This is a genomic window from Rahnella sp. BCC 1045 (genome assembly GCF_019049615.1).
Taxonomy (GTDB): domain Bacteria; phylum Pseudomonadota; class Gammaproteobacteria; order Enterobacterales; family Enterobacteriaceae; genus Rahnella; species Rahnella contaminans.
This window is the reverse complement of sequence record NZ_JAFMOZ010000134.1, coordinates 57,672-115,342: the sequence shown is the minus strand read 5'-3', so window position 1 is coordinate 115,342 and position 57,671 is coordinate 57,672. Positions and strand designations below refer to the sequence as shown.

The following is a 57,671-nucleotide window of genomic DNA, read 5'->3' as shown; positions in this document are numbered from 1 at the left end:
TAACGAAATAGTCTCCGGCTTCTATTCCGGGAAATGCGCAATGCTCGATCAGGATCCGGACGCGCTGATCGCCATCAAAAACAGCATGAACCCGGACGATTTCTCGGTCGCGCCGATGCCGCTCGGGCCCAACGGCAAAGCCTATCCGACCATCGGTTACACCGGCTGGTCGATGTTCAAACAGGGTAAAAATCAGGATCAAAGCTGGGATCTGATTTCCTTCCTCAGCAACAAAGAAAACAACCTGACGTGGTCGAAATTCGTCGGCACGCTGCCGATTTACAAAGGCGCTGAGCAGGACGCGTATTACCACGCGCCGCAGTTCGCCGGCTGGTTTGCCGAGCTGAACAGTCCGGATTACATTCCGCTTACCATGCCGACACACCTTAAAGGCTGGGGTTATTTTAACTCGGTGATTGTGAAAGACAGCTCGCAGGAGACGCTGCTCGGCCAGAACGACACAGAAAGCATGGTGAAAGACTGGGCGAAATACCTCACCAAAGAGCAAAAGGCGTGGCTGGCTACGCAGAAGTAAGCATCCGGCTCCGGCACGCGGTGCCGGAGTTAACACCTTTTACAACTGGAGACGCGTCATGATGTTGGAAGTTTCACCGCCAGACACCGCTGCCGCGCCGCGCTTTCCCCGTTTGCGGGCGCTGCTTGAACCCTGGGTTTATCTCAGCCCGACGATGGTGCTGATTGGCCTGTTTATTTTTGTACCGATGGCGATCGGCATTTCTTATGCTTTCCAGAATATTCAGCTGCTTAACCCGTTTGATACCGGCTGGGTCGGGCTGGATAACTTCCGCACAATGTTTGATGATCGGCATTTTTACGCCGCACTGCGTCACACCTTTAACTGGACGGCCACGTCGCTGGTTTTACAGTTCGCGCTGGGGCTCGGTCTGGCGCTGCTGCTCAACCGTGAATTCCCCGGCCGCCGCTGGGTCCAGGCGCTGGTGTTTCTGCCGTGGGCGGTGCCCGCGTTTCTTTCCGGTCTGACCTGGGCATGGTTGTTGAATCCGGTGATCGGCGTGCTGCCGTACTGGCTGACGGATTTGCACATTATTTCTGAGCCTTACAACATTTTGTCGGATCCGACGCTGGCACTTTACGGCCCGGTGCTGGCGAATGTCTGGTTTGGCATTCCGTTTTTTGCCATCACGCTGCTGGCGGCGTTGCAGTCGATCCCAAAAGATTTGTATGAAGCGGCGGCGATGGACGGTGCATCCGGCTGGCAGCAGTTTCGCAAAGTCACGCTGCCGTTTCTGGCACCGATGATCGCGATTACCGTCATGCTGCGCACCATCTGGATTGCCAATTTTGCCGACCTGATTGTGGTCATGACCGACGGCGGCCCGGCAAATTCGACGTCGATTCTGTCAAGTTTCATTTTCACCACGGCCTACCGGAAACTCGACTTTGGCTATGCCTCGGCGATGGCGGTATTCCTGCTGGTTCTGATGACGCTGTACGCACTGGTTTTACTGCGTATCCGCCACCAGCTGTTGAAATAAGGAGAATCCGATGAACGTACTCTCGTTAAATTTGTGGCTCCGCAAAGGGGGACACCGGCTGGGGATCCTCTTTTACCTGCTGTTCGCGCTGTTTCCGATTTACTGGCTGATCAAGATTTCGTTTACACCGGACAAACTGCTCTACAGCGAAGGCGTGCGGATGTGGCCCAGTGAACTGACGCTGGTGCATTTCCAGCGCGTGTTTACCGAAAGCCAGTTTCCGCTGTATTTCTTTAACAGCCTGATTGTGTCATTCGGCACCGCATTCCTGACGACCGTGATCGCCGCCGGTGCAGGTTTTGCGTTTTCGCGCTTCAGCTTTCGTGGCAAAACCGTGATGGCGGCGCTGCTGCTGTTCACGCAAATGTTCCCGCTGGTGATGATCCTCGCGCCGATTTACAAAGTGATGGCACCGCTCGGGCTGACCAACAGCCTGCTGGGGCTGATCCTGATTTACACCGCGTTCAACGTGCCGTTCGCCACTTTTCTGATGCAGTCGTTTTTCGACAGTATTCCGAAAGATCTGGAGGAGTCGGCGATGCTCGAAGGGTGCAGCCGTTTTATGGCGCTGCGCAAAGTCATTATACCGCTGACGTTGCCGGGCATGGCCGCCACGCTCGGATTTGTGTTTACCGCTGCGTGGAGTGAACTGCTGTTCTCGCTGATGCTTATCAACAAAAACGAGGTGATGACTTTTCCGGTCGGGCTGCTCAGTTTTGTGTCGAAATTCGCGGTTTCCTGGGGTGACATGATGGCGGCGGCGGTGCTGGCGCTGATCCCTGCCTGTCTTTTCTTTGCATTCATTCAGCGTTACCTGGTTCAGGGGCTGACGGCTGGCGCGGTTAAAGGATAATTTTATGGCTCAGATTACGATTTCCGATCTTCAAAAACGTTACGAAAATGTCGAAGTGCTGCGTCATATCAACCTGACGATTCAGGACGGCGAATTTGTGGTGTTAGTCGGGCCTTCGGGCTGTGGAAAATCCACTTTGCTGCGCACCATCGCCGGGCTGGAACTGGCGACGGCGGGGGACATTCACATCGGCACGCGCCTGATGAATCAGGTCGCGCCAAAAGACCGCGATATCTCGATGGTATTTCAGAGTTACGCACTGTATCCGCATATGACCGTCGCGCGGAATATGGGTTTCAGCCTTGAAGTGCAAAAACGCCCGAAAGCCGAAATCGACGCGGCCGTGAACAAAGCGGCGGATATTCTCGGGCTGACGGCGCTGTTGCACCGTCGTCCGAAAGAGCTTTCCGGCGGCCAGCGTCAGCGTGTGGCAATGGGCAGGGCGATTGTGCGTGAACCGCAGGTTTTCCTGTTCGATGAACCGCTTTCCAACCTTGACGCTCAGCTTCGCGGGCAGATGCGCATTGAAATCAAAAGCCTGCACCAGCGCATGCGCAACACCATTGTTTACGTCACCCATGATCAGGTCGAAGCCATGACGCTTGCCGACCGCATCGTGGTGCTCAACCACGGCGTCATCCAGCAGGTCGGCACTCCTCTGGAACTTTACGACACGCCAGCCAATAAATTCGTCGCCAGCTTCATCGGTTCGCCCTCAATGAACTTCATTAACGGCACAATCGAACTGGGTGATTCCGCGCCGCAGCTGCGCATCAATGCCAGCCAGACGCTGCCGGTTGACCCGCAGATTACGAATTTGAAAAGTGGTGCAGAAGTCACCTGCGGCGTGCGCCCCGAAGCCATTGTCTTGTGCGAACAGGGCGCGCCTGGTGCGGTTCCTCTGGACGTTACGCTCATCGAACCCACCGGCCTGAGTGAGCTTATCCACGGTACATTCGGTGGAGAACGGCTGAGTGTTTACAGCATGGTGAGATCCGGTGCCGCACCGGGGGACAGGGTTTGGGTGCAGATTGATACTGCGCGGATGCAGTTATTTGAGGCTGACAGCCAGAGGAGGCTTTCTAAACTGGGTGAGTGATTCGGGCTGGCGCAGTTAAAAAGCGCGGGTGTCCGGAGGGCGCGCGCGTTAACGCGCCATCTGGGCCAGTTTGGGTGGCAACCCAGGTTCTTAAAATGGCATTAAGCGGCTTTTGCCTCAGAAAGCCGCATCAACCGGATCCCGACACCGACCCCAACAACCAACATCAGACTGATAAACCCCGTAATTCCGTACCAACCGTAGGCGTGCCAGAAGAATCCTCCCAGAGTCCCGGCGACGCTCGATCCCGCGTAGTAGCTGAACAGATAAAGTGACGACGCCTGTCCTTTCGCGCGGCGTGCGCGACGGCCGATCCAGCCGCTGGCAACCGAGTGGGCGGCGAAGAATCCGCCGGTGACCAGGATCATTCCGATGAAAATCATCCAGACGGGTGAGAAGGCGGTGATCAAAATCCCCACCAGCATGATAGCAGTAGAACCAATCAGCACCGGGCCGCGGCCATACACACCGGTCATCACACCGGCTTTCGGCGAGCTGTAAGTGCCCATCAGATACACAATCGACAGGATACCGACGATGGCCTGGCTCAGGTTGTACGGCGTTGCGAGCAGGCGGTAACCGATGTAGTTGAACATCGTCACAAAGCTGCCCATCAGCAGGAAACCTTCGGCAAACAGCAGCGGCAGGCCGCTGTCCCGCCAGTGGAGTTTGAAGTTAATCAGCAATTTGCGCGGCTTGAGCGAACTGGCGCGGAAATGCTTTGAAGGCGGGAGAATGCGCCAGAACATGATCGCTGCGGCGAGCGCGAAGAAACCGACGACCGCCATAGCGATACGCCATGAGAAGAAATCCGTCAGAACGCCGCTGACCAGACGTCCGCTCATCCCGCCGATGGAATTCCCGCTGATGTATAGCCCCATCGAAAACGCCACGACGCTCGGATGAATTTCTTCGCTCAGATACGTCATGGCAACCGCCGCCACGCCGCTCAGCGACAAACCAATCAGTGCGCGCATGATAAGAATCGCGTCCCAGCTTTGCATAAAGGAACACACCAGCGTGCAACCCGCGGCCAGTAACAGCGCCACCACCATCACCGATTTACGCCCCACGGCGTCCGAAACCGGGCCGGTAAAAAGCAGGCCAACCGCCATCAGACCGGTGGATAACGACAGCGATAAACTGCTGGTCGCAGGCGATACCCCGAAATCATGCGAGAGCACCGGCAGAATTGGCTGAACGCAATAGAGCAGGGCAAACGTCGCCAGACCCGCTGAAAATAAAGCCAGCGTGACGCGGATAAACTGCGGTGTTCCACGTTTGATAAAAGGGGTTTTCAAGCCGGAACGGGCGACGGGGCTTTCAGGATTTAATTCGTCGTCATTAACAGAGTCATTGGCTGGTGCAGCGGAAATCCGCCGGGAGGTTTTCACTGGAATTCCTTAACGCGATGAGCTGTAAAACTAAATTTTAAAATGTATGAAAATTTTAACAGTGGCCGATATATTGTCTAATATATTAATTTCGCAAGAACGATACGTTAAACATATCAATGAGGATAAATTGATCTAAACCATGAGCCACATTGAACTGCGTCATTTGCGGTATTTCATCGCAGTCGCCGAAGAGCTGCATTTTGGCCGTGCCGCTGAGCGGTTACATATTTCTCAGCCGCCGCTCAGCCAGCAGATTCAGGCGCTGGAAACTCATGTCGGTGCGACGCTGTTTTACCGAAACAACCGCAGCGTGCGGCTGACGCAGGCCGGACAGGCATTTTTGCAGGAAGCACGGCAGATCTTGCTGCGTGTTGATGAAGCAGCGGCGCAGGCGGCACGAATTCATCGCGGCGAATCAGGGAATCTGACGCTCGGGCTGACGTCTTCCGCGCCTTTTATGCGTCGCGTTTCCCGCACGCTGCATCATTTCCGGCTGACCTATCCCGGCGTCAATATTCGGATCGAGCAACTCAACAGTAAACAGCAAATCGAACCGCTGCTGGAAGGTAAGCTGGATCTGGGGATTATGCGCAACGGCGAGTTGCCGGAAGAGCTGGCGCATCATCTGATCCTGTCGGAACCGCTGATTGCCGTGGTTCACAAAGACAATCCGCTGAACGCGCTGCCTGACGGCGAACTGACGTTTCAGCATCTGGCCGATCAGCCTTTCGTGTTCTTCTCCAAAGACGTCGGCACGTCGCTGTATGACGATATTCTCGGTCAGCTCAAAACACAGGGAATAACGCCTTTTATCACCCAGGAAGTGGGCGAGCCGCTGACGATTATCGGGCTGGTGGCGGCGGGTTTAGGCGTGTCGATATTGCCGGCGTCGTATTTGCGCATTCAGGTCGATGGCGTGCGTTATTTGCGTTTCGGAAAAGCAGAAGGTACCACGCAGCTCTGGCTGGTGAATCACGCGCGTCGCCCGATGACCGCGGCCACGCGGGCGTTTATCGATTTACTGCTCCGGGAGAACTGACTGTGCAACTGGGGGCAAACCTGCTGTATTTCCAGTCAATTCTGAGAGGCTTTTCACACAATTTGTGCACCAAATCACATAACGAATCAAATAGTTGACGACATATGACAAAAACCCCAACATAGCCCTAATCTTTATTTTGAAGCGCGAAAATAACAGGAGTTCCTTGAGTGATCCCCGACGGGCAACCCGGACATATTGATCAGATTAAACAAACCAATGTCGGTGCTGTGTACCGCCTGATAGATCAGTTTGGTCCCATTTCGCGCATAGAACTTTCTAAAAAAGCTCAACTCGCTCCGGCCAGTATTACCAAGATTGTCCGTGAACTTTTACAGGCACATCTGGTACTTGAAACTGAGTTTCAGGATCCGGGAAGCCGCGGGCGTCCCGCCATTGGTTTAGCCCTGGATACTCAGGCCTGGCATTACCTTTCGGCACGTATCAGCCTGGGGTCGATCACTCTCGGTTTACGGGATCTGAGCAGCAAACTGGTGGTAGAAGAAGTGCTTCCGCTGCCGGAGCAGGCACATCAGCCGCTGCTTAAACGCATCATTTCTGAAATCGATCAGTTCTTTATCCGCCATCAGCGCAAACTTGAGCGCCTGACCGCCATCGCGATTACCCTGCCGGGCATGATTGATGCGCGCCGGGGCATTGTTCACCGCATGCCGTTTTATCATGACGTTTTCGATATGCCGCTTGGCGATACGCTTTCGGAACATACGGGCCTGCCGGTGTACGTTCAGCATGATATCGGCGCGTGGACGCTGGCAGAATCGTTGTACGGTGCGTCACGCGGTTGCAAAAATGTGGTGCAGATTGTGATTGACCACAACGTCGGCGCCGGGGTGATTACCAGCGGGCGCGTTTTGCACGCAGGCAGCAGCAGCGTGGCCGAAATCGGGCACACGCAGGTTGATCCGTACGGGAAACGCTGTTATTGCGGCAATCACGGTTGTCTGGAAACCGTTGCCAGTACCGACAGTATTTTGGATTTAGTGCGTCAGCGCCTCACGGTGCCGGTGCCTGCCAGTTTGCTGCACGGCGTTTCTCTGACGATTGAAGCAGTGTGTGACGCCGCGAACCGGGGCGATCAGCTGGCGCGTGATGTGATTATCAGCGTGGGGCAGAGCGTAGGACGTATTCTGGCGATCATGGTGAATTTGTTTAATCCGGAAAAAGTGCTGATCGGCTCACCGCTTAATTTATCTCAGGATATTCTTCATCCCGCGATAATGTCCTGTATTCAGCAGCAATCACTTCCCGCATATAGCGAAAATATCAAACTGGAATCCACGCAATTTTATAATCAGGGAACAATGCCCGGCGCGGCATTAGTTAAGGATGCGCTTTATAGCGGCTCCTTACTGATTAAATTATTACAGGGATAATACTCTTAGCGGGCTATATTCTTCGGTGTGGCGACGTTTATTGATCTGTATCAGCAAGCAATGCCATAAATCTGACGCTCACAGGATGTGGTTTGTCCGCCGGTTACTTTAATTACTTATATTCCCTCAGGTTATGACATTAAATAAATTCTTATAACCTTATGCGTATTCCTTACAGTCCAGTCAACAAAACATTGCGCTAACGCAAACCGCTCTCATCTCTCATCGCCTAGACTTTCAGCTGTTACTTTGTCTCTGGCGGCTTTTTCTTACCGGAGGCTATCTTTCAATAAGACGGAGAGATCCCGGAGCCTGAATTTCATGTTAACGCACTTTTTCGTCACGGGTACGGACGCCCGTGTAGGTAAAACCATTGTCACACGTGCCTTGCTTCAGGCCTTAGCCGCGCAGGATCGCTGCGTTTTAGGCTATAAACCTATTGCAACTGGCAGCCAGGAGCTGGCCGACGGGGTTCGAAATAAAGATGCGGTAACTCTCCAGCAGTCATCTTCTATTGCTTATCCTTTTAATAGAATAACCCCTCTGGCCTTAGCTGACGAAGATATTTATGCCAGCCAGGTTCCTGAGAATATTTTTGAAATAATGACCAGTGGCCTCAACTTCATGCGTGAAGAGGCAGATTCAGTGGTCGTAGAAGGGTGCGATGGCTGGAGAACATTGATTACTCCGCACCTTTTATATTCAGACTGGGTTCGCAAGCAAAATATGCCGGTCGTATTAGTGGTCGGTATTCAGGAAGGCTGTGTCAGCCACGCGCTATTAACGGCGCAGGCGATTATCGCCGATGGATTACCGCTGCTGGGTTGGGTTGCAAACCGAATTAACCCGTGCCTTGCCCACTATCAGGAAACTATTGACGCGATCAGTGCCAATATTTCCGCGCCGCTGCTGGGTGAAATTCCTTATTTACCTCGTGCGGAAAGCCGCGATATGGCCAAATTTATTGACCTGTCCAGCCTGAAGCTGAAAACGTTGACCAACGTCTGATACGTGACGTTGTCACGTAACCATCGAAACAAAGCGGCTCAGAGTGCCAAACCCTGAGCCGCTTTTTTGTCTATAGTTTGTGTATAGTTTGCCTATCTGCCTGAGCGCATAATCTAACGAAAACAGAGAACATGGCCGTCACGACTCCCGTTGTAAAATCATCACACCGCCCCTTAATTCTCACTGCCTGCATGTTATCGATGTTTATGGCGGCCGTGGAAGTCACAATTGTGGCGACCGCGATGCCGACCATCATCGGTGATCTCGGCGGTTTCTCGCTGCTCGGCTGGGTCTTTGCCGTCTATCTGCTGACACAGGCGATTACCGTGCCGATCTATGGCCGGCTGGCAGATTTGTACGGTTGCCGGAAAATGTTTTTCATCGGGACGACGCTGTTTCTCATCGGCTCCGTGTTGTGTGGATTCGCGCCCTCGCTGGCCTGGATGATTGCTTTCCGTGCCTTGCAGGGTCTGGGCGCAGGGGCGATTACGCCGATTGCGACCACGCTGATTGCCAATGTTTATGGCCCGCAGGAACGTGCGAAAGCGCAGGGCTATTTGTCCAGCGTGTGGGGCGTTTCGGCGATTGTCGGCCCGCTGATGGGGGCATTTATCGTTTCGCATTTCCCGTGGGCCGTCGTGTTTTGGGTTAACGTGCCGATCGGTCTGGTGGCGATGGCAATTCTGGTTAAATACCTGCCGCCGGACGGGCAGCGTAAACAACATAAACTGGATCTGGCCGGAACCGGTTATCTGACGCTTTCCGTTGCGGCGCTGCTTCTGGCGTTGCTTCAGGCCGAAGTGCTGGGCTACTGGGCGCTGGCGCTGATTGTGCTGGCGGTGGTCAGCGGATATTTGCTGATCCGCCAGGAGCGCAAAGCGCCTGAGCCGCTGTTCCCGCTGGCGTTGTGGGAAAGCAAAGTGATTATTGCCGGTAACATTGGCGGCCTGATTATCGGCGCGACGATGATGGGGATCAGCGCGTTTCTGCCGACCTACGTGCAGGGCGTTCTCGGCGGCACGCCGCTGGAAGCAGGCACCACGCTGGCGCTGATGTCCATCGGCTGGCCACTGGCGAGCATGCTCAGCAGCCGTCTGATGCAGGCGACGTCTTACCGCGCGACAGCGGTCCTGGGCGGCGTTTTACTGCTGGGCGGAAGTGTGGCGCTGCTGTTTCTTTCGCCAGATTCCGGGCTGTGGGTGGCGCGTCTGGCGGCGTTTTCAATCGGCGCGGGAATGGGGTTAGCGAATACCACGTTTATTGTGTCGGTGCAGAATAATGCGGAACCGGCAATCCGCGGGATTGCGACCGCATCCACCTTATTTACCCGCATGTTAGGCTCGGCAATCGGCACCGCCGTGCTGGGCGCAACGCTGAATCTCAATCTGCAATATCGCCTGCCTCAGGTGAACGATCCGGTTCAGCAACTGATGGAAAAAGCCACGCGCAATGCGATGGAAAGCCATCATCTGGCGGCGCTGACCGAAAGTGTGGCGGCGTCCCTGCACTGGGTCTTTATGGTTTCCGCGATTATTTCCGTACTGGCGGTCGCCGCCGGTCTGTTAATTCCGGCAGGCGACCGCCCGCAGACCGAACCGCAGCGGGAGAGCTAAGCCAGCGGTTTTCGTTGAAGCCTGACGGCTGCCAGCATCAGCGTCAGGCTCAGTAACACCGCAACTGACGCCATTGCCATGCCATCTCCTACCGATCCCTGTTCAAACTGCCGCCACACATACACCGATACGGTCTGCACGCCTGCCGGTGAAAGCAGCAGCGACGTCACCAGTTCGCGAGAGGCGACGGCAAACACCATCATCATCGACGCCAGCAGGCTGGGAAAGACCAGCGGCAGCAGGATCAGCCGCAGCGTTTGCGCTGCCGTCGCCCCATGCACCCGCGCGGCCGCATCCAGATTTCCGCCGATCTGCTTTAACGCCGCGCTGACGTAACGCACCGGATAAGGCAGCAGCAGGCAACAATAGGCGAGCAGCAAAATCACCCAGGTGTTGTAAGGTGTAACCGGCCAGAAGCTGCGGTTCCACGCCAGGATCAGCCCGACACCAACCACGATCCCCGGCAGCGCCGCCGGTAACAAAGACAATCCGTCAATCAGCGCCGAACAGCGGATCTTCCTGACCACCACCAGCCACGACGCCAGAAAGCCCGTCGCGCCCGCGATGAATGCCGTGCCGAGCCCCAGACTGAGGCTGGTCGACAGGGCGCTGATCGCGTCGCCGTGTGGGGTAAACAGCGCGCCGAAGTGACGTAATGTCAGGTTCGACAGCGAAAGTCCGCCAGAAAGCGTGCCGGAAAACGCTGTAGCCAGCGTCGATAAAATCGGCAGCGCCACGGCAATCACCGTCACCAGCGTGAATAATGCCAGCACCGGGATCGTCCAGCCTTTCAGCCGTTTTTGTGTGATATCGGCGGGTTTGCCGGTCATGCTTTCCACATTTTTGCCCGCCACCACCGCGCGCTGAACGCTGTAAGCGCACAGCGCGATCGCCACCAGCATCAGTGAAAGCACCGCCGCGCCGGGTAAATCAATCGGCCAGTCGGCAAGGCGCGCTTCGATGCCGGTGGTCAGCAGCATCACGCCGCTGCGCGAACCGAGCGCGCCCGGCACGCCGTATTCTTCGATGGATAACGTAAATGCCAGCAGCAAACTTGATGCCATAGCGGGCAGTGCCATGGGTAATGTCACGCGGGAAAAGGCGCGCCACGGGCCAGCGCCGTGAATACGTGCCACGTCTGCCAGACGGCTGCCGCTGGCGGCCATGCTGCGCGACACCGCGAAATACACCACCGGAAAGACGTTCAGCGTCATGACCACAACCATGCCCGGTGTGGAAAACAGGAAATCGTTGAGATGCAGCCACGGCACCAGTTGCTGCACATAACCGCGGGTTTGCAGCGCCAGCATCCACGACAGGGCAGCAATATAAGGCGGCAGCAAAAAGGGCACCAGAAACAGAACATCCCACAACGCCGCACCCGGCAGGGCAAACAGGCCGCGCAGCGCGCCGAGCGGAATACCGATTAATCCGCTGCACAGCGCGACGCCCAGCCCGACTTTGATCGTGGTGGAAAACAGTTCACGCAGCTGAGGTTCGGCGAACACACGGGTAAATACGCTGAACGGTGCGGAATAAGCACCGGTATCGAGATGCGGGAAAACCGCCTGTAAAATCACAAAGCTGACCGGCACGGCGACCAGCAATAACAACGCAATGCCCGTTACGCCGGGCAAAAAAGCATTTCTGTTCATGGTATTTGTCGTCGTTGTTCGGGGAGGGGAAACGGGCTGCCTTCGCAGCCCGTGACTGACTTACTGCTGACCGAACAGTTTTGCGAAACGCTCGAGCACTTCTTTGCGCGACGCCGAGGCCTGAGAGGCTTCCGGCAACAGTTTCAGTGATTTAAACAACGGACGTTTGGCGTCGATATCGGTGCGCGCGGGCATCAGCCACGCATCGGCTACCAGTTTCTGGCCTTCAGGCGAAAGCGCGTAATCGATAAACGCTTTGGCTTCTTTCTGCTGCTGGCTGGATTTGAGGATCATCATCGGACGCGGGGCGATCACGGTACCGCTGACCGGGAAAATCACCCTGACGGATTCGCCGTCCTGCACACTGGCGTAAGAGACATAATCCACCGCGCCAAACACCGCGGCTTTCGCGCCCTGCAACACTGGCGTCAGCGCCTGTGCGTTTGGCCCGGCGATAATCATGCCGTTGGCTTTCAGATCCTCAAACAGCTTCCACGCCTGCTGTGCGTGGGCATTTTGTAACCCGATCAGCAAATCCAGCGACGCACCGGAAAGCGAAGGGTCAGGCGTGGTCACTTTGTCTTTAAATTCCGGTTTGGCTAAATCGCCCCAGTCTTTTGGCTCAGTGGTACCACTTTTGGTGTTCCACACGATACCCAGCGCGGAAATTCCTTGCGCGACGTAGTAAGGCGTTTTGAATTGCGCCGGAACCTGCTCTGCGTTCGGGCTTTGATATTCCAGCAGCCAGCCGCGTTTTTCGAGATCGGTTGCGTTATCCCAGGATGCGGAGATAAGAACGTCAGCGCGCGGATTGGCCTGCTCGGCGTCCAGGCGGGCCATCACTTTGCCGGTGGTGGCCTGGAAAACATCCACTTTCACACCGGTTTGTTTTTCATAACCTGCCGCCAGTTTTTTTGCCAGAGAACCCGGCCCGGCGGTGTAGAGCGTCAGCGCCTGCGCGCTGCCTGCTGCCATTGCGAGAGAAAGAGTCATTGCGGTCATTACGCCTGTTTTAGTACGGGAAAACGTTGTGCTGTTCTTACGAAAAGTGCTGACTGTGCGGTTCATCATTTTTATCCCATCAGAGGTTAAGCAACAAAAGGTGAAATTACGGAAGGATCAATCGTGTCAATACGGGCAATCGCGCCCTTGTCCATACGGGCAATACGATGGGCGAGCGCGTGGGCTTCGTGCTGATCGTGCGTGACGTAAACCGCGGTGGTGCCGAGCTGGCGCAACAACACCGCCATTTCTTCACACAGGCTTTCGCGCAAATCGCGGTCGAGATTCGACAGCGGTTCATCAAACAGCAGGATGCGGGGTTCGGCGACGATGGCGCGGGCCAGTGCCACACGCTGTTGCTGCCCGCCGGAGAGCTCAGAAGGGCGGCGCGAGAAAAAATCCGCCAGCCCGACGCGTTCCAGCGCCGCCATCACTTTTTCCTGCTGCGCCGCGCCACGAATTCCGCGCATCTGCAACGGAAACGCGACGTTCTGGCGAACGGTCATGTGTGGCCAGAGCGCGTAATCCTGAAACGCCATGCCGAGATTACGTTTTTCCGGCGGCAGACTGAACGAGCCACTGGCGACGATTTCGCCGTCGAAACTGATCTGCCCCGATGCGGGATGCAGTAAGCCCGCCAGCATTTTCAGCAGCGTACTTTTCCCGCAGCCCGAAGGGCCGAGCAGGGCGAGGATCGTGCCTTCCGGCACCGATAAATTGACGTGATTGAGTACCGGGTTGCTCCCGAAGAAATGGGAAACCTGATGGATAGCGATAGCGGGACAGGTGCGCGACGGCGCATTCCCGCCGGTATGAGCTGGAATGATCATGGTTGTACTATCCTCTTTGGGACTTATTAGTGGAGGTGAGGGTAAAGGGGGAATGTGACCGGGGTGTGACACCTTATAGAAAGGTGACCAAATTGCCTTTGCAGGCGGCTTACGGATGACCGGGAATATTTCGGTTTTTCACGTGCGGTGACCGCTCAGCGTCTGGTGCCGAAACCGACCAAAGAGGGCTATGACGAGCCCTCTTTGGAATCTCCGCGTCTTTTTACAACACGCGCTATCGCCGGGTCGACGGGCATGTTCTGGAACAATCTAATGTGGCGCGAAATCTTGCCGCTGCGCGGTTCCTTCCCCGAGGGCTTCGAGCCATTGGTCTCGAACCCTCAGTCAGCAAAATTTCTGAGCGCGCCATCTAAATTTTCTCAAAAATAACAACGAGTTGGTTTACTCCTTCCCCGCGTGAGAGGGGAAGGAGTAAATAAAAACCAGCCAGCATCCATCTTTCGGATTACATAGCCCGTGGCCGCTTTCAAAAATCACGCTGGAAGGAGAGGTGGAAAACCGCGTATCTTTTCGCGCGATTTGTAATCCGACTGGAAGGAACCGCGCAGCGGCGGGATTTTGCGGCAACAGCAAAAGTCCCTGAAACATTGCCAGCCAGCGAAGCGCTTGTTGGAAAAAGCGTGGAGGATTCCAAAGGAGGAAGAGCACTTTCCTCCTTTGGGCGGTTTCGGCGCAGCGCGTTAAGTGATCACCGCACGTAAGAAACCGAAATGTTTTCGATCTGCTTTAGCAGTGTAAGCCGCCATTGCAGCGGCCTTCTGCAAGCAAATCAGCGACTGCACAATTTGTAATAAACTTCATTCCACCGGATCTGATTCTTGAAGTCCGCCAGAGTCGTGTCGTTATCAATCACCAGCAACTCAATCCCGGACAGCTCCGCATACAACCGCAGTGCATCGATATCCAGCGCCTGAGAGAACACCGTGTGGTGCGCGCCGCCGCCGAGGATCCAAGCTTCAGCCGCCGTTGCCAGAGAAGGCTGGGCTTTCCAGATTGCACGGGCAACCGGCAGTTTTGGCAGCGGATGTGGCTGCTCGATGGTATCCACCTGATTGACCAGCAGACGGAAGCGATCGCCCATGTCGATGACGCTGGCATTGACCGCCGGGCCTGCCGGGGTGGAGAAAATCAGACGCGCCGGATCAGCTTTGCCGCCTATGCCGAGGTATTGCGCATCCAGCAACGGTTTTTCTTCTTTGGCAATCGACGGGCACACTTCCAGCATGTGCGAGCCAACCACCAGATCGTTGCCCGGCTTGAAGTTGTAGGTGTAATCTTCCATGAACGACGTGCCGCCTTTCAGGCCGCTGGCCATCACTTTCATGATGCGCAGCAGGGCCGCGGTTTTCCAGTCGCCTTCGCCGCCAAAGCCGTAGCCTTTTTGCATCAGACGCTGTACCGCCAGCCCCGGCAGTTGTTTCATGCCGTGCAGATCTTCAAAGTTGGTGGTGAATGCGCCGAATTTCCCCTGCTCCAGGAAACGGGTCATCCCCAGTTCGATTTTTGCTGCGTCCAGCAGGTTTTCACGACGGTCGCCGTTGAGTTTCACGGCATCCGTCAGGCGGTAAGTGGATTCATACTCTTCCACCAGCGTATCGATATCGCCTTTGCTGACTTCGTTGATGACGCTGACCAGATCGCCGATACCATAGGCACTGATGCTGTAGCCGAACTGGATTTGCGCGGCCACTTTATCGCCTTCGGTCACCGCCACTTCACGCATGTTGTCGCCAAAACGCGCCACTTTCAGATGCTGGCTTTCATTCTTCGCCGCGGCAACGCGCATCCACTGAGCGATGCGGCGGTGCGATTCGCCATCCTGCCAGTGACCGGCGACCACGGAATGTTGCTGACGCATGCGCGCGCCGATGAAACCGAATTCACGGCCGCCGTGTGCGGTCTGGTTCAGGTTCATGAAGTCCATGTCCATGGAATCCCACGGAATTTCAGCATTGAACTGTGTATGGAACTGTAACAGCGGTTTATGCAGGATGCTCAGACCGGCAATCCACATTTTGGCCGGAGAGAAGGTGTGCAGCCAGGTAATCAGGCCGACGCAGGAATTCGCATAGTTAGCTTCGCGGCAAAGTGCGGTGATTTCATCCGGCGTGGTGACCAGCGGTTTGAGCACCAGTTTGACCGGCAATCCGGCTTCTGCGTTCAGGCCATTGACTACCTTCTCGGCGTTCTCTTTTACCTGACGTAACGTTTCCGGCCCGTACAGATGCTGACTGCCAATAGCGAACCACACTTCGAGATGTTTAAACGCGTCCATTAATCACTCCTGAATTTCAGATGTTTGAAAAAACCGTTTTCGAAAAAAATAGTCAGTGTGCTGTCTTCGCTGCAAACAGCGGTTCAGTGGTTGCACACCATTGCTGATAACGTTCGTACAGACGCTGGTATTGTTCGACGCGCTGCGGATCTGGCAGCAACGTGCGTTCGATGCTGCACGCCATTTTTTCCTGGGCGGCAGGGACATCTTTGAATTCTCCGGCGGCGACGGCAGCAAAGATGGCGGCACCCAGCGCGCAGCACTGATCGGAGGCGACAATCTGCAACGGACGGTTCATGGCGTCGGCGCAAACCTGCATGATGACCGGCGATTTACGGGCAATACCGCCGAGCGTGAGAACGTTTTCAACCGGAATGTCCTGTTGTTCGAAACATTCCATAATCGCGCGCGCACCAAAGGCGGTTGCCGCAATGAAACCGCCGAACAGTTCCGGTGCTTCGGTGCCGAGATTGATGTCAGTAATGACGCCTTTCAGACGCTGATTGGCAAACGGTGTCCGGCGTCCGTTAAACCAGTCGAGCACCAGCGGCAGGTGATCCAGCTTCGGATTGGCGGCCCACGCGGCGGTCAGATCGGGCAGCAGATTTTTTTGCAAGGCGGTGAGTTGTTCTTTCAGTTCCGGATGCGCCTTAGCGGCCTGAATCAGCGGCCAGCTCAGCAGGCGGCTGAACCACGCATACATATCGCCAAACGCGGATTGTCCGGCTTCCATGCCGATCATCTCCGGCACCACGCTGCCTTCCACCTGACCACAAATTCCGGCGATGGCGCGGTCGTTTACCCGTTCTTTATCGGCAATCAGGATGTCGCAGGTGGAGGTACCGATCACTTTGACCAGCGTGTAAGGCTGTGCGCCCGCGCCGACTGCGCCCATATGGCAGTCGAATGCGCCGCCGGAAAGCACGACGGAGGCGGGCAGGCCGAGGCGTTCTGCCCATTCAGGCGTCAGCGTGCCGACAGCCTGTTCAGCGGTGACGGTGTTGGTAAACAGCGGATACGGCAGGTGTTCAACCAGCAAAGGATCGAGCGCGGCGAAGAAATCTTTCGGCGGCAGGCCGCCCCACGACGGATGCCAGAGCATTTTGTGTCCGGCGCTGCAACGGCCACGTACGACTTTATCCGGCGCGGTGGTGCCGGAGAGCAGGGCGGGCACCCAGTCGCATAATTCCACCCAGGAGGCGGCGGCTTTGGTGACAGCAGGGTCGGCGCGGGAAACATGGAGAATTTTGGCCCAGAACCATTCGGAGGAGTAAACGCCGCCGATATAGCGGGAATAGTCGGGGAAATCACCGCTGCGGCACAGACGGTTAATTTCTTCGGCTTCTTCTATCGCCGTGTGATCTTTCCATAACACGAACATGGCGTTCGGGTTTTCGGCGAACTCAGGATTCAGCGCCAGAATGTTGCCGTCTTTATCGACCGGTGCGGGTGTGGAACCGGTGGAATCCACGCCGATACCGACCACGCGTGCTGCGCGTTCGTTGCCAAGACGTTGTACGACGTTTTTAATCGCCTGTTCCATCGCTTCAATATAATCAAGGGGATGGTGGCGGAACTGATTTTTTGCCGCATCACAGTAACGGCCCTCATTCCAGCGCGGGTAGTAAACCACGTCGGTTTCCATTTCGGCACCGGTCTGACAATCAACGGCCAGTGCGCGGACGGAATCGCTGCCAAAATCAAGACCAAGAGCAATCGCACCTTGCGTCATTCTTTCTCACTCCTTCAGGTTTGCCGTAGTCATTACGGCGGCGAATCGAATTGCTCTAACAGTAGGAGGATGGCAAAAAGTGAGTGAGGAGGCGTTAGCTGGAAGTATGCACAAATCTGCTCCCCATGATGTTTCTGTGAGGTTGGTCAAATGTTAGTGTTTGGCTAAAATCGCTATATCTATGTACAAACCTGCTGTTTTCCCGCCGTGTGATAGCGCTCTACATTCCGCTGCAAAATTACCGCTAAAACTTACTGCGTCTTACAACAGAGCGTGACGCAAATCCGCTATAAACCGGACTTCGCCGCGCTCTGATTTTGTTTCCTTACGCCAATGATAACGTTTTCATGATTGCGGACAGCCACCCGGATTAAGGCCGGAATCGTGAAAAACAACAATAAAAGTCGGAGAACATCATGCATAAATTCACTAAGGCGCTGGCGGCGGTCGGGTTAGCGGCTGTTATGTCACATTCAGCTATGGCAGCAGACAATCCGAAGCTGGGTTTTCTGGTTAAACAACCGGAAGAACCGTGGTTCCAGACTGAATGGCGGTTCGCTGATAAGGCCGGTAAAGACCTGAATTTCGAGGTCATTAAAATTGCCGTGCCGGATGGCGAAAAAACGCTGAATGCCATCGACAGCCTGGCGGCGAACGGCGCGAAAGGGTTTGTTATCTGTACGCCGGATCCGCGTCTGGGGCCTGCCATCATGGCCAAAGCCCGCAGCTATGACATGAAAGTGATCCAGGTGGATGACCAGTTTGTGAATGCCAAAGGCAAACCGATGGAAGAAGTGCCATTAGTGATGATGGCGGCGACCAAAATCGGCGAACGTCAGGGGCAGGAACTGTATAAGGAAATGCAAAAACGCGGCTGGAAAGTGGCTGATACCGGCGTAATGGCGATTACCGCGGATGAGCTGGATACCGCACGCCGCCGCACCAGCGGTTCTATGGATGCGCTGAAAGCCGCCGGTTTCCCTGAAAAACAAATCTATAAAGTGCCGACAAAATCCAACGATATCCCGGGCGCACTGGACGCCGGTAACTCCCTGCTGGTGCAACATCCTGAAGTGAAAAACTGGCTGATTATCGGCATGAACGACAACACCGTTCTGGGTGGCGTGCGTGCAACAGAAGGTCAGGGCTTTAAAGCGGCGAACGTGATCGGCATCGGCATCAACGGGGTTGACGCGGTGAATGAGCTGTCAAAAAGCGCGCAAACCGGCTTCTACGGTTCCCTGTTACCGAGCCCGGATATCCACGGTTACAAAAGTATCCAGATGCTGAATGAGTGGGTGACCAAAGGTGTTGAACCGCCGAAATTCACCGAAGTGACCGACGTTGTGCTGATCACCCGCGACAACTTCAAAGAAGAGCTGAAGAAGAAAGGCTTAATGTAACTTTTGCCTGATCTGAATTGAGTTACTGCACCACGGACGACGGTTAAGAAGTGCGACTGTTTTCTGTTGTGCAGTAATCGGTTTGAAATCCTTCACATATTTTTCCAGGTAGCCACTATGACTCAGCAATCTTCAAACAAGACGCCTTTGCTGACACCGTCGCTGACGGAGTTTGATGCGGCCACGCCGTATCTGGAATTCCATGACATTGGCAAAACTTTTCCGGGCGTGAAAGCGCTGGACGGTATTTCTTTCAATTGTTATGCCGGGCAAATCCATGCGCTGATGGGCGAGAACGGCGCGGGGAAATCCACGCTGCTGAAAATCCTCAGCGGAAACTACCAGCCGTCGCAGGGCAACATTCACATCAAAGGCCAGCCGGTAGCATTTAACAACACCACCGATGCGCTCGATGCCGGTGTGGCGATCATTTATCAGGAACTGCATCTGGTGCCGGAAATGACGGTGGCAGAAAACATTTATCTCGGGCAGTTGCCGAGTAAACACGGGTTCGTGAACCGCAAATTGCTGCGCTATGAAACCAAAATACAGCTGGAACATCTCGGGCTGGATATCGACCCGGACACGCCGCTGAAATATCTCTCCATCGGCCAGTGGCAGATGGTGGAAATTGCGAAAGCGCTGGCGCGTAACGCCAAAATCATTGCGTTCGACGAACCGACCAGCTCGCTGTCTGCCCGTGAAATTGAACAATTGTTCCGCGTTATCCGCGAGTTACGTGCCGAAGGGCGCGTCATTTTGTATGTTTCACACCGTATGGAAGAAATTTTTGCATTAAGTGACGCTGTCACTGTTTTCAAAGATGGCCGTTATGTGCGGACCTTCGACGACATGACGCAGGTCGATAACAGCAAGCTGGTGCAGGCTATGGTCGGCCGCAATCTGGATGATATCTACGGTTACGCGCCGCGTCCGCACGGCGAAATCCGTCTGGAACTGGACGACGTCAAAGCACCAGGCGTGAGAACGCCGGTCAGCCTGACCGTGCGTCAGGGGGAAATTGTCGGTCTTTTCGGGCTGGTCGGCGCAGGGCGCAGCGAGCTGATGAAAGGCCTGTTCGGCGGCACGCGCATTACCGGCGGCACCGTCAGGCTGGACGGCGAAGCACTGAATATCCGCAAACCGGCTGACGCCATCCGCCTCGGCATTATGCTGTGCCCGGAAGACCGCAAGGCCGACGGCATCATTCCGGTGCATTCAGTGCGCGACAATATCAACATCAGCGCCCGCCGCAAAACGGTGAAAGCGGGGTGCCTGATCAACAACGCCTGGGAAGCCAAAAATGCGCGCAAGCATATCGAAGCGCTGAACATCAAAACCCCGAGCGACCAGCAGCTGATCATGAACCTTTCCGGCGGTAATCAGCAAAAAGCTATTCTTGGCCGCTGGCTGTCGGAAGAAATGAAGGTCATTTTGCTCGACGAACCGACGCGCGGTATTGACGTCGGCGCCAAGCATGAAATCTACAACGTGATTTACTCACTGGCGAAACAGGGCATTGCCGTGCTGTTTGCGTCCAGTGATTTACCGGAAGTGCTGGGTCTGGCGGACAGAATTGTGGTGATGCGCGAAGGCGCCATCTCCGGCGAACTGTTGCACGACGACGCTACTGAAGAAAAAGCGCTGGGGCTCGCCATGTTGCGGACGCCAGATCTTGACTCTGCCCCTGACGCTGCCTGACTGAGGAGCAAAAATATTATGTCGAGTATGACAACCAATTCAGCCAAACCGGATCAACCTTCTGCTGCGTCGCGCAGCGGGCAAGGCCTGATGCGAATCTGGGACAGCTACGGCATGCTGGTGGTCTTCGCCGTGCTGTTTCTCGCCTGTACGATTTTTGTGCCGAACTTCAGTTCCTTCATCAACATGAAAGGGCTGGGGCTGGCGATTTCAATGTCCGGCATGGTGGCCTGCGGAATGTTGTTCTGTCTGGCATCCGGCGACTTCGACCTGTCCGTCGCCTCGGTGATTGCCTGCGCGGGTGTTACCACGGCAGTGGTCATCAACATGACCGAAAGTCTGTGGATTGGCGTCGCTGCCGGTTTGCTGCTCGGAATGCTGACCGGTTTGCTCAACGGTTTTGTTATCGCCCGTCTGAAAATCAACGCGCTGATCACCACACTTGCCACCATGCAGATTGTGCGCGGTCTGGCGTACATCATTTCTGACGGTAAAGCGGTCGGTATCGAAGACGAACGTTTCTTCGCGCTCGGCTATGCCAACTGGTTCGGGCTGCCCGCGCCAATCTGGCTGACGGTCGGCTGTCTGATTATCTTTGGCCTGCTGCTCAACAAAACCACGTTTGGCCGCAACACGCTGGCGATTGGCGGTAATGAGGATGCGGCGCGGCTGGCGGGTGTGCCGGTCGTTCGTACTAAAATTATCATCTTTGTGCTTTCCGGGCTGGTGTCGGCGGCGGCGGGGATCATTCTGGCTTCGCGAATGACCAGCGGCCAGCCGATGACGTCGCTGGGCTTTGAACTGATCGTTATCTCTGCCTGCGTGCTGGGCGGCGTGTCGCTGAAAGGTGGCATCGGTAAAATTTCTTACGTGGTGTCGGGGATCCTGATCCTGGGCACGGTAGAAAATGCCATGAACCTGCTGAACATTTCTCCGTTCTCGCAATATGTCGTACGTGGTCTGATCCTGCTGGCGGCAGTCATCTTCGACCGCTACAAACAGAAAGCTAAAAAGACGGTTTAACCCTGTTCTGTGATAACGCTTTCACAGCTTTACCCCACGGCATTTAACGCTCTCATCGGTTAAATGCCGTAAAAACGCGTGGTTGTTCACAAATTAGTAACCTTTACTGGCAGCGTTTTCACCGCCGATTAGAATAGATGAAAAGTCCATAGCCCAGTGAAGTTTCAGGAGGTTCGATGTATCACCGTATGATTCAGGATCAGCAGCAAAATCCGCTGTTACCGGGTTACAGTTTCAACGCCTATCTGGTCGCCGGTATGACACCGATCCTCGCTGACGGGCCACTGGATTTCGCCATCGATCGTCCGGGCGGGATGAAAGGTTACATTCTTAACCTGACGGTCAAAGGTCAGGGGAAAGTCTTTGACGGTGAAGATACGTTTTACTGCAATCCTGGTGATTTGTTGTTGTTCCCGCCGAAAGCGCGCCATTTATACAGCCGCTCGGCCAATGCCGATTCCTGGTATCACCGCTGGGTGTATTTCCGCCCGCGCGCCTACTGGGCTGACTGGCTGGAATGGCATACCAAGACCCGCGACGTAGGGCGTCTTTCTCTACCGAACAACACCTTATTGCTGGAGTTCGACCGCCTTTTTGCCAATATCGAGCAAACCCAAAAATCAGGTCGTCGTTTCTGCGAAGAATTAGGGATGAATCTGCTGGAACGCCTGTTGTTGCGTGCCATGGAAGAAGATCCGCAGAGTCCACAAAAGATTATGGATCCGCGCGTCATTGAAGCCTGCCAGTTTATTACCGGTAATCTGGCCGGAGAACTGCGCATTGACGAAGTTGCGCGCCACGTTTGCCTCTCACCTTCACGGCTGGCGCATTTATTCCGCGAACAGGTCGGTATCAACATTCTGCGCTGGCGTGAAGATCAGCGGGTGATCCGCGCCAAACTGCTGTTACAAACTACCCAGGAATCCATTGCGACGATTGGCCGCGTGGTGGGATATGACGATCAGTTGTATTTCTCGCGTGTTTTCCGCAAGCGGGTAGGGGTGAGCCCGAGTGATTTCCGCCGACGCAGCGTGGAGATCAACTATCCGGCTAAACCGTACAGATCGCAGTCGTGGCCGGAGCAGGAAAACGCCGTGGCCTATCATTTTTGAGTTTTGCAGAGTGGGCCGCTGCAAAAGGGGCGGCCGTTTAAGGTCACCAAGACCTTGGGTTGCCACCCAAGCGGGCTTAAGGTCAAGACCGTGGGCGTCGGCCCACACCGACCAAAGACCCGGTAACGCGCGGGCCTCTGGACTCCGCGCTTTTTTCACTGCGCGCTATCGCGGGTGTGACGGACATGTTCCGCAGCAATAGTGAGTGGCGCAAATCCAGGTGCTTCGCACTGCCTTCTCTCGGTCTTCGAGCCTATGGTCTCGAAGCCGCTCCGTTCAGCTGAATTTTGATCACGCCAATAAACTTATCTAAAAGATAAATCCATTCCATTTTTGAATTTAAGATCGTGCGGGCGATTCAGAAAGCTTGCTGAATGAGAGGTTGCAGACCTGAGGCTGCAATCCCGAAATGAAGGCACCGCGCAGCGGCAAGCTTTCCAGCCTGTCACTGCAGTCACTGAAACATAGCCAGCGAGCGTTAGCACGTGTTGAAAAAGCGAAGGGAGATCCAAGAGGGAAAAAGCATTTTTCCCTCTTGGTCGGTTTCAGCGCGAAAGGCCGAGTGATAACCGTTATTAAGAAACCGAAATTATCTCAGTCGGAAGTTAATTTATCCCGCGAGTTTACTCGGCAAAGAAGCTCTGTTTCAATGCCCGCTCCACACCCCGCAGCTCTGCTAATCCGCGTAAGCGGCCAATCGCCGAATATCCCGGATTGGTTTTTTTATGCAAATCATCCAGCATCTGATGGCCGTGATCCGGACGCATCGGGATTGCGCGCAGGTTACCGGCTTTGCGGCGGGTTTGCTCTTCGGTCAGAATCGCTTTGATAACTGCAACCATGTCCACGTCGCCGTCCAGATGATCGGCTTCGTGGAAGCTGCCAGGGACTTCTTCGCGCTGCGTGGCGCGCAGATGGATGAAGTGAACACGGTCGGCGTAGGTCGTCATCATCTTCACTAAATCATTGTCTTCGCGAACGCCGTATGAACCGGTGCAGAAACAGAAACCGTTGTGGATGCTGTCGACGGCTTCTTTCAGCCACTGCATATCTTCAATGGTGGAGATAATGCGCGGCAGGCCGAGGATAGGGCGCGGAGGATCATCCGGGTGAACCGCCAGACTGATCCCGCACTGCTCGGCTACCGGCACGATGCTGCGCAGGAAGTGCGCCATGTTTTCGCGCAGTTTGGCTTTATCGATGCCGTCGTAAGTGGCGAGACGCGCACGGAACTGATCCAGCGTATAGCCTTCTTCCGCGCCCGGTAAACCGGCAATAATGTTAGACACCAGCTGGTCTTTTTCCGCCTGTGTCATCGCAGCAAAGTAATCCGCAGCCTGTCTTTGCTCTTCCGCGCTGTAATCGGATTTAGCGCCTTCACGTTTCAGAAGATGCAATTCGAAAGCGGCGAACGCGATGTGGTCAAAACGCAGGGCGCGGGAACCGTCCGGCAGTAAATAACCCAGATCCGTGCGCGTCCAGTCCAGAACCGGCATGAAGTTGTAGCAGACCGTATCGATGCCGCATTCCGCCAGGTTACGGATAGATTGCTGATAATTGGCGATGTGCTGATCGACGTTTCCGCTGCGGGTTTTGATTTCCTCATGCACCGGAATACTTTCTACCACTGACCACACCAGACCTTTCGCTTCCAGCTGTGCCTGACGTTTTTTGATTTCATCCACCGGCCAGACTTCACCGTTCGGGATATGGTGCAGGGCGGTCACCACGCCGGTCGCGCCAGCCTGACGCACATCATCGAGTGAAACCGGGTCATTCGGGCCGTACCAACGCCAAGTCTGTTCCATGTGTTTTCCTTAAAAGTGTTATCTGACATCTGAATGTAGTTGACGCATGGCCGGTGATAAGTTCAATCTTAATGCGCGGTCTGGTCAGGTGGTCTGCTGGTCAGGCCATCAGACCGACATATGATTCAGCATCGAACCGATCATTAATGTGATCGGGATAACAGATTTGGGATCCAGCACCTGCATGGAGAAAATAATGGATTTGCCGACCCTGAAAGTCGAAAGGCTCTATCGCCAGATTTCTAATGTACTGATTAATTGCATTAATACCGGCCAGTTCGCGCCGGGAGCGATGATCCCATCGGAGCGCGATCTGGCCAAACAGCTGGGCGTCAGCCGTTCTTCCATCCGCGAGGCGCTGATTGCGCTGGAGATCACCGGCTGGGTGGAAATCCGCACAGGCACCGGCGTTTACGTCAGCGACCCGCTCCCGCAGGCGACCCCAGCCGCGCCGGTGATGATGCCGGAAGAAGAGTTCAGCCTGCAATCGCTGGTCAGGGCGCGGCAGATTTACGAATCAATGACCGCCGAACTGGCCGCGCTTAACGGCACGGACGATCAGCGGGCCAAACTGAAAGAAATCGCCGATGAGCTAAATAGCCTGAATGCCAACAACGACGCGTTTCTGGAAGCCGACCGTCGGTTTCATCTGATGATTAGCGAAATGACCGGCAACGAAGTCCTGCACGACATGATGGGATACCTGTGGGACAAACGCCGTTCCCGCCGGTTTATGCGGCTTGAAAGCCATTACACCGAAGTCGATTTCGCCCGTGAAATGAATGCTGACCATCAGGGAATTTTGGACGCCATTCTGGCGAAAGATGGTGCAGGGGCGAAGGCAAGAATGAGCCGGCATTTACAGCATGTGTATGACCAGTTATTTGCGGAATGACAGTGTCAATGCCGGACACAGGCGGCTTTTAAATTCAAAACCAACACCTTGGGCTCGCCGCCCAAACTGGCCCAGAGGACGCGTAAGCGCGCGCCCTCTGGACTCCCGCGCTTCTTCACTGCGCGCTGTCGCTCGCTGGCTATGTTTCAGCAGCCGCAGCGACAGGCTGGAAATCTTGCCGCTACGCGGTGCCTTCATTTCGGGATTGCAGCCTCAGGTCTGCAACCTCTCATTCAGCAAGCTTTCTGAATCGCCTGCACGATCTTAAATCCAAAGACAGACTGTTTTTCATCTTTTATATAAGTTTATTGGCGTGCTCAAAATTCAGCTGAACGGAGCGGCTTCGAGACCATAGGCTCGAAGACCGAGAGAAGGCAGTGCGAAGCACCTGGATTTGCGCCACTCACTATTGCTGCGGAACATGTCCGTCACACCCGCGATAGCGCGCAGTGAAAAAAGCGCGGAGTCCAGAGGCCCGCGCGTTACCGGGTCTTTGGTCGGTGTGGGCCGACGCCCACGGTCTTGACCTTAAAGCCAGTTTGGGAGCTGAGGGTGTGGGCGGGGCGAGCCCACAAACAAATCGTCAGCTCGGGTACGGTACCCAGCTTCCGCCATTTAACCGGATATAAATTTTCCCCTGATATTCCATTACCACCGAGTTTTCATTCTCTGAAACCAGGGGAGTCTGCGGCAGGTTGGAGGCGAAGGTTTTCCAGTCCATCGTCGGGCTGGTGAAGACTTTGCCATCAACAGCGCGGGAAACCATTTCGGAAATCGCCATGTAGCTGCTCGGGTCGTCGATTTTCATCGGTGTTGAAGCGTGCTGCGCCTGCATACCGAAGAATTTCACGCCGACCGGGATGTGCGTAATGCCCGGACTCGGGATGTCGCGCAGGCCGGAAATCTGCATCTTATCGCCGACCAGCGCCGCGCCGTGTTCCGGCACAACGACCAGCATCACTTTACGACCAGATTTCTCCAGCTGATCCATAAAGGTATTGAGCTGGCTAAGCAGGGTCTGTGCACGGTTATGGTAATCCGCCCCCTTATTGCTGCCCACGTAGCGGTTGCCATCGTGCAGGGGGATCAGGTTGAAAAAGGTGGCGGTACGCGCCGTGCCTGCTTTTTCCTGATTTTCCAGCCAGCGGGAGAACAACTGCCCGTCGTTGAAAATCGGTGAGCCGTCGAATGACGTGAGTTCATAACCCAGACCGGCCTGTGACATCAGCGGAGCTTTCATATCAGCATCGTCACGCAGATTGCCGATGTAATTACCAAACACGCCCGTGTGGTCCATCGCCAGCTGATTGGTGAAGCCCAGACGTGCCAGATCGTCAAAAAGATAACATTGCTGACCGGCAGGCTGGTAAAGATTGTGGTGCGATGTCTGGCCGCAGCTGGCGCGCAGCAGGCGAATCGACGCCGGGCCGCTGTAGGCAGTCGCTGAGTTGAAATTGCTGAACACGAAATCGAAACGTGACCACAGCGGAGAGCTGGAGAGATTCACGGCGTCCAGATCCGACCAGGCCAGCGAACAGATGTTGATGACCAGAAGGTCGAAAGGCTGGGCATCCGCAGGCAGCGCATCCGGGAACTTCGTCGCCTTGCGGCTTTCGTTCTGGTAGAACTGCTCGAGATAAGCACTCAGATTGGCATTGGTCGGCGGGCCGTTAACGGTGTTGTCACCGGCAGGCTGCGCCGAAGTGGCAGCGGTCACGGCAGGGGTGTTTTGTGCCACCGCGGCCGCCGGAGAATGCGCGAAAAACGGCGTAATCATCCCGCTCAGATTCACCCACAGCAGTGCGATAACCGTGAACGTGGTCAGGCGCACCCACTGAGAAATAAACAGATAACCTACCAGCAGCGCAAAGCCGACGGCAATCCACTGCCAGTTTATAAAGCGGTCTGCCAGTTCAAGCAGATAGCTCACGCTGAAACCGGCGACGTCCGCGCCCTGGTTCATAATTGAGCGCCAGCCCGGCAGCCAGGTGTCGTGGTACAACAGCGCCAGACCAAACGGCAGGGCCATCCACTGACGCCAGCGATGCAGACGCAGCGAAGGCAACGGGAATAATAATACGGCGGCAAACACCAGATTGCTCAGCGCGTCGAAATTCAGATAACCCTGTGAAAGCAGAACGAATTTAAGTAAGAAATAGTAGTTCCAGGCGCCAAGTCCGCGCCAGGATTGCCAGATCCGCAAACGCGGTGAAGAAGAATTCGGTTCGTTCATAGTGGAGTCTTGGATTTCCCTGTAACCGGAGAAACATCAGTCAGCGCGTCGGAACGTTTGCGGTTCTTACTGATCATGCTGGCTGTCATCGGAGTTAAATAACGGGGTGAAAGAAAACGTGTCGCCAGACGGTTTTTCCAGCCGGGAAGGCGGCTGCGCAAAGCATATCCCAGCGGAATAAATATCACCGCGGCCAGAATAAAAATCTCAATGATGTCCTGGATATCCATTTCGCTTACTCCGGCTGCTGCTGAACAGGCGTGTCGTTTAACACGAGCGTCACCGGCACAGGGGCGTGGATCTGCGCGCGCTTCAGCGGTTCTGCTTTTTGTGGCACATACGTTTCAGGGCCGGTCACGGCTTTTGCCATCGGCGGTTTAGCCGCAAGACGGCGGACTTCGGTCTGAATATCCAGCTCCTGACTCCAGAATGTCTGGCTGGTGAAAACGTCTTTCACCGGCAGATTAAACAGAAAGGCCAGAACGTTCCCGACATCGCTAACCTGACAGTTCGACAGGAACAAATAAAGATGCCGTTCGGTCACGGTAAGAATATCGCCGTCGCGGCGCAGGGAACACAGCGACATCGCCTGCTGCGGGCTGATCCCGGCGGCAGGGCGCAGCGAAATCAGTAAACCGCGTGATTCGGTGGCCAGTGAAGCATGGTTCCAGATATCGTTCATGACGCTGCAAAAAACCGGCAGCGGCAGATAGCCTTTATGGTGCGTCGGCAGCCGGCTGTCGAGCAGGGTTTCAATATCATCCTGCACGTGGCGGGTAAACGTGAGGTTTTGCAGATCGTCGAGCAGCGTCAGGAAATTAGAAAGCCGCGCGGCGTGCGGAACTACCAGGTTTGCGCCACAGGCCTGCAATAAACGCTGGTCAACATAGCGCAGGGAAGAATTCATTTCACGCACCACAATTTTCAAACCCGTACCACGCTGCATACGCAGACGGTGGATCTGGCGTGCCATCACTTCCACGGCGTCATTGCCGCTCAGGGCAAAAATAACTGTCGCCGAGCGGGCGTGCAGGGCTCTTTCTGCCAGCTCTTCATTGCTGTCAAACAGGAACCAACGCTCGGACAGCGCCGGTGCGCCTTCCAGCACCGACCGCTCCGCCAGCAACATCCACTGATCGTCACCGGCCTGTTCGGCCACTGAGGCGGGTACGTTTTTCTGAAGTTCCCAGCCGGTCTGGCGTGGTGTCAGCGGATAGAGCGTGTTGGCTTCCGCCCCTAATCCGTCGTGCCACCAGGAAATGCCCCACTGATTCGGGAGGGTATCGGTTTTTAAATCAGCAAGACCATATATATTGCGATGATATAAATGCAGCTGAGTTTTAACCGCATTAATACCCGCGCCGTAGCAGATAATAAGGATTGTTGCCTCTTTACTATTCGCGCTGGTACGCATTTCACTCACCCAATGGGCAAATTGTTTATCATTAAGCATCTGCCAGGAGGTAACAGGAAGTAATAAGATCATTAATAACGCAGGATGACGAGGCAAACGATTAATATCACCTGGCAATCCAAGAAACGCTTTCTTGCCGTCAGCTAACTGGTAATAAAACGTTTGCCTGGGGTGTTTCTTCAAATGAGAGAGAAGAATGTGGTCGTCGTCTAGTCTATTTTCTTCTTCAGTGCAAATTAAATTGTGCTGTGGGAAAAATACAGTGACAGGTGTTTCGCCCTGCTGAGCCTCAAGAGCCTGTCCGCACAGGTGATACGCGGCTTCCTGCTTGTCAGCGTTGACCCAGTAAAGCCCCCGGGCCTGCATTTGGGCTAATCCATTCCAGTATTGCTTCATGCCCAATGAAAAGGAGAGTGCCATATAGTTAATCTGCTTGTATTCGTTTTAGATAAAAAGTCTGCTTGGGACACACTGATAAATGTGAGTATAATAAATTCTATCATTGCTACATTAAATAATCATAATACTTCACAATTATGTTTGATACTAAAATGCCGCTATGTGAGCGGTAATTTTTCCGTGCCAGACCGCTAGCATTTTCATTGAAGCAGGGAGGAAGAACGGTGGGGCCCAATATTGTAGGCTCGGAAGAATCCGAGCCGTCAAAAGATGATGATTTTTTTGCGCTGAGTCACCTTTTTTCTTTAACTGAATTAAATTACGTGGATGTCGCCCGTAAAGAAAAAATTCCGCAACTAATGTCACGCTGGCCGTTACTGGCTGAGCTGGCGCAATACGATAAACACGGCGCGGAGAAAAACTAATATGTCTGTCATTGCGTTACAGGGATTTCGTGGCGGCACGGGGACGACGTCAGTCACCGCAGCGCTGGCCTGGGGGCTCGCGCAACTCAATGAAAGGGTTCTGGTGATCGACTTTTCACCGGAAAATTTGTTGCGTCTGCATTTCGGAATGCCTTTCACACAGACGCGCGGCTGGCGTTCAGCCTTTAATGCCGGCGAACCCTGGCAAAAATCCGCCATGCGTTATCATTCTCATCTGGACTTTTTACCTTACGGTAATGTCGGTCCTGAAAGTGCCCGCGCACAAAGCGAGGTGTCGCCTGCATTTGACTGGAATAAAGCCATCACGCAGCTCAAAAACAGCGGCGTTTATGACTGGATCCTGATTGATTCTCCCGCCGCCGATCCGCTGCCGGCACAGGCCATCGCCGACAGCACGCTCGTTTTACTCCACGCCGACTCGCAATCTCATATACGACTCCATCAGCGCGCTTTACCGGCGAATGGCCGGTATCTGGTGAATCAGTTCGTGCCGTCCAGCCTGTTGCAGCAAGACATTTTGCTGTTGTGGCAGGAAACCTTGCCGACCATGATCCCGGTTATTTTACACCGCGACGAAGCGATGGCCGAATCTCTGGCGGCCAAACAGCCGGTCGGCGAGTGGAAAGGAAACAGTAAAATCAGCCGCGAAATTAATACGCTGGCGAACTGGTTCCTGCTGAATTTGCGCGGAGTCCGATAAAATGAACCGCCTGCTGAACCTCTTCCTCGTGCCACCGGTGGTGTCTGAATTACAAGACCGCTACCGGCGGTATCGCGCCAGTCGTGCTTCACGGCTGGCCTCGGGAACGATGGTCTTTTGTATCGCTGTATGCTGGCTGTTTCTGCGTTTTGAATCACCTTCCTGGCAAAATGTACAAGCCCGGCGCACCCGCTGGTATCCGCAATTTTCACCGTCAAAACCTCGTCTGGCCGATCCTTTGCGTTATCTGGTTCAGAGCCTGTGGTTGCTGGTAATTATTCCATCAGACGGCCTGCGCGAACGCATCGTTTACACCCGATGGCCGCAACGTATACGCGAGAAAGTCATCCTGTGGCTGGAATCGCTGCCAAAACAGGTGAAACAGAACCCGCTGGAAATTCGCGTCACACGCCGAATTGGTAAAATGAACCGCCTCGGCAAACGCGTACTGATAATCCTGACCAGTCTGATCGCGATTACGCTGGCGATGTTCTGTATTTCGCAGCCTTTCGGCTATATCGCGCAGTTTGTTTTCGTGGTGCTGTTGTGGAGCATTGCGATGATTATCCGGCGGATCCCGGGGCGATTCCCCGCGCTGATGCTGATAGTTCTCTCGCTGACCATTTCCTGCCGCTATTTATGGTGGCGTTACACCTCGACGTTAAACTGGGATGATCCGCTTAGCCTGATTTGTGGCTTGCTGCTGCTGGGTGCGGAAACCTATTCCTGGACGGTGCTGGTGCTTGGTTATATCCAGACCATCTGGCCGCTAAACCGTAAACCGGTGCCGATGCCTGCGGATGTATCGACGTGGCCGACGGTGGATCTGATGATCCCTACTTATAACGAAGACCTGAGCGTGGTGAAACCGACGCTGTATGCCGCGCTCGGGCTGGACTGGCCGCGCGACAAACTCACGATTTATCTGCTCGATGACGGCAACCGCAAGGAGTTCGCCGATTTTGCGCATGAAATCGGGGTTCAGTATATTGCCCGCGAAACGCACGAACACGCGAAAGCGGGGAACATCAACCACGCGCTGAAATATGCCAAAAGCCAGCTGGTGGCGATTTTTGACTGTGACCACGTGCCGACGCGATCTTTCCTGCAACTGACCGTCGGCTGGTTCTTTAAAGATAAAAAACTCAGCATGTTGCAGACGCCGCATCACTTCTTCTCGCCGGATCCTTTCGAACGCAACCTTGGCCGCATGCGCCGCACGCCAAATGAAGGCGAGCTGTTCTACGGGCTGGTGCAGGACGGTAACGACCTGTGGGATGCCAGTTTCTTCTGTGGTTCATGCGCGGTGTTACGCCGTGACGTGCTCGATGAAATCGGCGGCATCGCGGTGGAAACCGTCACTGAAGATGCGCACACCTCGCTGCGGATGCACCGCCACGGCTACAGCTCGGCATATATCCGTATTCCGCAGGCCGCCGGTCTGGCGACAGAAAGCCTGTCAGCGCACGTCAGCCAGCGTATCCGCTGGGCGCGCGGGATGGTGCAGATTTTCCGCCTAGATAACCCGCTGTTTGGCAAAGGGCTGAAACTGGCGCAGCGGCTGTGTTATGCCAACGCCATGATGCACTTTCTGGCCGGTATTCCGCGGCTGATCTTCCTGACTGCGCCGCTGGCGTTCCTGCTGCTGCACGCTTACGTGATTTACGCGCCTGCACTGGCCATCGCGCTGTACGTGCTGCCGCACATGATCCACGCCAGCCTGACCAACTCGCGGGTGCAGGGGAAATACCGCCACTCCTTCTGGAATGAAATCTACGAAACCGTGCTGGCGTGGTATATCGCCAGGCCGACGACCATCGCGCTGTTTAATCCGCACGCCGGGACTTTTAACGTCACGGCAAAAGGCGGCCTGAACAAACATGCGTATGTCGACTGGAAAATCAGCCGCCCGTATCAGGTGCTGATGCTGCTTAATCTGGCCGGTCTGTTGTTTGGGATTTACCGCGTGATGTATGGCCGCACCGACGAAATTCTTACCGTGCTGGTGAGTATGGCGTGGGTGATTTACAACATGATTATTCTGGGCGGGGCGATCGCGGTGGCATTCGAATCCAAACAGGTGCGTCAGGCTCACCGCGTGGAAGCCAAAATGCCTGCGTCATTAATGCGCCCGGACGGGCATATTTATGTCTGTACCGTGCAGGACTACTCCGATAATGGTGTCGGGCTGGAAACCGAGAGTGCCAGCCAGTTCCAGTCGGGTGACAACGTCACGTTACTGCTTCATCGTGGTCAGCAGGAGTATACATTCCCGATGCAAATCAGCCGGGTATTTGGCAAAAGCATCGGCATGCAGCTTCAGCCTTTAACCACACAACAGCATATCGATTTCATTCAATGTACCTTTGCCCGCGCTGACAGCTGGGTATTACGTGAAGACAATTTCCCGGAAGACAAACCTATGGAAAGCCTGCGCGAAGTGATGGGGCTGGGTATTCGCGGTTATCTGCGGATGCTGGACATTGCCCCGAAAAAATATCGCCCTCTGGCCTCCGGCACCCAGGCGTTTGGCTGCTGGTTGCTGTCCTTTGCCCCACGCAATCCGCCGCTGTCTGCTCAGCCTGATGAATCCAACCTGATGATGACTAAACAATGAAAAGACTTCCTTTGACGACTTTAATGGCATCCGCATTGATGACATTGGCTTTGGGTTCAGCGGCTCCGGCGTTCAGCGAGCAGGCACCGCCGCGCGCGGGCAATGCTCCGGCACCTGACGTCGCACAAAATACGCCTGCGCCGCAGGTGCTATTGCCGGTGGTTGCGCCGGCGGTCAATCCGATGATTATTCCGGGTGCGCCGGTACGCAACGTGACGCTGCCGTTTGCGGATGTCGCTCCGACGCCGGGCGCGATTACCCTGCGCGGTATTCAGCCCAACGGGCAAATCGAATTTGGTGTGCGCAGTGACGAAGTCGTGACGCAGTCCACCCTGAATCTTGAATTCACGCCGTCGCCGTCATTAATTCCGGTGCAGTCGCACCTCAAGGTATATCTCAACGACCAGCTGATGGGCGTTGAAGTGATTGATAAAGACCAGCTCGGCAAGAAAAATCACTTACAGATGGTCATTGATCCGCGCTACATCACCGACTTCAACCGCATCCGGCTGGAGTTTATCGGCCATTATCAGAACGTCTGTGAAAATCCGGCCAACACGACGCTGTGGCTGGAAATCGGCAAGGGCAGTTCGCTCAGTCTGCAATACCAGAAACTGCCGCTCAGCAACGATCTGGCGCATTTCCCGGTGCCGTTCTTTGATGCGCGCGACAGCCGTCCGCTGGATTTACCGATGGTATTTGCCGCGTCTCCGGACGCCAGCCAGCAACAGGCGGCTGCCATTCTGGCGTCGTGGTTTGGTGCTAAAGCGCAGTGGCGCGGGCAGTCTTTCCCGACGCTGTACAACCAGCTGCCGGACAACCACGCCGTAGTGTTTGCCACCAACGACAAACGTCCTGATTTCCTGAAAGACATGCCGCCGGTGAAAGGGCCGGTCGTGCAGATGGTCAGCCGCGCGGACAATCCTTACGTCAAAATGCTGCTGATTCTGGGGCGCGATGACAACGATCTGCTGACTGCCGTAAAAGGCATTTCGCAGGGCAATATCCTGTTCCGTGGCGAAACCGTAAGCGTGGATAACGTTGATCATATCCAGCCTCGCCAGCCTTACGACGCGCCAAACTGGGTGCGGACAGACCGTCCGATGAACTTCGGCGAACTTAAACAGTACGCGGAACAGTTGCAGTCGGACGGCCTCCAGCCGAACCCGATCACCATGAACATCAATCTGCCGCCAGACCTGTTCCTGATTAACAGCACCGGTATCGATATGCGCCTGAAATATCGCTACACCTCGCCGCAGCTGAAAAATACCTCCCGTCTGAGCATCAGCCTGAATAACCAGTTTGTGCAGGATTTAACCCTGAAAGCCGGTCATGACGAAGAATCGCAGCTTCTGCATTTGTCCCTGTTACAGGGGCTGCTGGACGGCAGCAAAGATCTGAACATTCCGGCGCTTAAACTCGGCGCGGTAAACCAGATGCGCTTTGACTTCGATTACACCTCGCTGCTGGCGAGCGGAATGGAAGGGCGCTGCGAAACCTACACCACCGTGCCAAACCACGTCGTGATCGACGACAGTTCCACCATCGACTTCTCCGGTTACCGTCACTTTATGGCGATGCCGGATCTGCGCGCATTTGCCAACGCCGGTTTCCCGTTCAGCCGCATGGCCGATTTGTCACAGACGCTGGTACTGGTTCAGCCACAGCCGCAGCCGGTTCAGCTCACCACATTACTGGATGCGATGGGTAATATCGGCGCACTGACCGGTTATCCGTCACTCGGCGTTAGCCTCACGGAAGACGCGGCAAAAGCGAAAACCACCGATGCAGATTTACTGGTTATCGGCAACCTGCCAGCGGGCATGCGCGACGACACCCTGCGTGATGACAAAAAAGCCAACCTGCTGCTGGATGCGGCGCGCGATGCGGTCAATACACCAATCCGTCAGGCTGCGTTACCGGACAACACCGCACCGGCCAGCGATGCGCGCGTCGATACCAGTACGCAGATCAGTGCGCAGGGGCCGATTGCGGCCATCGTCGGTTTGCAGTCCCCTTACTTTGACCAGCGCAGCGTTGTGGCGCTGATGGCCAACGGTCAGAAAGGCTTTGAGATGCTGAACACCTCAATGCAGGATGCGAAACAACGGGCGCAGGTCTTTGGTTCTGTGACCGTGGTGCGCGATTCCGGCGTGAGCAGCCTGAAAGTCGGCGATACCTACTATGTCGGCCATCTGCCGTGGTGGGAACGCGTGTGGAATGCGCTGGCAAACCATCCGGCCTTGCTGGCACTGATGGCGGTTATTGTGGTGATTCTTGCTGCAATCTTACTGTGGACCGGCCTGCGTTCTCTGGCGCGTCGTCGTCTGTCTGATGATGACCAGGAATAGGCTTGTGAACACGCGTCGTAGAATACCGTTTATCTTCAACCGGCTGGCCCTGACGCTCGGGCTTGCTCTGCTCGCCGCGCCGTCAATTTCGGCGCCGGTGGTTTCCCCCGAGCAGTGGTTGCTGGAACAGGTCCGCGTCGGGGAGGCCAGCCATCAGGACGATCTGGTGCGTCAGTCGCTGTTTCGTCTGGAATTAATGGATCCAAAAAATCCAAAAGTGTTGTCCGCACGTCTTCGCCTTTCCCTGCGGGAAGGCGACCAGGTTAAAGCGCAGCAACAGCTGGAAAGAATTAAAGAGGTGGCGCCGGGTTCTGACGAATACCGTCAGGCGCAGCTGAGCCTGAAGATCGCCTCGCCGGAGATGCAGCAAAAACTCCAGCAGACGCGTTTGCTGGCCACGGCAGGGCGTCTGGATGAAGCGAAAGCGCAGTACGATCAGCTCTTTGATGGCCAGCCGCCAACCTTAGATCTGGCCGTGGAATACTGGCAACTGGTTGCCCGCCTTCCTGGGCAAAAAGCGCGTGCACAGGCGCAGTTACTGGCGCTAAATAACCAGTATCCAGGCGATGTGCAGTTGCGTTTACAGCTGGCGCAGATGGCCTTTGAACAAGGCGATAACGCCAAAGCCGTGGTTCTGGTGAAACAGATTGCCGCCACCAATGAAGGGCGTTCACCCGCCGCTGATTTGTGGCTGGCGAAAATCAAAGATCAGCCGGTAAGCAATGCCAGCGTTGACGCGCTGCAACAGTTTATTGCCACGTTTGATACCGGCCCGCAGGTGATTGCGGCACAGCAGGAACTTCAGCGTCAGCAGGGTTTGCTGGCCGATCCTCATTATCAGGCGCGCGTTCGCGGGCTGGCGCAGGTCAGCAACGGCGGTTCAACCGGCGCGATCGCTCCGCTTAAGCAGGCGTTGCAGGCCAAACCGAATGATGCCGAAGTGCTGGGCGCAATGGGGCTGGCGTATTCCCGCGCCGGTAACCGCCAGCAGGCGCTGAATCTTTTCGAGCGGGCCAAAGCCGCCGAAACTGACGGTTATAATTCCGGTAAATGGACCAGTCTGATCCAGACCAACAGTTACTGGCTGAAAATCAGTCAGGGCGACAACGCGCTTAAAGCCAACCGGCTTGATCAGGCCGAAGCGGCGTACAAACAGGCGCAGCGCATCGACTCACGCGATCCGTGGGCGCTGATTGGCCTCGGTGATGTCGCCGTGGCGCGCAAAAATGACCCGCAGGCCGCGCAGGCTTATTTGCATGCGCTGCGGCTGGAACGTGATAACAGCAGCGCCCAGCGCGGGCTGGTGAATATTTATCAGCGTCAGTCACCGCAAAAAGCGCTCGATTACCTCAATTCGTTACCGGCTGCATCTCAGGCCAAACTGATTGATAAACAACGTGGATTACAAAGTGACATTGTCACCTCACAGGCCGAAAAGTACGTTGCTCACCGCCAGTGGAATCAGGCGGCGAACCGTTATGCCGAAGCCCTGAAACTCAATCCGGATGACGTCTGGACGACCTACCACTACGCCAATGCGCTGCGTGAAGCCGGAGAACCGGCACAGGCAGACGCCGCTTTCGCACATCTTGCGGCAAAACGCCCGGCGGATGCGGAACAGGTTTACGCATATTCACTTTATCTTTCCGGTTCTGACCGCGACGACGCGGCGCTTCGCCATCTGCATACGCTGCCGGAAACGAAGTGGAACGACAACATGCGCGAAATGGCGCAGCGCATTCAGCTCGATAAAACCCTCACCGGCATTGATACCGCGTTAGCGGCGGGTAACAAATCGCAGGCGAAACAACGGCTGCAAGCCGCCGATCTGAAAGGCATGAGCCTGAATCAGCAGCGGCGTGTCGCGATGGCGTGGCTGGACGTGGGCGAAACCTCACGCGCCGCCGCACTGTTACAACCGCTGAAAACCGCAGCACGAACTCAACCTGCCGGGCAGGATAAAGCGCTGATTTACCGCAATGCGGCAAACGTAGAGCAACAGCTCGGTCAGCCGCAACTGGCGCGTCAGGATTACGAACAGGCGATGATTGCCAGCGGGATCACCGACAAACAGCCACAGGACAACGACAGTTACACCCGTCTGACCCGCAACAACGCCAGCGATGACTGGTTGAAACGTGGTATCCGCTCGGACGCGCATGACCTCTACCGCCAGCAGGATGTGAACTTCACGGTGGACACCGATTCCTGGACCTCCAGCGGGACGCCGGGGAAATCCGACCTCACCGCTAATACCACCATGTTCCAGGCGGATATGCCGGTTTATCAGGGGCGTGGATTCCTGCGTGCCGACTGGGTGCGTATGGACGCGGGAACGTTCGACAACGAAAACGGCAACTACGAAGCCAGTTTCGGGAGCTGTAGTGATCAGAATTGCCGGAGCTACCGCAGCCAGACGGCCAACGGCGTCAGCCTTGGTGCGGGCTGGGAAAACGACAAATGGAAAGGGGATCTGGGCACTACGCCCCTGGGCTTCCCGGTCGTTGACTGGGTCGGCGGGCTGGCCTACAGCGGAGACTGGGGTGATATCGGCTGGACGACCACCGTTTCACGCCGTCCGGTTTCAAGCTCACTGCTTTCCTTTGCCGGTGCAAAAGATCCGGGAACCGGCACCACCTGGGGCGGCGTACGCGCGACCGGTGCCAGCCTGGGCCTGAGCTACGATCAGGGGCTGGCAAACGGCGTCTGGGCAGATGTCAGCGCACATCAGCTGACGGGTGAAAACGTCGAAGAGAACACCCGCGAACGCCTGATGGGGGGCTATTACTACAAAGTTATCAACGAAGATAACCGCCGCGCGACCGTCGGCCTCAGCTCCATGCTGTGGCATTACCAGAAAGATCTCAGCGGCTACACGCTGGGGCAAGGTGGTTACTACAGTCCGCAGCAGTATTTCTCTTTATCGGTACCGGTGAATTATCGCCAGCGCACCGAAAACTGGTCATGGCAGCTGGGCGGTTCGGTTTCGTGGTCACGTTCATCCACCAGCGATGAAAAGCGGTATCCGATCCAGAATCTCGTACCTGATTCTCTGCCGGACAAAGGCGCTGTCGAAACCGGCAGCAGCGGTTCCGGGTTTGGTTACACGGTTCAGGCGCTGGTCGAACGCCGTGTCAGTTCCCACTGGACGGTGGGTGCCGGGATCGACATCCAGCAGGCTAAAGATTACACGCCGAGTCACTATCTGCTCTACGCGAGATATTCATTAAGCGGATGGCAGGGGGATTTGGATATGCCGCCGGAGCCGTTGGTGCCGTACGCGGACTTTAAGTAATGCCGGAGCGGGCATCGGGCGCTAATCGCCCGAGCTGGCCTGAGGTCAAGTTCAAAACCTTGGCTTGCCGCCCAAACGGGCCTCAAGGAGCGCCTGTCGCCGCGCCCCTTGAGAATTCCGGGCTCTTAAACTGCGAGCGGAGCGCGTGTTGATAAAGCGTGGGGAAATCCAAAAGGGGAAAAGCACTTTCCCCTTTTGGTCGGTTTCGGCACCCGGCGCTGAGTGATAACTGCCATTGAGAAACCGAAACTTACACCTGATACAATCCAATCAAACCAAGCGTCAGCGATAAAAAGCGTGATTAAACAGCGCCCTGTTTATACCTCTCCGATCCCCACGACACCATCCCCGCCAGCAATGGCTTCAACAAAGCCTGGAGCTCAGAGGCTTTGTCCTCTGAATAGCTGAACGGCTCAATTTCCTCCATATAATTCACCTGTGCCAGTTCCAGCTGAACGGCATGCACATTGTTTTCCGGCTGGCCGTAAGCCCGCGTAATGTACCCGCCTTTAAAGCGGCCGTTCAGAACATGGGTGAAACGCGTCTGCTGCTGGCAGGTTTTTTCGAGGATTTCACTCAGCGCGGGTGCACAACTTTCACCGCTGTTGGTGCCGAGATTCAGATCTGGCAACTGGCCGTCGAAAAGACGCGGGATCACGGAGGCAATGGAATGGGCGTCAAACAGCAGCGCATAGCCGAATTCCTGTTTCATCCGCGCCAGTTCTGACTGAATTTTCTGGTGATACGGCTGCCAGATTTCATCAAGATATTGCTGACGCTGAGCGCCAGTCGGCGTCATACCCGGTTTAAAGGTGGCGCGCCCGTCAAACAATGTGTCCGGATACAAACCGGTGGTAGCCGTGGTGTAGAGCGGTTTATCGTCGGACGGGCGGTTCAGGTCAATCACGAAACGCGAATACTGGCCGACCAGAATGCTGGCACCCAGCGCGCGGGCAAAGTCATACAGTTTCGGAATATGCCAGTCGGTATCCGAAAGCGGAAGGGCCGCATCACTCAGCCCGCTGGCGACTTCCGGCGTCAGGTGTGTGCCTGCGTGGGGAATGCTGATCAGTATTGGTGCTGTGCCGGGAATGAAATGGTAAGGATCGGTGATGCGGTTAGCTGCTGAAAGGCTCATGAACGAAATTCTCCCCGGATTTCTCCGCGATAAACGATAGTGCAGGGCAACTGCCCGCCCAGCCAGTAAACCAGTTCTGCCGGTCGCGACAGCGGCCAGTGGATGAAATCAGCGACTTTGCCCGTTTCCAGCGTGCCGTGCGTTTCCTGTAATCCCAGTGCCCTCGCGCCGTGACAGGTGATCCCGGCCAGCGCCTCTTCCGGTGTGAGACGAAACAGCGTGCAACCCATATTGAGCATCAGACGCAGCGAAAGCGCCGGAGAGGTTCCCGGATTAGCGTCGCTTGCCAGCGCCATCGGCACGTTATGCTGGCGGAAATGCGCTACCGGCGGGCACTGCGTTTCGCGCAGCAAATAATAGGCACCCGGCAGTAACACGGCGACCGTTCCGCTGGCGGCCATGGCTTTGGCGTCGTCTTCCGTTGCGTATTCAAGATGATCGGCGGAGAGTGCGTGATGCCGGGCTGCCAGCGCGCTGCCGTGCAGCGAAGAAAGTTGCTCCGCGTGCAGTTTGACCGGTAAACCCAGTGCCGCAGCAGCCTTAAATACCCGTTCAACCTGATCCGGCGAGAACGCCAGATGCTCACAGAACGCATCCACCGCATCGGCCAGGTTTTCGCTGGCGACCACCGGCAGTAACGTGTCGCAAATCAGGTCTATATAGTCATCGGCGCGGCCCTTAAATTCAGGCGGCAGGGCGTGCGCGGCAAGGCAGGTGGATTTCACCTCAACCGGCAATATCACGCCCAGCCTGCGGATCACGCGCAGCATTTTCAGCTCGCTTTCCACGCTCAGGCCATAGCCGGATTTAATCTCAACGCAGGTAACGCCTTCAGCCAGCAGCGGTTTGAGGCGAAATAACGCCTGCGCCAGCAGTTCATCTTCTGTGGCGTCACGCGTGGCGTTGACGGTCGAGATAATTCCGCCGCCTGCTGCCGCGATTTCTGCATAACTTACACCGTTCAAACGCTGTTCAAATTCAGCGCTGCGATCGCCCCCGAACACCAGATGCGTATGGCAGTCGACAAAACCCGGCGTGATGATGCCGCCGTCAAACTCGTGCTGTTTTGCATCAGAAAAGGCCGGGCAATCCGCGGCACTGCCTGTCCAGACAATCTTGCCGCCGGTGACGGCAATCGCGCCGTTTTCGATCAGGTTGTAATGCCCGTCTTTCATGGTAACGAGCGTGGCACCGCGCCATACGCTGTCACAGTGAGTGGGCGGTTCGGAAGACAAACGGTGGGAAGGTGCTACCGGCATGACAGGCTCCAGGCTGAATTCATCTTGTATAGACAACTAAAGTCAACCTAACGCATAACCGCAGAACCGGCAAGGCGGCCAGCGATAGTTTTTTCTTATTACGAGACGTCTTCCAAAATTTAAACGAAAGTATAGCGGCCCGGAACGGCCGCGATTAGGGTATGGCAGCATGAAAGGGCATCAGCCGTGGCTGGTGAAACGTCCGAACAGCTGGTAGCGGGAGCCCGGATAAATCAGGCGCGCAGAAGTCACCACGCGGCTGCCGCTCCAGGTACGGCGATGAATTAAGAGGCACGGCTCATGCTCGCTGAGTTGCAAAAGTTCGCGCTGTTCATCGCTGGCACCGATGGCTTCAACGCGGTGTTCACCGGCAGTCAGCGGTGCGATTTCCATCAGATAGGTGTAAGGCGTTTGCTTATTGAGCACCTGCTGAAGGTAATCCGGCGCGGTTTCCGGGTTTACAAAACGGTCTTCAATCTGCACAGGCACATTGTTTTCATAGTGCACAATCTGCGAATAAAACAGCATGGCGCCCGGTGCAATACCCAACTGAAGCGCCTGTTCTGCGTCGGCCAGACGGGCTTCGCACACCAGAATTTTGCTGTCGTGGCGGTGCCCGCGCTGGGCAATTTCATCGGCGATGTTATGCACTTCGAGCATTGGCGTGTAGGCCTTGGCTTCGGCAACGAACGTCCCGACGCCCTGCATGCGAATCAGAAAACCTTCGCTGGTCAGTTCGCGCAGCGCACGGTTGATGGTCATGCGGCTGACGCCCAGTTCATTGACCAGTTCACTTTCAGAAGGCACGCGCTGATGCGGTTTCCAGACACCGGCACGGATCTGCCCGATGATCGCCTGTTTCACGCGCTGATAAATCGGCGCGGGCGTGTCGCTCATGGCCGCAGCCAGTTCGGACAATGTCTGCTGAGACACTCCCTGTTGCGCTGCACTTTGCGAAGAAAGTGGTGTGGGCTCCGACATGTCTCTGACCTCTCAAAAAATACACAGGTATCTGGAAAGTTTCCCGGAATGTCCGCCAGTTTCCCTTAAGGAAAAGAAACGGAAAGGCGTGACGGAAAACTAAATTTATAAAAAAAGGATTGTTGCAAGTTTACAGCGCAATCAGGCATATGTATATGTATAGACAAGTCGCTTAAAAGTTTTGCAATTGTTTCTATAAAATTGCGTTTATGTTTCTCATTGCTGATCAGGAACGCTGTTATGCCTGCTTATTTTGCTTCACGCGCCTTACTTGCCCACGGCTGGTCGCACAATGTGCGTCTGGACGTTGATGCCGCCGGAACACTGAGCGCCGTGACGCCCGGTGGTGATCCGCAAGGCTGTATCCGCCTTTCCGGCCCGGTCGTGCCGGGTATGCCAAACCTGCACTCTCACGCTTTTCAGCGGGTAATGGCGGGGCTGGCAGAAGTTGCCGGTGATCCGCAGGACAGCTTCTGGACCTGGCGTGACCTGATGTATCGCATGGTACAGCGCCTGACGCCAGAACAGGTTGGCGTTATCGCCCGTCAGTTGTACATCGAAATGCTTAAAGGTGGCTATACACAAGTCGCCGAATTCCACTATCTCCACAACGATATCAACGGAAATCCTTATGCCAGCCGCGGTGAAATGGCCGCGCATCTGAGCCATGCGGCCGCACAAACCGGTATCGGTCTGACCATGCTTCCAGTGCTTTATACCTACGCCGGCTTCGGCGCTCAGCCCGCGCAGACCGGGCAAAAACGGTTTATTCAGGAGGCCGATGGTTATCTGCAACAGCAGGACATAATCCGCAGCCAGATGAAAAACCAGCCACTGCAAAATCAGGGGTTGTGCTTCCATTCGCTGCGCGCCGTTTCGCTCGAACAAATGCAGCAGGTGCTGTCGGCGGGCGATAAACAGTCGCCGGTGCATATCCATATCGCCGAGCAGCAAAAAGAAGTGAACGATTGTCTGGGCTGGAGCGGACAGCGTCCGATCGCCTGGTTGTATGACAATCTCGACATCGATGCCCGCTGGTGCCTGATCCACGCCACTCACGCCGACCGCTTTGAACTGGCGAACATGGCGAACAGCGGGGCAGTTGCCGGACTCTGCCCGACGACAGAAGCCAATCTTGGTGACGGAATTTTCCACGGGGTGGATTACCTCGCGCAATCTGGCCGCTGGGGAATTGGCTCCGACAGCCACGTTTCCCTCAACGTGGTGGAAGAACTTCGCTGGTTTGAATACGGGCAGCGCCTGCGTGACCAGCGCCGGAACCGTCTGACCACAACCTCGCAAAATTCCGTTGGCGATGTGCTGTATACCCGGGCCTTACTGGGGGGCGCACAGGCGTGCGGTGCGGCAATCGGGCAGTTATCCGCAGGCTATCGCGCCGACTGGCTGGTGCTTGACGGGCAGGATCCTTATCTTTCATCTGCCAGAGACAGCGAGTTGCTTAACCGCTGGCTGTTTGCCGGAAATATCGGGCAAATCCGTGATGTGTTCGTTGGCGGCGTCGCGCGCATTATCGGCGGGCAGCATGAACAGCAACAGGAAGCGGCGGAAGATTTCCTGCACCTGCTTAATCAGCTGGCAGAGGAGGTCGCATGACGAGCTGGCAGCATTTCTCCTTCGAGAACTTACCGGTCAGCCCGTGGCGAAACGGCGGCGGAGAAACCCGTGAAATCCTCAGCTGGCCACCGGGTGAAGCCGATTTCGACTGGCGCGCCAGTATTGCCACTATTGCGCAGGACGGCCCGTTTTCCGCATTTCCCGGCGTTGACCGCTCTATCACGTTGCTGAGCGGCGGGGGCGTTCACCTGCTTTGCGAACCGGAAATTAATCATCATCTCAGTGAAGCGGGTACGCCTTTCGCATTCAGCGGGGACATCGCGCTGAATGCGAGCTTACCGGGCGGAACAACGACAGATTTCAATATCATGACCCGCCGCAACCGGTGTTCTGCGCAGGTGATTTCCACCGCTAAAAGTCCCAGTGTTTCTCTTAACGATGGTGGCGTGCTGTATGCCATCCGCGGAACATGGCAATGGCCGGATGGTCGCCAGTTTGGTGGCGGAGAAGGTTTTTTCCACGCCGCTCTTGCTGATGCGCACCACGGTGGTGAAAGCGTGGAAATCACGGCGCTTTCAGACAACGGCCTTCTGCTCTGGGCAAAAATCACGCGTTAACCGTGCGCTAAAAAAGAGCGTGCGACGCACCGAATTGATTCATCCGCTGCCGGGCCACCGGGCAGTGTGATACAGAAAACGACGTAAAATGGCCTCTGCCGGAACTGGCACAAAGCTTGCTTTAATACAGTCGACTGACTTGTATAGACAAGAATATACAGTAGCGTATTTTGCCTGAGGTTTTTCACCGCTTCAGGCGTTCCCCCGACAGGTACTTTGGCAGGAGTGGCAGATGAGCAACATGATTTCCAGGGCTGTACTGAAACGTTCGTTGTCTTTGTTAGGGCTGGCTGTAGCGATGGGCAGCGTGGCTGTCAGTGCGGCGCAGGCGGCAGATACACCGGTAGCTATTGGTATCTCAGGGTGGACAGGTTTTGCCCCCCTGACGCTGGCGGATAAAGCCGGGATCTTCAAAAAGAACGGCCTTGAAGTCACGCTGAAAATGGTGCCGCAGCAGTCCCGTCATCTGGCGATTGCTTCCGGTTCATTGCAGTGCGCGGCGACCACGGTGGAAACCTATTTAACCTGGAACGCCAGCGGCGTGCCGATTAAACAGATCGTGCAGCTTGATAAATCCTACGGTGCGGACGGTATTGCCGTGCGCAGCGGGATTAACAAAATTACCGACCTGAAAGGGAAAACCGTCAGCGTCGATGCGCCGGGTACCTCTTCTTACTTCCTGCTGGCGTGGATCCTCGATAAAAACGGCATGACGATGAAAGACGTCAAACTCGCGACGCTGGGGCCGGACGCAGCCGCACATGCGTTTATCGCCGGGCAAAACGATGCGGCGGTAACGTACGAGCCTTACCTTTCCACCATCCGCCAGAGCCCGGACAAAGGCAAAATCCTTGCCACGACGCTCGATTATCCGATGGTGATGGATACGCTGGGTTGTACGCCTGCATGGCTGGATAAAAACCCGCAAGCCGCACAGGCGCTGGTAAACAGCTACTTTGAAGCGCTGGATATGATCAAGAAAGACCCTGAAAAATCCAACGAAATCATGGGTGCTGCGGTAAAAGAAACCGGCAAACAGTTTGCGGAAGAATCCAGTTATCTGCGCTGGCAGGGTCGCGATGCCAATAAGAAATTCTTCAGCGGTGAAATCGTCACCTTCACCAACGAAGCAGCGCGCCTGCTGACCGAGATGAAAATCCTGCGTAAAACGCCGGACATCAATACCTTATATGACGCGAAGTACGTGAAATAGCCATGAAGGACAAAGACATGAACAGTTCTGTCACTCAGGCAGCCGTACATCCCGTTAACGCGCAGTCAGATTTACGCGAGCCGACCCCGTTGCCGGCAAGCAAAAAAATCTGGCATAACCCGATGATGGTGCCTTTGCGCCCGGTCGCAGCAAGGCGACGCGGTTTCCTCGGGTTCTGTTTTTTTGTCCTGTTTTTCGCCCTGTGGTCGCTGGTAACGTTTACCGGATTCGTGTCACCGACGTTCCTGGCCAGCCCGGCCAGCATGTTGCAGGAAGGCTTTTTACTGTTTACCGATTTCGATTTCACTACCGATATCGGCATGACGGTGATGCGCGTGCTGGGCGGTTTTGTTCTGGCCTGCGCCATTGCCGTGCCGCTGGGCATTCTGATGGGGTCGTACAAACTGATTGAAGCGTTTTTTGAGCCGTTTGTGTCGTTTTGCCGTTATCTGCCTGCGTCAGCGTTTGTTCCGCTGCTGATCCTGTGGGCGGGTATCGGTGAAATGCAGAAAATTCTGGTAATTTTCATCGGCTCCTTCTTCCAGATAACCCTGATGGTGGCCGTGACGGTCGGCGCTGCGCGACGTGATCTGGTCGAAGCCGCGTACACGCTGGGTGCGACGAATCAGAGCGTGGTTCGCCGGGTGATTATTCCGGGTGCCGCGCCTGAAATTGCCGAGCTGCTGCGGCTGGTGCTGGGCTGGGCGTGGACATACGTCATCGTGGCGGAGCTTATCGGTTCATCGAGTGGCATCGGCCATATGATTGTTAACAGTCAGGCGCTGCTCAATACCGGGCAAATGATCTTCGGCATTATCGTGATTGGTTGCATCGGTTTGCTTTCTGACCTGTTATTTAAAGCGGCAAACCGCCGCCTGTTTGTCTGGAGTTCGCTGTGATGAGCCATCCGAAACTGAGTGTCCGGCAGGTGGAACGTATTTTCACCGGCCCGAAAGGCGAGAAAACGCAGGCGCTGTTGCCGGTGGATTATCAGGTTAACGAAAATGACTTCATCACCATTCTCGGGCCATCGGGCTGCGGCAAATCCACGCTTTTGCGCATTGTGGCAGGGCTGGATCAGCCGACGCGCGGGGAAGTCTGGCTTGATGGCGAACTGGTTGACGGGCCGGGCGCTGACCGGGGCATGGTGTTTCAAAGCTACACCCTGTTTCCGTGGCTGACGGTGGAGCAAAACATCCGTTTTGGTTTGCAGGAACGCGGTGTCAGCAAAGCGGCGCAAAAAGAGCGCAGCGACTATTTCATTAATAAGGTCGGGCTGCGCGGATTTGAGCAGCATTTTCCCCGTCAGTTGTCCGGCGGCATGCAGCAGCGCACCGCGATTGCCCGAGCGCTGGCGAATGATCCGAAAATTTTGCTGATGGACGAACCTTTTGGTGCGCTCGACAACCAGACCCGCGTAATGATGCAGGAACTGCTACTGTCGATCTGGGAATCTTCGCGTAAAACCGTGCTGTTCGTGACGCACGATATCGACGAAGCGATTTTCATGGCGAACAAAGTGGCCATTTTCAGTGCGCGGCCGGGGCGGATTAAGACAGAAATAGCCGTTGATTTCCCGCATCCGCGTGATTACACCCTGAAAACGTCACCGGATTTTATGGCGCTGAAAGCGCGGGTGACGGAAGAAATCCGTACCGAAACAATGCAGACGATGGATCACTGATCTCTCCCTGCGGGTAAGCGTTTAACGTTGTTGTGTCAGGTATTGCATAAACACCCGGCGGGCTGAGGCCTTAGCCGGGTTTACTTCCCGTTTCACTTGTCTATACAGGAATAGATTATGGCTTCTTCATCCACCGCTTTAACCCTTTGCCGCCTGCAACCGGGCCATGTTGACCTGCCGATGCTGCGCAAAATTTATCAAGGCAACGTCCGTCTTGAACTGGCTGAAGAGGCGCGCGCTGGCGTACTGGCTTCGCAGGAAACGGTCACCCGCATCGTTGAGTCGGGCAAAGTGGTTTACGGGATCAACACCGGTTTTGGCAAACTGGCGCAAACGCGCATTCCTGCTGAACGGCTGGCTGAACTGCAACGTAATCTGGTGCTGTCGCACAGCGTCGGTATCGGCAAGGATCTGGCGGATAACGTGGTGCGTCTGGTCATGGCAACCAAAGTCCTGAGCCTGTCGCGCGGCCATTCCGGGATCCGCATTGAAGTGATTGATGCGCTGATTACTTTATTTAATGCGGGCGTGTATCCGTGTATTCCGGAGAAGGGTTCGGTCGGCGCTTCCGGCGATCTGGCACCCCTGGCGCACCTTTCCCTGATGCTGATTGGTGAAGGTCAGGTCACGGCGAAAGGTGAAAAAATGTCGGCCATCGCCGGGCTGGCAACCGCCGGTCTGGTGCCGTTTGAACTTGGTCCGAAAGAAGGGCTGGCGCTGCTTAACGGCACCCAGGTGTCAACGTCTCTGGCACTTTCCGGTTTGTTCGAAGCGGAGCGCGTATTTTCTGCCGGGCTGGTGGCAGGCGCGTTGTCGCTGGAAGCCATCAAAGGGTCGGTAAAACCGCTCGATTCACGCATTCACGAAGCGCGTGGTCAGCAGGGCCAGATTGGCGTTGCGGCGGCGCTTTCAACTATTCTGGCAGGCAGTGACATTGTCACGTCGCATGCCGATTGCGGGCGTGTACAGGATCCGTATTCCATCCGCTGCGTGCCTCAGGTGATGGGCGCTTGTCTGGATAACCTGCATCACGCGGCGCGTATTCTTCGCATCGAAGCCAACGCCGCCTCCGACAATCCGCTGGTCTTCTCCGAAAATGGCGATGTGATTTCCGGCGGTAACTTCCACGCGGAACCTGTGGCGTTTGCTGCGGACATCATCGCGCTGGCGGTGGCAGAAATCGGTGCGATTTCAGAACGCCGCATGGCGCTGCTGCTCGATACCGGTCTTTCCGGCCTGCCGCCGTTCCTGGTGAACGACGGCGGTGTGAACTCCGGTTTCATGATTGCCCAGGTGACGGCAGCCGCGCTGGCGTCAGAAAACAAATCGCTGGCACATCCGGGCAGTGTCGACAGCCTGCCAACGTCAGCGAATCAGGAAGACCACGTTTCAATGGCGACTTACGCCGCACGCCGTCTGGGGGACATGTGCTTTAACACCAGCGTCGTCGTGGGCATCGAAGCCATGGCGGCCGCACAGGGGATTGATTTCCATCGTCCGCTGCAAAGCTCTGTGACGCTGGAAAACGAAATGAAGGCCATCCGTGAAAACGTCGCGTTTCTTGAAAAGGATCGCCTGATGGCACCGGACGTCGAAATGATGCGTCTGTGGGCTTCCCGTGAACACTGGCCCGCGGCGATTGAAGCGCTGCTGCCAAGCTTTGTTTGATCGAAAGCTTCGCCTGAACACGAGCTTTGCCTGAAATTTTGAACCTGAAAACACCCTATTTGAGAGAAGGAACCGACGATGAACGCTCCACAAAAAACGGCTGTAGCCCGCGTTGTTCGTGCGCCGCACGGGACTGAACTGAGCTGCCAGAACTGGCTGATTGAAGCCGCGTACCGCATGATCCAAAACAACCTTGATCCGGATGTCGCTGAGCGCCCGGAAGATCTGGTGGTTTACGGCGGGATTGGTAAAGCGGCGCGTAACTGGCCCGCGTTTGAAAGCATTCTGGAAAGCCTGCGCCAGCTGCGTGAAGACGAAACGCTGCTCGTTCAATCCGGCAAACCGGTCGGCGTATTCCGTACCCATACCGATGCGCCGCGCGTGCTGATTGCCAACTCCAATATCGTGCCACACTGGGCAAACTGGGAGCATTTCCATGAGCTGGATAAAGCCGGGCTGATGATGTACGGCCAGATGACCGCCGGTTCGTGGATTTACATTGGTGCGCAGGGCATTGTTCAGGGCACTTACGAAACCTTCGCCGAAGCGGGGCGTCAGCACTACAACAGCGACCTGCGCGGCAAGTGGATTTTAACCGCCGGTCTGGGCGGTATGGGCGGCGCACAACCGCTGGCGGGCGTTCTGGCCGGGGCGTGCGTGCTGGCGATTGAATGCCAGGAATCGCGTATCGATTTCCGTCTGCGCACCCGTTATGTCGATTACAAGGCGCACAGCATTGATGAAGCGCTGACGATGATTGAAAAAGCCTGCGCGGAGAAAAAAGCCATTTCCGTCGGCCTGCTGGGCAACGCCGCGGAACTGATGCCGCAGCTGGTTGCGCGTGCGAAAGAAGGCGGTTTGCGCCCGGATATCGTCACCGATCAGACCTCGGCGCATGACCCGCTGAACGGTTATCTGCCGGAAGGCTGGAGCCTGGAAAAATGGCAGGAAGCGCGTAAATCGGATCCGCAATCTGTGGTGAAGGCCGCAAAAGCCTCGATGGCAAAACACGTTCAGGCGATGCTGGATTTCCACGCAATGGGCATTCCGACCGTGGATTATGGCAACAATATCCGTCAGGTGGCGAAAGACGAAGGCGTGACCAATGCCTTTGATTTTCCGGGCTTTGTCCCTGCGTATATCCGTCCGCTTTTCTGCGAGGGCAAAGGCCCGTTCCGCTGGGTAGCGCTTTCCGGTGACCCGGAAGATATCTATAAAACGGATGCCAAACTCAAGGAGCTGTTCCCGGATAACGCCAACCTGATCAACTGGCTGGATATGGCACGCGAGCGCATCGCCTTCCAGGGTTTACCGGCGCGTATCTGCTGGCTCGGTCTGGGCGAGCGTCATATTGCCGGGCTGGCTTTCAACGAAATGGTGCGCAACGGTGAGCTGAAAGCGCCGGTTGTCATTGGTCGTGACCATCTGGATACCGGTTCTGTGGCCTCGCCAAACCGTGAAACCGAAGCCATGAAAGACGGCTCCGACGCGGTTTCCGACTGGCCGCTGCTCAATGCGTTACTCAACACTGCGGGCGGCGCAACCTGGGTCAGCCTGCACCACGGCGGCGGCGTCGGCATGGGCTTCTCGCAACATGCGGGCATGGTCATTGTGGCGGACGGCACTAAAGAGGCCGATGCACGCCTATCGCGCGTTCTGTGGAATGACCCGGCAACCGGCGTGATGCGTCATGCTGATGCCGGTTATGAGCAGGCTAAAGCCTGTGCGGAACGCAATGACCTGAACCTGCCGATGCTATGAAGCCCGTTAGGGTAAGTGATGAATACAGCGGCAATTAAACTGAACAAAATCAGCGGGCAGTGGCGCAGGTCGCTGCCCGTTTTGTTTCTAAAATAATCTGAAAATGCGTTAAAAAGTGGCGTAAAACCGCGCGGACTTCCGGCATACTCGGGAACAGAATCTTCACAGCACGAGGTAAAAGATGGCTTCAGATCCGACAGCTTTTGATGCAGCAAAAGAGTGCCTGAAAAATCTGGCAAGGCCCGCATCACGGGCGCTGGGCGTGTATAACGCCGGGCTCTCAGCCGACGCTGTACAGCAAAAATATGGCGCAGCCCGTATCGCCAAACTGGCGAGTAATGAAAACCCTCTGGGGGCCAGCCCGAAAGTGATTGCGGCGCTTGAAGCTGATGCCCGTTTCAGCGCGATTTATTCTGATGCATCTAGTGCGGCATTGCGTGCGGTGCTGGCGGAAGAAACGGGCGTCAGCGCGGAAAACATTGTGGCCGGCAACGGTTCTGAAGACATTTTACACATGCTGGCGCTGGCCTTTCTGAACCCTGGCGACCGCGTCGTCACGCTGATCCCGTCTTTTGGTTTGCATGAAATTTTCCCGCGCATGATGGGGGCTGAGGTCACGCTGGTGGGCGTCAGCGCGCAGCAGCAGTTCGATATTGAGGCCTGGGAGCGGGCGCTTTCCACACCTGCAAAAATGGTGATTTTCAGCAATCCGTCGAACCCGGTGGGCTGCATGCTGGGTCGCGAAGGATTCGCCCGAATTATCGATGCCGCCCCGCAGGATTGCATTCTGGTGATTGACGAAGCTTATTTCGAATATTGCGAAAACGAGGCGGATTATCCAGACAGCCTGCGCGTTCTGGCTGAGCAGCCGCGTCCGTGGATTGTGTTGCGTACCTTCTCCAAAGCTTACGGGCTGGCCGGTTTGCGCATTGGCTATGGTTTAGCCAGCCATTCTGAACTGGTGAATCTGCTCGACCGTGTCCGGACGCCGTTTAACATTAACCGCTCGGCACAAACTGCCGCCGTTGCGGCTTTGCAGGATAAACAGCACGTGCGTGACAGCATTGCGCTGGTCACCGCGCAGCGTGAAAAAATGGCCGCAGAACTGACGGCTCTGGGCTTTACCGTTGCGCCGTCGCACGCCAATTTCCTGTTCTTTGATTGCGGCCAGCCGAGCGCGGAACTGGCACAGCGATTGCTTACTTTTGGCGTAATTATTAAGCCGTGGCGCGAAACCGGCTATGAAAACTGGATCCGCGTGTCAGTCGGTAACGAGCAGGATAACCGGCAGTTTATGGAAAGCCTGAAACACATTCTGGCGGAGGAAGCCGCGTGAAGCGTGCTGCGTTAAACATTGAAGAATTGCGCCGTCAGGCCCGGCGCGCGTTGCCGCGTTTCGCTTTCAGCTATGTGGAAGGCGGGGCGGATGATGAACAAACGCTGAAAGATAACCGTGAGGTTTTTGCCCGCTGGCGCTTTATTCCGCCGGTACTGACGGATTCCAGCCAGCGCGATTTGTCTGTCACGCTCTGCGGGCAGACGCTCTCTGCGCCGCTGCTGATTGCACCGACCGGTTACAACGGCATGCTGCGTTTTGGCGCAGACGCCATGCTGGCCCGTACCGCCAGACGCGCCGGGGTCGGGTATATCCAGAGCACAGTGTCCACAGCATCGATTGAAGAAATCGCGGCGGAAAACCTGCCGCAGCACTGGTTTCAGCTGTACGTATTAAAAGACCGCGCGGTGACAACCGGCCTGCTGGAGCGGGCGAAAGCTGCCGGATGCACCACGCTGGTGGTGTCCGTCGATGCCGTCCATTTCGGTAATCGCGAAAAAGACAAACGCAACTACCGGCGGCCAATGAAGCTTTCGTTGCCGAGCCTGGTGGATGTCGCGCTGCATCCCGGCTGGGTGTGGCGGACGCTGAAACCGGCGGGTATGCCCGGTTTTGGCAATTTAAAACCTTACGTGCCTGCGGATAAACAGCGTGGCGCGGGTGGGGCGAGCTATTTCTCTGAGCAGATGGATACCCGCCTGAACTGGGAAACGTTTGCCTGGATCCGCAGCCAGTGGCAAGGCGCGTTGCTGATTAAAGGCATTCTGGCACCGACCGATGCGCAACGGGCGCTGGACGCGGGCGCGGACGGCATTGTGCTGTCCAATCACGGCGGCCGTCAGCTCGATGGTTCGGTCAGCGCGATGGAAGTCCTGCCGGAAATTCGCCAGTTGTGCGGCGCGGATGCCACTATTCTTATCGACAGCGGTTTTCGTCGTGGTACCGACGTGGTGAAAGCGCTGGCGCTGGGCGCGAATGCCGTATTGCTTGGCCGCCCGATGCTCTACGGCGTGGCGGCGGCGGGCGAAGCGGGCGCGCAACGTGCGCTGGAGATTATCTTGCAGGAAGTAGACCGCACGCTGGCGCAGCTTGGTTGTACGTCGGTGAAACAGCTGGGGCCGCATTTGCTGCGCCCTGAGCGTTAATTTGCACAAAGTAAAAACAGTAAACATCCTCAGAATTTTTAACCTGAATCAGTCAAACACAAGCATCACGGAGAAGCAGTTATGCAGGCACAGAACATTATCTTCCCGGCGCAAATTCTGCGCGGCCCCGGCGTTATTTCTCAGCTTGGCGATATTTGTGCGTTGCTCGGTAAACGCGCGCTGGTGATTGGCGGGCATCAGGCCCTGATGGCGGCAGGAGATAAAATTCGTCATCAGCTTGAAGGCTGTGCGGTGGAACTGGTGGGCAGCGAATGGTTTGGCGGTGAAAGCAGCGAAGGCAATATCACGCGTCTGGCGAAAGTAGTGAAAGACAAAAAGGCCGACATCGTGATTGGCGTAGGCGGCGGGAAATCTCTCGATACCTGCAAGGCCGTTGGCGTGGAAACCAACGTGCCGGTGGTGACCATTCCCACCATCGCCGCGACCTGCGCTGCGGTGACGCCGCTGACTATCCGTTATCACGATGACGGACATTTTCGCGATTTATTCCCGCTGCCACAGGCCCCGGCGGCGGTCATTATCGACAGCGACATTCTGGCGGCCGCGCCGTTGCGCTGGCTGGCTGCGGGGCTGGGCGATACGCTGGCAAAATGGTACGAATTCCGCGCCATCAGCAGCCATCACGGCCAGTTAAGCGGCGTGGTGCGATCTTCAAGCGCCAACAGCCGGATTTGTTATGACCTGATTGAATCCTGTGGCCCGGCTGCCTGCGACGCGGTGCGCGCGGGTAAACCAAACGCCGAACTGGATCAGGTGCTGGACGCCATTTTCATGTTTGCCGGTCTGACCTCGCTGATGAGCAGCGGGGCCCACGCCGCCGCCTCCCACGCCATTTACGAAGGCTTCACTGTTTGCGATAAAACGCGTGAATTTGGCCACGGCTTGCTGGTCGGCTTCGGTAATCTCTGCCTGCTGGCGCTGGAAAACCGCAGCGACGAAGAGCTGATGGAAGCCATCAGACTCGCCCACGCCTGCGCCGTGCCGCTGCGTCTGAGTGAAATCGCCGAACTGAACGCCGAAGAACTCGACAGCATCGTGAAGGCATCGCTGCACGCACCGGATATGGAGAATATGCCGGGGCATGTGACGGCAGGGGGATTGTATGAGGCGATTTCGCGGGTAGAGGCAATGGCAGATCTGATTTGATCTTTTGGGCTTGCAGCCCAAGCCTGCGAGTTTTGGGGTAGCGACCTGAAGGGTTTTAAATTTAATTTCAAATTCAAAATCAAGACCTTGGGTGGCACCCCAAGGTTTTGACCTTAAAGCCCCAAGGTCTTGACCTGAGCGATTACTGCAAGTGAAAAACCGCCAGATGTCCGGTCTGACATCAGATCCCCGCCAGATATCCCCCATCCACATATAACACCTGTCCGGTGATATAGCGTGCGGCGTCACTGCTTAAAAATACTGCCGCGCCGGTGAGGTCGTCGAGTTCTCCGAAACGCCCGAGCGGGATTTTCCCCTGCATTTGCTGGCACCAGTCGGCGTTTTCGTAAAACTCTGCCGTCAGATCGGTTTTGAAATATCCCGGACCGATGCCGTTAACGCGGATATTTTTTACGGCCCATTCCGTCGCCAGCGTGCGGGTCAGACCAGCCATGGCGGATTTCGATGCACCGTATGCTGCGGCACCCGGAACGCCGACCTGGCTGGTGAGCGAGCAGAGGTTGAGAATACTGCCGCCGCCATTTTCGGCCATCAGCCGTGCGGCGGCTTGTGCGCAGAAAAATGCGCCTTTGAGGTTGGTGGTGAGAATGGTGTCCCAGAGCGCTTCGTCAACGTCCAGTGACGGGCAAAGGTGTTCGGTTCCGGCGTTGTTGACCAGCACGTCAGGCGGAGCGGGCAGCCTGGCCAGCGCGGCGTCGAAGGTGGCGGGTTGCGTGACGTCGAGCACCAGCGGAAAGGCCTCCGCGCCAAGTTGACGGATTTCCCCGCAGACAGCGTTTATCGTGACGTTGTCACGCCCGCTGACGATCACGCTGGCACCGGCTTTTGCCATGCCTATCGCCAGCGCTTTACCGATGCCGCGTGAGCTGCCGGTGATCAGCACCCGTTTGCCTTGCAGCGAGAACTGGTCAGTCATTCGCTTTCTCCGCCGGGCTGATCCCGGCCAGCCATTGGCTGAATTCGTCGAGATCTTCCACCGGCTGGCTGCCCAGCATGACGGACATCGCCAGACCGAGGGCGGAGCTGGTGGGGGTATGCCCGCTGAAACCGCCTGCGCGGAGATCCAGAACCAGCGCCGGGCAGCAGAACATGGCGAGGCGGAAAATCCGCTGCCAGTGCGGCGGCAACCAGCCACGGCGGGCGAGTTGGGCGAGCAACGGCTGCCAGTATTCCTCGCCTTTGTCGCGCAGGAAGGCGGCGCGCAGCGGCGTCAGCTGCCAGTTGTGATCCACAAACAGCGTATCGCCACGGCGCATCACCGTGACTTTGTACAGTTCGCCGCAGCGTGCGGGCTCGTACAACCACAGCGGATGCGCAAAAATGTTGTGGAAGGTGGCTTTGATTTCCGCCAGCAGCGCCGGAATGTTGCGCCCGGCGAAAGCGGGGTCGAAGCTCACCAGTTGCGGAATTTCTTCCGACGTGTCGTACCAGACGTTAGCGTTGTGCGCGTCGCCGTGTGCTGTGATGACGCCGTGGTCGGCCAGTGCGGCGGGCGCGAGACGCGTTCCCGCTTCGGCGAATAATTGCCGCAGGCTGTGTTCATACGCCACACCGTTGATGACCCAGCGCAGGTTACTCAGCGTTTGCCATTCCAGTTGTTCGTCTTCGAGCTGGAAGGTTTTGCCGACGTAAAAACGCGCGACGCGGCCACCGAAACCGGCGGGGATCTCCGGGTTGTCCGCGGAAACCAGCCGGTGATGGAACAGCTGATGGATGGGTTCTGCGGAAACGCCGTCCACCGAACCGGCTTTCAGCGTCGGTAGCGTATTTGTCAGGATATCGCGGTCAGCGCGGCGCTGGGCTTCTTCGATTTCAGCTTCCTGATCCCATGCCTGTTGCTGTTCGATATCCCGGCAGACATCTGCCATACGCCGGTCGTGGCGCAGGGTATACATCAGAATCTGCCGCCCCGGTTCGCCGCAGGCATACACCGGCACATCGACCCGAAAGCCGCTTTCACGCAGCAATTCAGCGTTGTAATACTCTTCGATGGTTTTATCTTCGCCTTCTTCATTGTGATATTTGAAGAACAGGGCGCGGCCATCGTCGAGCGTCACCGTACCGTTGAGGGAATTCAGGCTGTACTGGTCACGGTTGATGGTCAGCTGACCGGCCTTCACGCCAGTGACTTCGCCAATCAGCTGGCGCAGCGCATCCGCCGCTTTTTGCCACTCTCCCGCGTGGACTAACTGACGCGCCTGCGCGGCCAGCGGTTCACTGCCCGTCAAATTGCTCATCGTTATTGGCCTTTTTTGTTGAGGATCTCAGTGCGTAATGCCGATACCGCCAGCGCGTGGCCGGGGAAGCCCTCGTACAGTGCGAACGCGTGGGCTTTTTCAGCCAGCGGCGCGTAGCCTTCGCGGGTCACGTAGCCGACTGAAATGCGTTTCATGTAATCGAAAACTGAGAGCGGGCCGACGGTTTTCGCTGCACCGTTGGTCGGCAGGACAGCGTTCGGGCCGAGCACAAAATTCCCCAATGTGATAGGCGTGTAGTTGCCGAGCAAGATTTCTCCGGCATTGCGGATTTTGCCCATTACGGCCATCGGTTCTTCGGCAAGGATTTCCAGATGTTCCGGCGCGTACTGGTTAACAAATTCAACGGCAGTGTCGAAATCGGGCGTCAGCACCACGCCGCCGTGCGTTCCGCATAGAACTGCCTGCGAGAAACCGGCGCGCTTTTCGCCGATTTGCGCCCAGTAGCCGGGCAAGGCGGCAATGGCTTCTTCGGCCACGCGGCGGCTGTTTGTCACCAGATAAGCCGAGGAGTCCGGCCCGTGTTCGGACTCGATGATGAGATCTAAGGCTGCCAGCGCACCGTCCACGCTGTCATCGGCCAGAATTAAGCTTTCGCTGGGCCCGGCGGGAATCCCGGGATCGATAAGGTTTGATAACTGGCGTTTTGCCGCCACGACCCACGGGCTGCCCGGTCCGACGATTTTCAGGCATTTCGGCACGGTTTCAGTGCCGAATGCCACGGCCGCCACGCCCTGTGCGCCGCCGCATTTATACACTTCGGTGATGCCCACCAGCCTTGCGGCGACCAGCGTGGCGTCGTCCACTTTGCCGTCCGGCCCCGGCGGGGTGATGACAATGGCGCGTTTGACGCCAGCCACCACCGCCGGGATCGTGGTCATCAGAAAGACGCTGGGGAACGAGCCTTTGCCGCGCGGTACATAGCAGGCGACGGAGTCAATTGGCACATGGCGGTCACCGGCAAATGCGCCGGGGCGGATTTCTTTCATCCACATGTCTTCGGGTTTCTGCGCTTC

At 56.0% G+C, this 57,671-nt stretch carries 44 protein-coding genes (2 of these 44 cut by a window edge); 28 read left to right on the top strand and 16 right to left on the bottom strand.

Annotated features, from left to right (window positions below):
* The 4 genes in view from J1782_RS17345 to J1782_RS17330 are tightly spaced (at most 58 nt apart) and all read left to right on the top strand, a layout consistent with a single transcriptional unit that may run on beyond the window.
* On the top strand, positions 1–535 hold the 3' portion of the coding sequence (locus J1782_RS17345; RefSeq protein ID WP_152326150.1) for a sugar ABC transporter substrate-binding protein. The gene continues 749 nt to the left of window position 1, outside the view; only the last 535 of its 1,284 coding nucleotides appear in the window; the start codon falls outside the window, past its left edge; the stop codon is at positions 533–535.
* A 58-nt stretch (positions 536–593) separates the two neighbouring features.
* Positions 594–1,517, top strand: a complete 924-nt coding sequence (locus J1782_RS17340) for a carbohydrate ABC transporter permease (protein WP_101078854.1) — start codon at positions 594–596, stop codon at positions 1,515–1,517.
* 10 nt (positions 1,518–1,527) lie between these two features.
* Positions 1,528–2,370 carry a carbohydrate ABC transporter permease gene (locus J1782_RS17335; protein ID WP_152326151.1) on the top strand — a complete coding sequence of 281 codons (843 nt, stop codon included), beginning with the start codon at positions 1,528–1,530 and terminating at the stop codon, positions 2,368–2,370.
* A gap of 4 nt (positions 2,371–2,374) precedes the next feature.
* Positions 2,375–3,469 (top strand): ABC transporter ATP-binding protein, encoded by a 1,095-nt coding sequence (locus J1782_RS17330; protein WP_217153602.1) that lies wholly within the window; start codon positions 2,375–2,377, stop codon positions 3,467–3,469.
* 101 nt (positions 3,470–3,570) lie between these two features.
* Here J1782_RS17330 and J1782_RS17325 read toward each other — a convergent pair whose 3' ends face one another.
* Positions 3,571–4,863: an MFS transporter gene (locus J1782_RS17325; protein ID WP_152326153.1), complete on the bottom strand. Its 1,293-nt coding sequence runs from the start codon at positions 4,861–4,863 to the stop codon at positions 3,571–3,573.
* 142 nt (positions 4,864–5,005) lie between these two features.
* Here J1782_RS17325 and J1782_RS17320 point away from each other — a divergent pair, with 142 nt between their 5' ends.
* The 4 genes from J1782_RS17320 (at position 5,006) to J1782_RS17305 (ending at position 9,920) form a co-directional block, all read left to right on the top strand.
* Positions 5,006–5,905, top strand: a complete 900-nt coding sequence (locus J1782_RS17320; RefSeq protein ID WP_152326154.1) for a LysR family transcriptional regulator — start codon at positions 5,006–5,008, stop codon at positions 5,903–5,905.
* 170 nt (positions 5,906–6,075) lie between these two features.
* Positions 6,076–7,299 (top strand): ROK family transcriptional regulator, encoded by a 1,224-nt coding sequence (locus J1782_RS17315; RefSeq protein ID WP_152326155.1) that lies wholly within the window; start codon positions 6,076–6,078, stop codon positions 7,297–7,299.
* A gap of 321 nt (positions 7,300–7,620) precedes the next feature.
* Positions 7,621–8,307, top strand: coding sequence for a dethiobiotin synthase (gene bioD, locus J1782_RS17310; protein ID WP_217153601.1), 687 nt, complete (start codon positions 7,621–7,623; stop codon positions 8,305–8,307).
* A 131-nt stretch (positions 8,308–8,438) separates the two neighbouring features.
* Positions 8,439–9,920: an MDR family MFS transporter gene (locus tag J1782_RS17305; RefSeq protein WP_217153600.1), complete on the top strand. Its 1,482-nt coding sequence runs from the start codon at positions 8,439–8,441 to the stop codon at positions 9,918–9,920.
* On the opposite strand, the gene J1782_RS17300 is transcribed toward J1782_RS17305, so the two are convergent.
* The 5 genes from J1782_RS17300 to J1782_RS17280 form a co-directional block, all read right to left on the bottom strand.
* Positions 9,917–11,575, bottom strand: a complete 1,659-nt coding sequence (locus J1782_RS17300) for an iron ABC transporter permease (protein ID WP_217153599.1) — start codon at positions 11,573–11,575, stop codon at positions 9,917–9,919. The two genes, J1782_RS17305 and J1782_RS17300, sit on opposite strands and share 4 nt — an antisense overlap.
* 60 nt (positions 11,576–11,635) lie before the next feature.
* Positions 11,636–12,577, bottom strand: a complete 942-nt coding sequence (locus J1782_RS17295) for an ABC transporter substrate-binding protein (protein ID WP_371819795.1) — start codon at positions 12,575–12,577, stop codon at positions 11,636–11,638.
* 86 nt (positions 12,578–12,663) lie between these two features.
* Entirely contained in the window at positions 12,664–13,407 is a 744-nt protein-coding gene (locus J1782_RS17290) for an ABC transporter ATP-binding protein (protein ID WP_217153598.1), read from the bottom strand.
* Positions 13,408–14,197: 790 nt separating this feature from the next.
* A complete protein-coding gene (gene araA / locus J1782_RS17285) occupies positions 14,198–15,703 on the bottom strand; it encodes an L-arabinose isomerase (protein WP_217153597.1) in 1,506 nt (501 codons plus the stop codon).
* Positions 15,704–15,755: 52 nt separating this feature from the next.
* Positions 15,756–17,435 (bottom strand): ribulokinase, encoded by a 1,680-nt coding sequence (locus tag J1782_RS17280; RefSeq protein ID WP_217153596.1) that lies wholly within the window; start codon positions 17,433–17,435, stop codon positions 15,756–15,758.
* Positions 17,436–17,851: 416 nt separating this feature from the next.
* On the opposite strand from J1782_RS17280, the gene J1782_RS17275 reads away from it, so the two are divergent.
* The 4 genes from J1782_RS17275 (at position 17,852) to araC (ending at position 22,674) form a co-directional block, all read left to right on the top strand.
* A complete protein-coding gene (locus J1782_RS17275) occupies positions 17,852–18,838 on the top strand; it encodes an arabinose ABC transporter substrate-binding protein (RefSeq protein ID WP_152326162.1) in 987 nt (328 codons plus the stop codon).
* Positions 18,839–18,955: 117 nt separating this feature from the next.
* A complete protein-coding gene (araG, locus tag J1782_RS17270; protein WP_152326163.1) occupies positions 18,956–20,539 on the top strand; it encodes an L-arabinose ABC transporter ATP-binding protein AraG in 1,584 nt (527 codons plus the stop codon).
* A 15-nt stretch (positions 20,540–20,554) separates the two neighbouring features.
* Positions 20,555–21,562: an L-arabinose ABC transporter permease AraH gene (araH, locus tag J1782_RS17265; RefSeq protein WP_371819794.1), complete on the top strand. Its 1,008-nt coding sequence runs from the start codon at positions 20,555–20,557 to the stop codon at positions 21,560–21,562.
* 176 nt (positions 21,563–21,738) lie between these two features.
* Positions 21,739–22,674, top strand: a complete 936-nt coding sequence (gene araC / locus J1782_RS17260) for an arabinose operon transcriptional regulator AraC (protein WP_217153595.1) — start codon at positions 21,739–21,741, stop codon at positions 22,672–22,674.
* A gap of 623 nt (positions 22,675–23,297) precedes the next feature.
* On the opposite strand, the gene uxuA is transcribed toward araC, so the two are convergent.
* Positions 23,298–24,482: a mannonate dehydratase gene (uxuA, locus tag J1782_RS17255; RefSeq protein WP_217153594.1), complete on the bottom strand. Its 1,185-nt coding sequence runs from the start codon at positions 24,480–24,482 to the stop codon at positions 23,298–23,300.
* 196 nt (positions 24,483–24,678) lie between these two features.
* On the opposite strand from uxuA, the gene J1782_RS17250 reads away from it, so the two are divergent.
* A complete protein-coding gene (locus J1782_RS17250) occupies positions 24,679–25,377 on the top strand; it encodes a FadR/GntR family transcriptional regulator (protein WP_217153593.1) in 699 nt (232 codons plus the stop codon).
* Positions 25,378–25,960: 583 nt separating this feature from the next.
* Here J1782_RS17250 and bcsG read toward each other — a convergent pair.
* The 3 genes from bcsG to bcsE are packed head-to-tail and all read right to left on the bottom strand — an operon-like array spanning position 25,961 to position 29,444.
* Complete coding sequence (gene bcsG, locus J1782_RS17245) at positions 25,961–27,610, bottom strand: cellulose biosynthesis protein BcsG (RefSeq protein ID WP_217153592.1); 1,650 nt, start codon at positions 27,608–27,610, stop codon at positions 25,961–25,963.
* Positions 27,607–27,840: a cellulose biosynthesis protein BcsF gene (gene bcsF / locus J1782_RS17240; RefSeq protein WP_165057458.1), complete on the bottom strand. Its 234-nt coding sequence runs from the start codon at positions 27,838–27,840 to the stop codon at positions 27,607–27,609. The genes bcsG and bcsF overlap by 4 nt, the downstream gene beginning before the upstream one ends.
* Before the next feature lie 5 nt (positions 27,841–27,845).
* On the bottom strand, positions 27,846–29,444 hold the full coding sequence (gene bcsE, locus J1782_RS17235; protein WP_165057460.1) for a cellulose biosynthesis protein BcsE: 1,599 nt from the start codon (positions 29,442–29,444) through the stop codon (positions 27,846–27,848).
* Positions 29,445–29,647: 203 nt separating this feature from the next.
* Between bcsE and bcsR the strand changes: the two genes are divergently transcribed.
* Genes bcsR through J1782_RS17210 form a run of 5 tightly spaced genes read left to right on the top strand, consistent with a single transcriptional unit; the run spans position 29,648 to position 38,835 of the window.
* Positions 29,648–29,848 (top strand): cellulose biosynthesis protein BcsR, encoded by a 201-nt coding sequence (gene bcsR / locus J1782_RS17230; RefSeq protein ID WP_152326368.1) that lies wholly within the window; start codon positions 29,648–29,650, stop codon positions 29,846–29,848.
* A 1-nt stretch (position 29,849) separates the two neighbouring features.
* Positions 29,850–30,569 (top strand): cellulose biosynthesis protein BcsQ, encoded by a 720-nt coding sequence (bcsQ, locus tag J1782_RS17225; protein ID WP_152326172.1) that lies wholly within the window; start codon positions 29,850–29,852, stop codon positions 30,567–30,569.
* Between the two features lies 1 nt (position 30,570).
* A complete protein-coding gene (bcsA, locus tag J1782_RS17220) occupies positions 30,571–33,186 on the top strand; it encodes a UDP-forming cellulose synthase catalytic subunit (RefSeq protein ID WP_217153591.1) in 2,616 nt (871 codons plus the stop codon).
* On the top strand, positions 33,183–35,540 hold the full coding sequence (gene bcsB, locus J1782_RS17215; RefSeq protein WP_217153590.1) for a cellulose biosynthesis cyclic di-GMP-binding regulatory protein BcsB: 2,358 nt from the start codon (positions 33,183–33,185) through the stop codon (positions 35,538–35,540). The genes bcsA and bcsB overlap by 4 nt, the downstream gene beginning before the upstream one ends.
* Positions 35,541–35,544: 4 nt before the next feature.
* The gene (locus tag J1782_RS17210) at positions 35,545–38,835 is read left to right on the top strand and encodes a cellulose biosynthesis protein BcsC (protein ID WP_371819793.1); all 3,291 of its coding nucleotides are present in this window, start codon (positions 35,545–35,547) and stop codon (positions 38,833–38,835) included.
* Positions 38,836–39,136: 301 nt separating this feature from the next.
* On the opposite strand, the gene hutG is transcribed toward J1782_RS17210, so the two are convergent.
* The 3 genes from hutG to hutC all read right to left on the bottom strand — a co-directional run bounded on the left by hutG (position 39,137) and on the right by hutC (position 42,213).
* Entirely contained in the window at positions 39,137–39,973 is an 837-nt protein-coding gene (hutG, locus tag J1782_RS17205) for an N-formylglutamate deformylase (protein WP_217153589.1), read from the bottom strand.
* The gene (gene hutI / locus J1782_RS17200) at positions 39,970–41,232 is read right to left on the bottom strand and encodes an imidazolonepropionase (RefSeq protein ID WP_371819792.1); all 1,263 of its coding nucleotides are present in this window, start codon (positions 41,230–41,232) and stop codon (positions 39,970–39,972) included. Before hutI ends, hutG begins: the two co-directional genes overlap by 4 nt.
* A 180-nt stretch (positions 41,233–41,412) precedes the next feature.
* Positions 41,413–42,213 (bottom strand): histidine utilization repressor, encoded by an 801-nt coding sequence (hutC, locus tag J1782_RS17195; RefSeq protein WP_152326179.1) that lies wholly within the window; start codon positions 42,211–42,213, stop codon positions 41,413–41,415.
* Between the two features lie 240 nt (positions 42,214–42,453).
* Between hutC and J1782_RS17190 the strand changes: the two genes are divergently transcribed.
* The 10 genes from J1782_RS17190 (at position 42,454) to J1782_RS17145 (ending at position 54,379) form a co-directional block, all read left to right on the top strand.
* Positions 42,454–43,827 (top strand): formimidoylglutamate deiminase, encoded by a 1,374-nt coding sequence (locus J1782_RS17190; RefSeq protein WP_217153588.1) that lies wholly within the window; start codon positions 42,454–42,456, stop codon positions 43,825–43,827.
* Positions 43,824–44,405, top strand: coding sequence for a HutD family protein (locus tag J1782_RS17185; RefSeq protein ID WP_217153587.1), 582 nt, complete (start codon positions 43,824–43,826; stop codon positions 44,403–44,405). Before J1782_RS17190 ends, J1782_RS17185 begins: the two co-directional genes overlap by 4 nt.
* Positions 44,406–44,637: 232 nt before the next feature.
* Positions 44,638–45,618, top strand: a complete 981-nt coding sequence (locus J1782_RS17180; RefSeq protein WP_217153586.1) for an ABC transporter substrate-binding protein — start codon at positions 44,638–44,640, stop codon at positions 45,616–45,618.
* A gap of 17 nt (positions 45,619–45,635) precedes the next feature.
* Positions 45,636–46,517 carry an ABC transporter permease gene (locus J1782_RS17175; protein ID WP_217153585.1) on the top strand — a complete coding sequence of 294 codons (882 nt, stop codon included), beginning with the start codon at positions 45,636–45,638 and terminating at the stop codon, positions 46,515–46,517.
* On the top strand, positions 46,517–47,302 hold the full coding sequence (locus J1782_RS17170; RefSeq protein ID WP_165057476.1) for an ABC transporter ATP-binding protein: 786 nt from the start codon (positions 46,517–46,519) through the stop codon (positions 47,300–47,302). Before J1782_RS17175 ends, J1782_RS17170 begins: the two co-directional genes overlap by 1 nt.
* 117 nt (positions 47,303–47,419) lie before the next feature.
* Entirely contained in the window at positions 47,420–48,970 is a 1,551-nt protein-coding gene (gene hutH / locus J1782_RS17165; RefSeq protein ID WP_152326185.1) for a histidine ammonia-lyase, read from the top strand.
* A gap of 78 nt (positions 48,971–49,048) precedes the next feature.
* Positions 49,049–50,731 (top strand): urocanate hydratase, encoded by a 1,683-nt coding sequence (gene hutU / locus J1782_RS17160; protein ID WP_217153584.1) that lies wholly within the window; start codon positions 49,049–49,051, stop codon positions 50,729–50,731.
* A gap of 181 nt (positions 50,732–50,912) precedes the next feature.
* On the top strand, positions 50,913–52,067 hold the full coding sequence (gene hisC, locus J1782_RS17155) for a histidinol-phosphate transaminase (protein WP_217153583.1): 1,155 nt from the start codon (positions 50,913–50,915) through the stop codon (positions 52,065–52,067).
* Positions 52,064–53,212 carry an alpha-hydroxy acid oxidase gene (locus J1782_RS17150; protein WP_217153582.1) on the top strand — a complete coding sequence of 383 codons (1,149 nt, stop codon included), beginning with the start codon at positions 52,064–52,066 and terminating at the stop codon, positions 53,210–53,212. The genes hisC and J1782_RS17150 overlap by 4 nt, the downstream gene beginning before the upstream one ends.
* An 81-nt stretch (positions 53,213–53,293) precedes the next feature.
* A complete protein-coding gene (locus J1782_RS17145) occupies positions 53,294–54,379 on the top strand; it encodes an iron-containing alcohol dehydrogenase family protein (protein ID WP_217153581.1) in 1,086 nt (361 codons plus the stop codon).
* Positions 54,380–54,560: 181 nt separating this feature from the next.
* On the opposite strand, the gene J1782_RS17140 is transcribed toward J1782_RS17145, so the two are convergent.
* The 3 genes in view from J1782_RS17140 to hisD are tightly spaced (at most 2 nt apart) and all read right to left on the bottom strand, a layout consistent with a single transcriptional unit that may run on beyond the window.
* Positions 54,561–55,316 carry an SDR family NAD(P)-dependent oxidoreductase gene (locus J1782_RS17140; protein WP_152326190.1) on the bottom strand — a complete coding sequence of 252 codons (756 nt, stop codon included), beginning with the start codon at positions 55,314–55,316 and terminating at the stop codon, positions 54,561–54,563.
* Positions 55,309–56,637, bottom strand: a complete 1,329-nt coding sequence (locus J1782_RS17135; protein ID WP_217153580.1) for a hypothetical protein — start codon at positions 56,635–56,637, stop codon at positions 55,309–55,311. The genes J1782_RS17140 and J1782_RS17135 overlap by 8 nt, the downstream gene beginning before the upstream one ends.
* Positions 56,638–56,639: 2 nt before the next feature.
* Positions 56,640–57,671, bottom strand: the 3' portion of a protein-coding gene (gene hisD / locus J1782_RS17130; protein ID WP_152326192.1) for a histidinol dehydrogenase. Its footprint extends 309 nt past the window's final position; 1,032 of the gene's 1,341 nt are visible here — the last part of the coding sequence; the start codon falls outside the window, past its right edge; its stop codon occupies positions 56,640–56,642.

Coding starts and splice junctions, on each gene's coding strand:
- araC (WP_217153595.1), top strand. CDS start 21,739: ATGTATCACCGTATGATTCAGGATCAGCAGCAAAATCCGCTGTTACCG.
- hutH (WP_152326185.1), top strand. CDS start 47,420: ATGGCTTCTTCATCCACCGCTTTAACCCTTTGCCGCCTGCAACCGGGC.
- J1782_RS17305 (WP_217153600.1), top strand. CDS start 8,439: ATGGCCGTCACGACTCCCGTTGTAAAATCATCACACCGCCCCTTAATT.
- bcsF (WP_165057458.1), bottom strand. CDS start 27,840: ATGGATATCCAGGACATCATTGAGATTTTTATTCTGGCCGCGGTGATA.
- J1782_RS17340 (WP_101078854.1), top strand. CDS start 594: ATGATGTTGGAAGTTTCACCGCCAGACACCGCTGCCGCGCCGCGCTTT.
- J1782_RS17185 (WP_217153587.1), top strand. CDS start 43,824: ATGACGAGCTGGCAGCATTTCTCCTTCGAGAACTTACCGGTCAGCCCG.
- bcsB (WP_217153590.1), top strand. CDS start 33,183: ATGAAAAGACTTCCTTTGACGACTTTAATGGCATCCGCATTGATGACA.
- J1782_RS17170 (WP_165057476.1), top strand. CDS start 46,517: ATGAGCCATCCGAAACTGAGTGTCCGGCAGGTGGAACGTATTTTCACC.
- J1782_RS17330 (WP_217153602.1), top strand. CDS start 2,375: ATGGCTCAGATTACGATTTCCGATCTTCAAAAACGTTACGAAAATGTC.
- uxuA (WP_217153594.1), bottom strand. CDS start 24,482: ATGGAACAGACTTGGCGTTGGTACGGCCCGAATGACCCGGTTTCACTC.
- J1782_RS17320 (WP_152326154.1), top strand. CDS start 5,006: ATGAGCCACATTGAACTGCGTCATTTGCGGTATTTCATCGCAGTCGCC.
- hutI (WP_371819792.1), bottom strand. CDS start 41,232: ATGCCGGTAGCACCTTCCCACCGTTTGTCTTCCGAACCGCCCACTCAC.
- J1782_RS17295 (WP_371819795.1), bottom strand. CDS start 12,577: ATGACCGCAATGACTCTTTCTCTCGCAATGGCAGCAGGCAGCGCGCAG.
- araG (WP_152326163.1), top strand. CDS start 18,956: ATGACTCAGCAATCTTCAAACAAGACGCCTTTGCTGACACCGTCGCTG.
- hisC (WP_217153583.1), top strand. CDS start 50,913: ATGGCTTCAGATCCGACAGCTTTTGATGCAGCAAAAGAGTGCCTGAAA.
- J1782_RS17300 (WP_217153599.1), bottom strand. CDS start 11,575: ATGAACAGAAATGCTTTTTTGCCCGGCGTAACGGGCATTGCGTTGTTA.
- J1782_RS17140 (WP_152326190.1), bottom strand. CDS start 55,316: ATGACTGACCAGTTCTCGCTGCAAGGCAAACGGGTGCTGATCACCGGC.
- J1782_RS17335 (WP_152326151.1), top strand. CDS start 1,528: ATGAACGTACTCTCGTTAAATTTGTGGCTCCGCAAAGGGGGACACCGG.
- bcsE (WP_165057460.1), bottom strand. CDS start 29,444: ATGGCACTCTCCTTTTCATTGGGCATGAAGCAATACTGGAATGGATTA.
- J1782_RS17290 (WP_217153598.1), bottom strand. CDS start 13,407: ATGATCATTCCAGCTCATACCGGCGGGAATGCGCCGTCGCGCACCTGT.
- bcsG (WP_217153592.1), bottom strand. CDS start 27,610: ATGAACGAACCGAATTCTTCTTCACCGCGTTTGCGGATCTGGCAATCC.
- araA (WP_217153597.1), bottom strand. CDS start 15,703: ATGGACGCGTTTAAACATCTCGAAGTGTGGTTCGCTATTGGCAGTCAG.
- J1782_RS17275 (WP_152326162.1), top strand. CDS start 17,852: ATGCATAAATTCACTAAGGCGCTGGCGGCGGTCGGGTTAGCGGCTGTT.
- J1782_RS17145 (WP_217153581.1), top strand. CDS start 53,294: ATGCAGGCACAGAACATTATCTTCCCGGCGCAAATTCTGCGCGGCCCC.
- hutU (WP_217153584.1), top strand. CDS start 49,049: ATGAACGCTCCACAAAAAACGGCTGTAGCCCGCGTTGTTCGTGCGCCG.
- J1782_RS17175 (WP_217153585.1), top strand. CDS start 45,636: ATGAACAGTTCTGTCACTCAGGCAGCCGTACATCCCGTTAACGCGCAG.
- J1782_RS17190 (WP_217153588.1), top strand. CDS start 42,454: ATGCCTGCTTATTTTGCTTCACGCGCCTTACTTGCCCACGGCTGGTCG.
- hutC (WP_152326179.1), bottom strand. CDS start 42,213: ATGTCGGAGCCCACACCACTTTCTTCGCAAAGTGCAGCGCAACAGGGA.
- bcsQ (WP_152326172.1), top strand. CDS start 29,850: ATGTCTGTCATTGCGTTACAGGGATTTCGTGGCGGCACGGGGACGACG.
- J1782_RS17280 (WP_217153596.1), bottom strand. CDS start 17,435: ATGACGCAAGGTGCGATTGCTCTTGGTCTTGATTTTGGCAGCGATTCC.
- hutG (WP_217153589.1), bottom strand. CDS start 39,973: ATGAGCCTTTCAGCAGCTAACCGCATCACCGATCCTTACCATTTCATT.
- bioD (WP_217153601.1), top strand. CDS start 7,621: ATGTTAACGCACTTTTTCGTCACGGGTACGGACGCCCGTGTAGGTAAA.
- J1782_RS17135 (WP_217153580.1), bottom strand. CDS start 56,637: ATGAGCAATTTGACGGGCAGTGAACCGCTGGCCGCGCAGGCGCGTCAG.
- J1782_RS17250 (WP_217153593.1), top strand. CDS start 24,679: ATGGATTTGCCGACCCTGAAAGTCGAAAGGCTCTATCGCCAGATTTCT.
- J1782_RS17180 (WP_217153586.1), top strand. CDS start 44,638: ATGAGCAACATGATTTCCAGGGCTGTACTGAAACGTTCGTTGTCTTTG.
- bcsA (WP_217153591.1), top strand. CDS start 30,571: ATGAACCGCCTGCTGAACCTCTTCCTCGTGCCACCGGTGGTGTCTGAA.